The organism is Vibrio sp. OY15, from assembly GCF_000742455.1.
GTDB lineage: Bacteria > Pseudomonadota > Gammaproteobacteria > Enterobacterales > Vibrionaceae > Vibrio > Vibrio alginolyticus.
This window is the reverse complement of record NZ_JPIL01000009.1, coordinates 633,445-691,115: the sequence shown is the minus strand read 5'-3', so window position 1 is coordinate 691,115 and position 57,671 is coordinate 633,445. Positions and strand designations below refer to the sequence as shown.

The following is a 57,671-nucleotide window of genomic DNA, read 5'->3' as shown; positions in this document are numbered from 1 at the left end:
TGAAGCTCTAATGAAAGGACGCACAACGCTGATTATTGCTCATCGTCTTTCGACTATCCAACATGCGGATAAAATTGCGGTGCTCGACAATGGCGAATTAGTCGATGCTGGTAACCACCAATCATTAATGCAAAGCTGTGAGTTGTATCAGCGACTTGTGGCATTGCAATTTAAGCACTTGGAGTAACGCCTAGTTAAGCGCTCAAAAATAAGCAAAGGCGGACCAAATAATTTAATAACAGGAGTTTAACGATGTTTTTGTGTCAGTCCAGCGAGCCCTTGCGAGACTAGGAATCTAATAGCTGCGCTCTGAGTGGTTAATGAGATATTTTAGACCATGAAGAGCTAGGATAGAAGATCCCACATCATGTCCCATCGTCGCTGTACAAGGTGACGAAATACAAAAGATGCCACTCGCAGTTAAACGAGCGGCATTAAACCAAGCAGCTCGCCTTTTAACAAAGGAATTCCAGTAACCAGCGTATTCTCCCTTCAACTAGAAACACTCGTTCACAACCACCATATAAAACCCAATCAACTTCATTTGTAACAATTCAGGTTTCAAAAATAGGAAATCATTACTGAAAAAGTTTACCGCGTTTTGTGTTGCTATCTATGGTTACAATATTCGAGACATCAATGCCTTTAAACCAAGCAACACAAAAGCGGCACCGATATGAACAGCGAAGCGAAACAACTATTTTCTTATCTATGTCAGCGATACGATGCGCTTTCTCAAGAGCTTGAGTCTCGCCCTTTTCCTGAATTTTCTGAGACTATTACTCATCCTCTTGGGCACTGTTTAGTCCGTTGCCCAGCAGGTAGCCAACGCTTTTCTATTGTAGCAGTCAACTTTGCACCCTCCGTTCGCGGGCAAGGCGTGCTTACTGCATTTATCGACTACATCAAAAGCAATCCTTACCACTACCAAGGTGTTGAGGTTGCAATCATTGAAAACAAGAACTTAGCTAAACGGCTTTTGTCTCTTGGCTGGAAGTACAAGTCCCTGTTTGGCAAGATTTTCTTCGCTAGCAAGCCGACCCTAGTAAAGGACTTTCAGTCTGCGTAATAGTTATTACGAAACCGCATCGACATCCAAAGTAAAACCATCACTCAAAATCCGTAAGCATGTTGAAAAAAACTTGGCGATCTTCTGCAGTACTTCCTCGATGAGCAGTGTATTCAACGTGCGCGTCTGCACTGGCTTTTGGGGATAGATTGATGCCCCATAACGCATTAATTTGGTTTGGTACGATGGAATAACGCATATCAACAATTCGCATTTCATTATTCGGATCCGTCGCTACAAAACCGTTTGAAAACCAACGGAAACGTTCGATGTCTTTTGCTTGTTGCGATTGCGGGTTTAGCCACGGAAATTGCTCTTTTATATTTAACTTTGGAGTTGATTCGCCAGGGTAAATTTTTATTGAACGCCCCACCCTTACGGCATCTACATAGTAGCTCTCTTCCGTTTCATAAATTAGTTTCCAAACCAAAAGATTGCTGAAACTTGGTTTGGCTTTTAATTGTATAGCGTTGTGTTGTCGCTCTTTGACGATTTCCCAACCAGCTACTTCTGCTCTATCTCGTTGTATCGTTCCAAGACTTAGGTAAGCCAGGCACCATAAAAATGCAATGCGGGCATAGTTTGGGCTTCGCTTCAGTGCAACAAACAAAAGCAATATTAAAATAGGGAGTGTGAACGCGGGGTCGATTACCGAAATAGTGTTCCAAGCATAACGCGTGTTGCTTATCGGCCATAGAAGCTGTGTTCCATAACTGGTGCATGCGTCTAATAACGCATGGGTACTATAACCAAGCGCGCAGTAAAACCAACTCTGCCGGAAGCATAGTCCTCGCTTCTTTACGAACAACGGATACAACAACAAAGCACAAATGAAACTACCAAACGGGATAAACAAGAGCGAGTGAGTAAATTGGCGATGGTATTCCAAATACAGCAAAGGATCAGTTGAAGAACGGATGAGCACATCTAAATCCGGAGCCATCCCAGAGACCACGCCCAACACGCCAACAACTGCAAGGTTTCGCTTGTTGCTCACGGCCAGTGGCAAAGCTGCACCCAATAAACCTTGCGTTAACGGATCCATCGTTCACTTCCTTTAGATAGATGAAGCTCAGCTGGAAAGCGTACACGCTCAATAGTCGGTTCCAATTTAAAAACCAGAAGGTTCTTCGACATAAATTATCCGCATTTAAGTGGAAAACAATACACGACTTAGTCATGCATTTGCTTGTTTAGCAACAAACACCTTGATTTAGTGTAAGAAGGAATCACGCCGTTCGCTAGTGAACGAACAAATCTGAGTCTAGGCTTGTTTGGTATTTCAAACCCGAAGGTTTATCTGACGCGAAAAAACAAGGCGATCCAAATGGCTCGCCTTGTTTCTAATTTACTGAACGATAAACGACAGGTGTTTAGTCTTGAGGATTCTCTTTCGCGTTGATTTCAGCGTAAGTGTGCAGCAGATCCGTCAATGTTTTTACCCACGCAAAAACATCCGAAGGTGCATTTTCGATTAGTTTTTCCACTAGAGCACAGTGTGTTTCTAGCGTGATGGCCTCTTCCAAACGGAATGAGATCGCGTAGAAATGCCAAAGCACCAATCGCGTCATTCGCTCGCTATTTTGCTTTGCGTTGTCTGAGTCATCAAACGCTTGTTGAATTTCACTCAGTGCGATTGCTGTCATGCGTAGCATTGCATCAAGACGTGCAGACAACATGCGGTCTTCACTATCCACTTCTTCTTGATCAAAGGTGAACAGATCATTCATCACGTCTTCTGGCACCATTTTACTGATCATACGAGCACTAAACTCTTCCAGCTCATGGCGAGGCATAGTTACAAGACAATCGAAGGTGTAATCACGAAGCATAAAATCACTCTAGGTTAGAAATCAATTTCAGCCTCGCATTCTAAATATTGAAATTTCAATTGCCAGTGTTAATTTCTATCCATCTACGAAAAACTACAAAACACCGTTGATTGCAATACCAACACCAATCCGCTGCTGATTATGATCATAGTCGATCAAGCTCTTACCATAACCCGCTGAGTATTGTGCGTACCCCTGAACTTTGCCCCAAATCGGAAATGACACTCCCAGTTCTGCAAAACCCTTATGTGTTTGAAAGTTCTGGCGACCTAAAAAGGTAAACTCGTAACCATTCCACTTGTAAGCACTCGATAGCTCAAAGTGTCCCATATAGTCTTCGATATCCGGGTTATCATCACCTTTGGGATCATTAGGCGATGTCTTTTCATCTTCAGGTATACGCCACCAAGGCTGGATAGAAACCGCAAAATTGTCTTTTGCAAAGGTTACGTTGGCATAGACACGGTTCCAACTGCGCGATAGCTCCTGTCTCTGACCGTTAGACTCATGTTCAATACCAAAACCTAACCAAGTCGAACCATCAAGTGGTTTCCAGTCAGTTGGGGTGTAGTAAAAAAGCTCTGGACGATAATTGGTTTCACGGAATGGACGAGATGCTGCACCCGTATATACCTGCCAAAATGATTTAAGAGTCATTCCAAAAAACAGACCATCGCCATCAAACAACAAGTCATCATAGTTCATTGGTACTTTAAAACTGATTTGGAACTCCGCCTCTTCCTTACGCAGTTCATCGCCGTATTTGGTGTCGGCATACGCGCGTTTATTTACACGATCACTGTATGTAAACGGAAGAATATAGTTAACGCGATGCGCGACCAGACTAAACGGTTCGAACGCGTTTTCTCGTTCTGATTCCAAACGCTTGTCGACCAAACTTTCCTGAAGTTCTTCAGGCTCTTCAATTTCTGGATCAGCGGGCACTGTGCTGGTTACTGTGTCAAGCTCACACTGCGCGCGAATGCTCTTTATGGTTTCTTCACCTTTGCTTTGCTTTATTTTGTCTAGCAAACATAAATCATAAGCACTGGCTGTTTCTCCCATCGCAACTGGCGCTGCCAATAAACTCAGTATTGATATCCCTGCCACTTTTGAAGCCATCTGAAACCCTTAATATTCTTTATGTCAAACCAGATAATTTTAGTTTTTCTTGGTAAACCGCTTGCCATTCTGACGTTAAGGCAATGTTAAATGTCCGCCGACTTTACGTCTTGGATAAATGCAACAGACTTTAGACATATCGGTCAACTATGATCAAAGCGCAAAAAACAACCAAGAGTTGAGCATCATAGATAAAAACCACTCGTTTGCATGATGCTCATGTTCTCTATGCAAAATACTGGCTCGTAACTTTGATTGCAAACCCGGCTATGAATAAACCCAAACCAAAACCCAAATGCGCCAATGTGCTAAGAAAACGGGCTTTCCAAGGTGTTGGGGTTTTACTCGCAGCAAAACCAAATCCTAGACAAGGTTGAATGACCAAAAATGGGAAGATCAACGTTACCACGCCTGTAATTAAGCTGGGCATTAGACTGGGCTCTACCAACCAATGATGACCAAAAACAGTAACGTGAGCCAAAGCGAAAGTAACGCCGATGGCATAATGCAAAAACCAGCCAAGTGACTTTTCTCCCGGCATCGCCTCTGACGCCATAATTGGCGCATGCATAAACTTTCCTTGGGGCATGTACAAAACCCAGCGCGCAACCAACGCATAGTTTAATGAAGGAATACCAAACACTCTCCTTTGTAACCATGCCCATAAATCCATTATCAAAGTGGCACCAATCCCTATTAGCACCGCTTGCAATCCCATTAAAAGCAGCATTTTTCTCTCCTCAAGTTTTTGATTTGTTAAGGTCTTAGTTGCATGCTACAACTTAAAGCCAACTTGAAGTCAATGGGGAATAATATGGATATTGCAGAAGTGGTTAGAAAATCAGGATTGCCGACTTCAACGCTCAGGTATTACGAACAGCTGGGGTTAATTCGCTCGATAGGAAGGAATGGATTGAGACGCCAATATTCACCAGAGGTACTCAATACACTCAATTTAATTAGTTTGGGGCGTATCGCTGGAATATCGCTTAACGAAATGGCAGAAATGTTGAATCAATCAGAAGTTTCAAAGCCATATATCGATCGTGACTTACTAACGAAAAAGGCACTTGAGATTGATGAGCAAATAAAACGTTTGAAAGCGGTGCGAGACAGCCTAAACCATGTTGCCACCTGCCCTCATGAGTCACATATGGACTGTTCTTCATTTCAAAGGCTTATGAAGGTCGTAAAGCGTTATGTCCCCCAAAAACAGAGATAAACCGCTCTCACTACCTTCCTATTCTTGATTTAAAAGGAAGTAACTCGACATGGAGGGTTACTTCCTCTCATATTACTTAGCTTTCGCTTTTACGTACTTCTTCACTTTTTTCATCGCCATTTTTTGCTTCAGCGGTGAAAGGTAATCAATGAACAAGTTACCAGATAGGTGATCAATTTCGTGCTGCATCACAATCGCCAAGAACTCATCGCTCTCGATTGTAATCGGGTTGCCATCACGGTCTAGTGCAGAAACAACAACTGACGTGTAACGCTCTACATCTGCGTAGTACTCAGGAACAGAGAGACATCCCTCTTGACCAAGTGCTTTGTTTTCTCCGCTCACCACTTCTGGGTTAACCAAGATTAAAGGGTCATTGCGTTCGTCAGAGATATCGATGACAACAACCGCCTCTTTTCTGCCTACTTGGGTTGAAGCTAAACCGATACCATTGCCCGTTGCGTAAAGTGTTTCTAGCATATCGTCTATCAGCGTTTGTAGTGTCGATACATCAGTGACTTTTTCTGCTTTTACTTTAAGCCTTGGGTCTGGAATGGAGAGAATTTCGAGGACTGCCATACTTACCTTTCATATCTATAAATCGTAATTCGTGGCGAATTATACACACGTTTCTCGATACATAAACCTGCTAAGCTATCTTGCGCACAAGGCATAAACCATTAACTCAAACTACAACACAATCAATGGGTTTGCCTTTTAGACAAAAAATCCTACAAACAGGAAACTAAAACGCCAGCACATTATGGCTGGCGTCTTGTCATGATCCTAATTGAATCGTTTGTTGTATTTTATCTACTGACTTTCCTTGGCTTTGAGTAATACTCTAATCGCCATTTTCTCACCACTTTTTAAAATTAAGTAGGCGATGCCAATCGTTATTAGCATTATGATAGCAATAAAAATACTTACCCCACCGAGCTCAGATAATAAATAAAACGGAGAAATATCTAACGACATTAAGATAAGAGAGAACACTACCAAACTTGCTAAAGTCCACAGTAAAACAGCATACCATCTTGTTTTTGATGGCATTACATCTCCAGTCTTGTAGCCGAAGTAATAACCAACACTCATGGCTGGGATTAACGTGCTAAGAAAGCCTGTACCACTCATTTCTATCCCAACAATATATTCAATGGCCAACAGCAATGCAGCCCAACAAACGGACGCCAGACACAACAGAGACGTAACAAGAAGTACCGATGGTGGCTGGTTTATTTCTGATTCTGAATAGTTATTTTTTAATTCCACTTTCATTTCTTTCCATTTATTTGAATAAAATAAGCGTTTTAGATCATGCTTCCGCTTGGACAACCTAGAGAAACAACACCACAAGAAATACAACTTGTAGCTTTTTAAATAGTTTTATTTTCATTTAACCTAGATTCCAACTAACTGTTATTTTTAAAATTAAACCCTCTCTCTCAAATGGTATATTCAATGAATTTACTCATAAGGGCCCAGTGCAACCATGTTAATACGTTCTATGTATCAGAAACAATTCATTTATTTCCAATGACACTAGTGAGATCATGCGACGTGATTGGAATCTCACTTAAGTTTTCATGGACCTATCACGCTGAAAATTGAAGTCTCTACCTGTCATAGAATAAAAAGCCGTCAAAACCAGTGGTTCTGACGGCTTTTTATTTTCTATTACACACTCGATTATTGTTGCAGCTTCGCTGTGGCTTCTACTGCTTTGTAGAAGTCCAGCACTCTCTGTTTGAGGTTCGATTAAAACCCTATAAAACATTAAGCCGCAATATTAATTGAGCTGTTCTATATAGCGATTCAGCTCTACCGCATATGTTTTTTGATCAATCGCAGTGTCACCTATTTCTTCATCTAGAAATCCAAGTAGCATTTGTGCACCACCTTCACCATTATTTAACGCTTGCGTCAAGTAATAGGCTGAAAGCACCTTATTTTCAGGTAAACCACAGCCATCATCATACAAACATGATCCTAAATAAAATTGTGCACTCGCCAACCCATCATCAGCAGCCTCTGAGATTAAAGAAAAGCCCCGCTTAACATCCATGACTTTTGGCTCTTTCAGAAGGATTATCCCTAAAAGCTCTTTACTATGAACATCATCCACTTCGATAGCTTTGATCAATAAAGACTTTGCTCCTTGCACATCACCTTGTTCATAAAATTTATTTGCTTCGCTGTACAACTGCTCTGGAGCTTCTCGGTTCTTAGTTAGGAGGCTTTCTGTCGTTTTAGTTGCCTCAAACTTTGACGTAGTATCGTTACATGCCGTAACAAGGAGCACTACTAATAAAACGTTAACAATTCTCATGTTATTCCCATGTGCATTTGATAAACAAGACTGCTGTCGAGTATGAATCGTCATACTGACCGCTTACAATTTGAAACTTTGTATTGATCGGAGCTTTAGCACTAGCTTCACACATATTGGCAATTTGACCACGAACATAAGCACTCGAATCAAAGTTATACTTGTCTTCTTGAGGAATTATACTTGCTAATGAAACTCTAGATAGTTGAGGAGCTTTCCCATATTCCCTTTCGACTTTCAAATACTTCACATTAACAATCAAAATGCAGCCAGATGATTCTAGATTTGCATTGTGTACTCGATTAGCTAGTACTCTAACGTTTTGTCGGATAATATCAAAGAGAAGCATAGCTCTGCCTTTCTGTAATACCATCCCTAAGGCCATGGCCCTTCCACTATTTGCTTTCATTGCAGTAGAAGCTAGAGTTGACGACTGTATTGGAGCTAGAGACGAAAATTTACGTGAAGGAATAACAGCTTTGTTTTTCCAGTGCATTCGATCGGTTAACATACCAGACTTAACCGCCATGTTGCGATCTATCTGTTCCTTAAGCTTTTGTAACCTTTTCTCACCTGTAATATCATTTGGAAGCTTACGTAATGGTCCCGCAAGAGAAGTATCTTTTATGGTATTAACGGGAATTTTCTCATTATCTAATTTGCTTCTTAGTTCGACACAAGAGCTAAATAGTTTGTCAGCTGGATACATGTAATTAATGTAGTTGATTGATAACGGCGTATCTCTCTCGTGCGTTAGTATAGAAATGTACATAATGATTCTCTCAAAACCATTATTATGAACAGGATTGCATAAAGTTCCAAGCTCTAAGTTGTCCTAGTTGTGAGATATACCCTAATCAATGAAAGTTAATTTATAGTTAGATATTTGTTAGAAACACTCAGCGGTCATTACAAATAAACATTCGTTAACTATATGTGTTGTCACCATTACATGTAAGATTATTAAAAATAAAGGCTAACCAGTTGGTTAGCCTTTATTGATATTACTGCTACAATTTTGCTTTGGCTTTTACGCGGACTTTAATTAACACATCACCATCGACCAACCTAAGGTCGAATATTGGTGAATGTCGCGGTGGTGACTCCATCACTTTGTGACGACAACGATTTTACGTCTGCGCTAAAGTAATATGGATTAAGTGGCATTTTATTCTCTGCTGGTCGCGCGTAGTAAAGCTTGGCAGGCTGTTTTGCCATTTGTTGCGCGTACAAATACCCGACCAACGCATGTTCAAACTGGTGGTAACCATTTCCCCAATGGAACGCTTTGGTTGATTTAGGGCTTAGACCGACGCCTCCATATTGATGATCCACCCATGCATCCATAAAAGTGGGTAACGTGTATTGAAGCGTTTCTTTCATCGAACCATCAACAAGGGAAACTGTCATTGCCGCTTGATCGAGCTCTGCCCATTCCCAAGACGAGCTATAGTGCTTGTATGATCTTGATTGCCAAGCAGGAATGCTCTCTTGCGTCCATTTACTCTGCCATTCTGGTGAGAAAAGCGCTTTGACTTGCTCAAAGTTTTGCTGGTATTGCGCTTGTTTAAGCGTGTGTTTCATTCCTTTGAAACCAAACTCTGTCCAATTGGAATTCTCCAACAACTGACCAGTGAGATACGTCATCCAATACGCTTTGATGGTGTGTCCAAAATCATTGTGTTTCGCATCTGGCATCATTACCGCTTTGTGGTGTATCGCGCCATAAAAACGCTGCTCTTTGACGGAATGGTAGTTATCTAGCATCACTTGCATCAGCCATTGCAGATCTTGCTTCCACTTGGCTTGCGCTGGTTCTGGTAAAAGTGGCGCCGTTAACAACAGGTAGCCATTAATTTGGTCAAGTTGAGCGACTAACTCTTGCTGCTTCTCACTTTCCCCATCACCATCTTTCAAAACCCACGCCAGACCGCGATCATCGCTTCGTCGGTATTGTTTAAATATAAACGCTTGCTGGTCGATAAGTGCTTGTTCAACCTTTGGATCTTGCGTTAAGTAGTAGTACATCGCCAAACCCACCAAGGCGTAAGCTTGGTCTTGAGAAGTTCGTTGTTGCCACTCCATCCCCGGTTTTCCACTACGCGTAAAGCTCACGAAGCCGCCGTTTTTCTCATCTTGTAGATGATCAATCAGGTAATAAGCCCCTTTCTTTGCCAGCTCTAATGCTTGCTTGTCACCCGTAAGATGAAAAAGTACGCCATAAGCGTAAGTTTGGCGCGATTTCATGCGGGTGTATTCTCGATCGAAGTGCGGGCTAATCCACCCTTTGTTTAATTCTTCACACGGCTTTTGTGGGTCGAGAATGACACCGTTATCACAACGAAAAGTCGGAAAATTCCCCGCAGGTTGTCCATGCGCGCTTTCCATCATCCAATATGGGGCTAGGCCATTCGTCACATGGTTTAACCAATCATCCCCCGAAGGCAGGCCTACATCAGCAAAGCTGCTCATGCTCGTCGTTGCGAGTAATAAGGTAAGATATTTAAAAGACATAACACTCAATTAAGTTATTGAACTTTATCCAGTATAAATAACTCCCTTTACGCATATTGTCGTCGTGGTCACAATCGCCTTACGCATTTGTTTGCATCAATCATCTTTCAGCCTTATTCGATGATTGAGCCGCGAATAAACGCTACTCTGTCTTCGACTGACATTTTGGGCACTTCGATCAATTGATAACCAAATTTGTGATAAGCGCTAGCCATCTGTTGATACGTAGCCACCGCTTCAGAAAAACCTTGCTTTCGCTCTTCGTCGTTGCTGAATATCGATGCCCAAGGTGGAAAAATGAATACTTGAGAATGATAACGAAGCATCTGGCAATGCGTGATGAGCTCATGCGAGACTGGAAGTTGTTCCAACTTACTGTAGCCATATACGTCCACAATACTGCGATCAAAAAACACGTCCCCTTGGTGGGCATTGAAAGCTCGGTAATTGCTCACTTCTGCCTTCATCATTTCGTCTCGAAAAGCTTGTTTGTCATTCCAAGGTAATGCTGAACCGTGATTGGCAACCTGCGTTTGTATTATTTGACGGCCGGTTTCTGGCGCTCAGATAAAGCCTTGTGTTTTTAGTTGTTCGATAACCGAGGTTTTTCCTGCACCGGGACCACCAGTGAATACGATGAGTTTATTCAAAATTGTTTCCTTATTTTTTTGTTTGAGTGAAGTAATGCGTGTACAGCCAAGAAAATTGGCATCATCTGGCGTTTGAAATTGGCATGGCATTTGGCACACCAGCGTTAAGCGAGATCGGCAATGGAAAGTTTTGGGGTAGAAATGAGCAGTGAAAAATATTGATGAAATGAAAGCTTAAACGGCGTGTTCAGCGGTTATGGAAAACGGAGGAATGCTGAGCGAAGCAAGCTCGCCCAAAATACTGGGTTGGGAAATGGTGCGATTGGTCCTGCTGGTTAACGCGTCAATTGGATATCTATATCAAGAAAATGGCACCTAAGCCTAAGAACGCAAAGAAACCGACGACGTCGGTAACGGTCGTCAATACTACCGAGCCAGCCACGGCGGGGTCAATGTTAAACTTCTTCAACGTGAATGGTATCAACGTACCCGATGCCGCGGCCGCCAAACTATTGAGGAAAATGGCACAGCAAATAATAAGTGCCAATGGCCAAGAGTCAAACACCATGTAAACGACACCCGCGATCACCAATCCCATAATTAAACCATTAATGGTGGCGATTTTTAATTCCTTATTCACCAATAGCTTCAAGTTACTTTGGTGCAAGTGGTTTAGTGCGATACCTCGAATGGCCACCGCTAAGGTTTGGCTACCCGCGATGCCGCCCATGCTCGCCACGACAGGCATTAAGATCGCAAGCGCAACGACTTGCTCGACCACATTATCAAAAAGCCCAATGATGGCGGAGGCTACGAAAGCGGTCAGCAAGTTAATCACTAGCCAAAGTGCTCTTAACCTTGTCGCCACGCTTAATGGTGTGAACAAATCTTCTTCGCTTCGTACGTTTTCTGCCACTACAGCTTGTAGGCTGAGTTCGCGCAACGTAATCGCGATGGTCGCCATCGACAAGACGCCCATAATTTTGCCACCAGCCATGATAGGAAACCAATGTGCTCCACCATCAATCGAGACTTGTTTGCTGACGCTTTGAATCGTTTGAATATCTTCTAGAATTGGCGTAACTACGGTCAAGTCGGTAAGTTTGATATGATTTTCGTGCAGCAACAGGGTTTGCGGCTCTATCGTACCAATCACACCACTTGCATCACGCACAATAATCAACCGCACTGGACTTTGCCCACGTTTTAGCAGCTCGGTTTTGATGCCTCCTACGCTGTTTTTAGGGTTTGCGACCAGAAAGTGAGGCTCGGCATAACGTCCAACTTTGTTGTCTTCATACGACAATGCTTGTTGGATATGCGCGACAGACTCTTCACTTTGATCAATAAGGTATTCATCTACAAATTCGGTCGGTAGAAAGTCCGCAAAGATGATCAGTTCAGAATCCGTTATGTACGCCAAGCGTTCATGTTGTAAGTCTTTATTGAGTGATTGATGAATGTGCTTGGCGGTGTCGTATCGGAGCAAATTTAGTACCGTCCAATACTTCTCAGGCGGCACTGCTTCTATGACACGCTTACGGTAAGCAATGTTGACCGATTCCAAAATGTTCGCAATCTGTGCTTCTTGATAGTCTTTCAAAAAGCTCAAGTCTTCGGTCGATTCTATCGCTTTAATGATCTCAGCAAGCAAATGTGGCACTTTGCGGTTAATTTGCAATTGGTTGGAATCTATCATTACTTTTACCTATAGCTTTCACTACCACATTCGCCGCATTGACGATATGTGCTATCCGAAGGCATGAATTCTTGATGTTAAAATTCTAGGCGATAGTTGACTTAATTGCGGAATTTATATTTCGCTCGCAGAAACAAAACGCCTCTGCATCAGTTCATGGTATAGACTTGAATGTGTGTCAGGCTCATTCGCCTTGTTTGATAATGGAGTAATCAATGGCACCTGTATTTTTTCTGACTCAGCAGGCCGCCTTACCAAGTCGTAAGGTGCTTCGTAAAGTGATTCAATTTTCGACAGCGTTGGCTCAGCCTATTGTGGTTTTAGTGGAAGACCATCGCCGAAGTGAAGATCACGCATTCGCTCATTTTCTCAGTTTCAACTCTGACCATATAGAAAAAAGACAAGCTGAGTTTGAAGCTTGGACCTTAAAGTTCAACGCATTAATTGTCGAACTTTGTGAAGAAGAAGAGCTTGAAACACCAACGCTCTCTTACGAGCATTTCAAAGGGAGCCATTGGGTTGAGCAAGTTGCGAAACGACTTGTTGACCACACTGACTTACTGCTCGTGGGACACTTTAACAAACACGAGATTCAAACGATGCTCACAGAACTAGCACAACAAGATTGCGACTTGTTGCTACTGAGTGAGCGGTCATGGCCTTCTCACGCCAACATGCTTTGTGCAATCGACCCACTTCATCGAGGGGATGAAAAGTCGATAGTAGATAAAGCCATCGTCTCGCGAGGCTCAAAATTAGAACAAACCTTAAGCGGGAAAATGACGCTCGTTTACTGCCGATACGTCGCACCATACCTCTCTCGCTATCGTGCAGAGATATTAAGCAATCAAAAAGCAGGCATTACAGATTTTATTAGTGCGCAAAAGTTAACGCGAGTTCCATTACTATTACCGGAAGGAAACCCTGAAACGGCGTTACCAAAAGCAGTTAAGCAATCACAAGCAGCGATTTTGATTATGGGGGCATGTAAACGAAGCATGTCATCTCAATTTTGGTCTGGCAGCACTGTAGACACGTTACTTGATCAACCACCTTGTGACCTACTGTTGGTCAACAGTTCCAAGGGCTGACTAGGTATTCCCTATTAACCAACCCTTTCAATACCAAGCGCAGTTATTGGCTCTTTACATCTTCTAACTGCGCGGCTTCATGCTCTGCGTTCAAGGCTTGTTTCTGCTGCTGTTTTATCTCATCCCAACTGCGTCCCGACTCAATCGCAGATACACGCTGATCGTATTTGTTGCAGGCTCTTTCGAGTACTTTCTCAGGATCTATGCCCTTTTCTCTTTCCAGCGCTTTTAATACGTTAAGATAGTTCCACAACACATCGCCTAACTCGTCTTCCAAATGACAAAGGCGATCCTCACGAATCTCTTCGCGGACTTCATCAACTTCTTTGCCAATGGCCTCCAGATAAGTCTCTACGCCTTTAAACCAAGTGTTGGTTTGGTCATATTGAGATTTTCTCGTCGCAATTGCATACAGCTCATCAAATTTCTTCATTGCCTCTCCGTAGAACACGTTTTTATTTATGCCTTTTTAGGACGAATAAACTTCCCTTTAGCCGTCACTCTAACTTCGCTTTCGACCCGCAATTGAGCCACCAGTTGATATATACCGCGTCGTTCACCTTCACAGTGTGCAGTAATCGTGACTCGATCATCTAACTGAATAGGTGCATGGTAGCGCACATCCAACTGCGCCGTAAGGGCTTGAATGTCTCTAGATAACAAACAATGCGTCATTGCACCATCGAGAAGCGAACTGGCAATACCACCATGCAACAGGTCTGTGTAACCTTGATGACGCGGTAAAACGTGAAACTCTCCGACAACAGAACCATCGGCTAGGTATTGGTAGTTCACGGCCAAAGAGTTCGGATTCACATTAATTGAAGAACAAACCGCACATTGATGATGAGATTCGTGAGTGTAATGACAATAGCTGTTTGTAGACATGATAGTTACTCGGTTTCTCAAAAGAGAAATTAGCATATGCCAACAATTAAAAAGAAACGGCGAGTAATCTTTGTTTGCATGTTGCAGGGCCAGCAACCTCGCTTTTCATAACACTAAATAATCATTTTAATAATTAACGATAATTTCCAGTTTATTTAGAGTGGCGATATGGTTTGCATAGTGATTACGCAACGTTATGAAAAGGCGACTTATGAAGCTTCTCCACACGATGATCCGTGTAGCTGACCTAGACAAATCTATCGAATTTTATACAAAAGTTCTGGGAATGAGTGTTTTGGATCGTTTTGAAAACCAAGAATACCGTTACTCACTGGTGTTTGTTGGTAACCCTGATCAACCAGATGGCGCGACCATCGAGCTAACTTATAACTGGGATACCGACAGTTACGACTTGGGTAACGCATTCGGACACATGGCACTGGGGTCTGAAGATATTTACGCCGCTTGCGAAAAAATTAAAGCGCTTGGTGGCAACGTTACTCGCGAGCCAGGTCCAATGAAAGGCGGAGAAACTCACATCGCGTTCATTAAAGATCCCGATGGTTACCAAATCGAACTCATCCAAACTCACAAATAACGAGGTTTCCTATGACAGACGCATTATTTCAACCCATTCAACTTGGCTCTCTCTCATTAAAAAACCGTATCGTTATGCCTCCGATGACGCGCTCTCGTGCTTCTCAACCAGGTAATATCGCTAACTACATGATGGCGACATACTATGCTCAACGTGCTGAAGCGGGCCTAATCGTTGCTGAAGGCACACAAATTTCGCCAATGGGTCAAGGCTATGCATGGACACCAGGCATTTACAGCCCAGAGCAAATTGCTGGTTGGAAAAAGGTAACTAATGCGGTGCACGAGAAAGGCGGCGTTATCTTCGCGCAATTGTGGCACGTTGGACGTGTGACTCACCCTGATAACATTGGCGGTGAGCAACCTATTTCTTCTTCTGCGCTAAAAGCAGAAAACGTGAAAGTATTTGTCGATAACGGCACAGACGAACCGGGTTTTGTCGACGTGGTTGAGCCACGTGAAATGACCAAACAAGACATCAAGAACGTTATTGAAGAGTACCGCCAAGCCGCACTAAACGCGATAGAAGCCGGATTCGATGGTATCGAGCTTCATGCAGCGAATGGCTACTTGGTTAACCAGTTTATCGATTCTGAAGCGAATAACCGCACCGATGAGTACGGTGGCTCCATTGAAAACCGTCTGCGTTTTCTTAGTGAAGTGGTAGAGGCGATGACGCAAGCTATTGGCGCAGAGCGTGTTGGTGTTCGTCTTGCACCATTCACTTCGTTAAATGGCACCGTTGATAGTACGCCAGTCGAAACCTACACCGCCGCTGCAGCGCTGCTTGATAAACTCAATGTGGTTTACATTCACATTGCAGAAGTGGATTGGGACGACGCGCCAGACACTCCGCACGACTTTAAAACCGCAGTTCGTGAGGCGTATAAAGGCACACTGATCTATGCCGGTCGTTACAACGCAGAAAAGGCGCAACACGCGATTGAAAGTGGTTTAGCCGACATGATTGGCTTTGGCCGTCCGTTTGTTGCAAACCCAGACTTACCAAGCCGCATCAAGCATGGCTATCCGCTGGCAGAACATGACCCTGCCACATTGTTCGGCGGCGGTGAAAAAGGCTTAGTGGACTACCCTGCGTACCACGCGGGTTAATTCATCTACGTAAAGCTGATTCGCAACTCGCGACAAACCAATAGCGAAACCAAAAGAACCTTGCTCTTCCCCCTGTAACGCCAAGATGCAGGGTTCTTTTTAGGCAAGCCATCAGAATTAACGTCTTTGACAAGATGTACAACCTCGACACGCAGAGCGCGTCTTTTTACTGAGCAAACTGCGTTGTACTTTACAGTAAGCATTCTTTAAAGCACGACGACCTGAAAACCAATCATCCGGTTTAGTGAGGATTAAGTAGCCGTGAAACCTCTTAACCAACTCGGTTCGATTGTTTTCGATAAATCGGCTATCAAACTCGATGTCGAAGTAATTCAAAGCCTCTTCGATACAAGTAAAGCTGGCAATTTTTTCCTGAATCGTATTCTCTGTCATCGTTTCTTTAGCGTAATCATTTTCAATGGAGTCTAAGTGCCTCGCGCTTTACGTTCTTTGATTTAGCGCTTCTTAAGATCATTCTTTATGGGTTTTCCATATTGAAATTCAATTTGGGAATTCGTTAACCCACCTAGCATTTTCATTTTGACAATCACTTTAAGGCACTGATTTAAATAAACATTATTTCTGGTTCATATCTTGCTCTACTTCATTAAACGGAATGTTGGAGCAACACGATATGACTTACAGAGCAGAAGTAGACGGATTAAGGGCGATTGCTGTCACGTTGGTGATTTTGTTTCATGCAGGAGTTGAGCAATTCGCTGGTGGCTTTATTGGCGTCGACGTGTTCTTTGTGATCAGCGGCTATTTGATCACTATCATCGTGATTAACGACTTAGAAAACCAGAAGTTCAGCCTTGGTGATTTTTATGAGCGACGCATTCGTCGCATACTCCCCCTCTTACTAGTGGTGATCGCCGTCAGCTATTTGATGTCTTGGTGGCTATTTTTGCCGCAAGCACACAAAGACGTTGGTCAATTTGCAGTGTCTTCCATTCTTTCCGCATCCAACATTCTTCTGTATTTAAAAGGCCACAATTACTTCGGTTTAGAAGATCAAGCCAACCCGCTGTTCCACACATGGAGCTTGGGCGTTGAAGAACAGTACTACATTGTCACTCCTTTGCTACTCATGCTACTCGCTCGTGGTAAAAACGCGTTTTACCTGACTTTTTTTATCACGGTATTTGTGCTGAGTTTGATGACTATTGTCTACGCGAGCAACGACCCTGATTTCGCCTTCTACATGATCTTCTCTCGCGCTTGGGAACTGGCAAGCGGTTCATTACTCGCATTAGTGATGAGAAAAGTCCAAGTTCAATCTAACGATACTCTAGCAACCATTGGCATCGTTTTGATATTGGCTTCCGCGCTTTTGTTTGAAAAATCGCAAGATGGCGCGGGCATTACGCTGCTGGTGCCGGTCATCGGTAGCGCGTTGGTGATTTTGTTTGCCTCTAAAGACAATGTCTGCGGTAGATTACTGAGCCTAAAGTGGGTCGTGTTCGTCGGCTTAATCAGCTACAGCTTATACTTGTGGCACATTCCATTATTTGTCTTTTACCGCTACGTGTTGGACACAACACAAGACATCAATATCCCACTTTACGTTGTCACTCTTTTTGTACTTTCTTACTTCACTTGGCGCTTTATTGAAAAGCCGTTCCGTAGCCGAAAAGCCATGAGCATGCGCACTGTGTCCGCGGTTATTGTGTTGTTGACGTTGCCCTTGCTAACGCTCGGCGTTATCGGTCATCAAAACGGTGGTTTTCCAGAAAGAAGCGCATTTTTCGAGGCCATGCGCGTTAACAACGGTTATGGTTTAGATTGCAACGGCAACACCAACGTTAACGATGTGTGCTCGTCTGCGCCGCAGCCCGCCATCGCTGTGTTAGGCAATAGTCACAGCATGGTTTACGTGAAGCGTCTATCCGAAGTAACACCAACTGGCGTGGTGCAACTTACTCAAGATTCCTGTGCGGTCGGTTATGTCGACATCCTAGAAGCTGCTGGCTCAATTTCTTGCCGACAGTTCTTCAATGAGGCTGTCGATACAATTCTAAGTACCCCTTCCATTCGTCGCGTTGTTATCTCTTCTAATTTCAATAAAGAGCTTTCACAAGCCGATTATGAAGCATCATTAACCAAATTATTGAATGAACTGAAAGGAAAGGAAGTGGTCGTTTTCGGTCCAACCCCTTCTGCACCGTTTGCGGTAGGAGAATGCCTTTGGAAAGCGCGTTTGTTTGGCGAGACAGAAGAGTCTGCCTGCGACTTTTCTCCCAAACAACATCACCCTCAAAACGTGGCGAAGTTAGTGAACTACTTTGAGCAATTTGAGCACGTTGAGTTTGTCGACTTGACCGATGCCATTTGCAGAAATGGCGTATGTCGAATGAGAGTTGGAGCAAACAATGCGATGTATACGGATGACAGCCATTTATCTTACAAAGGTGCTGAGTTGGTGCTTGGGCATTACCTCAACACTACAAATGAAGCGCAACAGTTCACTTACGATCGACAATAACCAAGGAAATAAACTTTTATGCTTCAGCGCTTATCTCAGGTAAGCGCTGAATGCTTTAAAGCAAGACAAAGCTAGGCGTCTATTTGAAAATGCGCGGATCAAACGCGAAATCGAGCTTTTCGGCTTTCTTGATGATCTCTTTCATTTTGGGATGATTTGGATTCACCACGTAGTTTTTATCACGAGGTGAAATCGTTGAAGGCACTTGCAGCGCGGCAAACTCTGGATGAGGATCATTGAGAAACTGATCACCAATGTACTGCGTAGACTCGCTCGCCGGTATTGCTCGCCACGTCACAGGGAGATCTTCTTCATCTAAGGTGGCGATGAGGTATTCTGGCATTTCAATACGATATAAATCGTAAAGTTTGGTGATAGCAGGATCGTTGTTTACGTGAACAAATACTTCCAACGAGCAAAGGGATTCCGATTCAGAGAAGTAGAGGGCTTCGGTTCCTTTTGAGTTCCATCGCCCTCCAAACAACTTTGCGCCAACGGGGCTGAATGGCGTGTCAGCAAATTTCTTTTGTGTGAGACGATAGAGCTTCATATTACGAGAATACCCCGTGCTCTAAACGGCCGATCAAATCTTTTACGATTTCAAAATCCACCGTGGTCGAGACCATATCAAGTGGACGTTTTCCACCTAAGCCGTACACATTCTCTCTCATCCATTTTAACGCGCGCTCTTCGTCGTCAAACAGTTCTGTCGCGAGTTTCAATAACATCGCTAATCGATAGATTGCATCACTTTCTTGCGTATTGAAGCGCTCATCGTTTTTTAGACGACGCTTGATCGTGCTAACAGGTATCAATGTGACGTTTTGAAACTCACTCTGAGAAAGCTTCACACGCTCAACAATATTGCGATACACCTTTGGCTCAAAGCCTTTGTGAACCGCATCAGTGCGACCTGTTTCAGCGTCTTCAATACCCAACATAAACCAGAAATTGGCTTTATGAGGTTGTTTCGGTTTGAAGCTTTTTAATGCTGCAGTTGCCATATCAAGCTCCTATGGTTCATATGGTCCAGTTATTATGGTTCAAATGAGCTTAACTTTCAATCAAAGTAACAATCAAAGTAAAAAGATAGGTAAAGAAAAAGGCGAGCTTTTCGCCCGCCTCTCTTACTTATTCATCAACCCATTTACCGACGGGCATCGTTTCACTTATTGCAAGTCAAAACGATCCGCGTTCATGACTTTCGTCCATGCGGCGATGAAGTCATGGATGAATTTTTCCTGATTATCATCTTGCGCATACACTTCCGCATACGAACGCAGGATCGAGTTTGAACCAAAGACAAGATCCACTCGAGTAGCCGTCCACTTCACAGCATCGGTTTTACGATCACGGATTTCATATTGATTAGCACTCACTGGTTTCCACGTATATGCCATGTCAGTAAGGTTCACGAAGAAATCATTCGACAAAGTGCCTACTCGGTCAGTAAATACGCCCTCTTTTCCACCGCCGTAGTTACTGCCTAGAACGCGCATACCACCGATAAGTACCGTCATTTCTGGCGCCGTTAGCCCCATAAGCTGAGCACGATCTAATAAAAGCTCTTCTGGCTTAACCGCGTAGTCTTTCTTCAACCAATTTCGGAAACCGTCAGCAACAGGCTCAAGTACTTCGAACGATTCCACATCCGTCATCTCTTGGGTGGCATCACCTCGGCCTGGCGCGAATGGTACGGAAACATCATGACCTGCGGCACGCGCAGCCAGTTCAATACCTACGTTACCAGCAAGCACGATAGCATCTGCAACACTACAGCCCTCTTCTGCTGCTATTTTTTCTAACACCGCAAGAACACGTCTTAGACGTTCAGGTTCGTTCCCTTGCCAATCTTTTTGCGGAGCCAAGCGAATTCTCGCGCCATTTGCACCGCCTCGGCGGTCAGAGCCACGGTAAGTACGCGCACTATCCCACGCCGTACTTACTAACTCACTAATGGATAGGCCACTTGCTTCGATTTTTGTTTTTACTAAATCAACATCGTAGTCTGTCTTACCTGCGGGCGTTGGGTCTTGCCAAATAAGATCTTCGCTTGGCACATCAGGGCCGAAATAACATGATTTTGGTCCTAGATCGCGGTGTGTCAACTTAAACCAGGCACGAGCAAAAACGTCATCAAAGTACGCAGGGTCATTTTGGAACTTTTCTGCAATCTTACGATATTCAGGGTCCATTTTGAGCGCCATATCGGCGTCGGTCATGATTGGATTGTAGCGCTTAGAACCGTCTTCAACATCGACAGGCTTGTCTTGTTCTTCAATGTCGATTGGCTCCCATTGCCATGCGCCGGCTGGGCTCTTTTTCAGTTCCCAGTCATACTTAAATAGTAGGTGGAAGTATCCGTAGTCCCATTGTGTAGGGTGTGTTGTCCAAGCACCTTCAATGCCACTCGTTACCGTGTCACGGCCAATACCACGTGTTTTGTGGTTAATCCAGCCAAGACCTTGCTCATGAACGTCTGCTGCTTCGGGCTCTGGGCCAAGGTTTGCGGCATCACCATTACCATGACACTTACCCACCGTGTGACCACCAGCTGTGAGCGCGACGGTTTCTTCATCGTTCATTGCCATTCGCGCAAAGGTCACTCGCATGTCATGTGCTGTTTTGAGAGGATCTGGGTTACCGTCTACCCCTTCAGGGTTCACATAGATAAGACCCATCATTACCGCAGCAAGCGGGTTTTCTAAATCTCGCTCACCAGAGTAGCGGCTGTTATCAGCGTCACTTGTGGCTAACCATTCTTGCTCAGAGCCCCAGTAAGTGTCTTTTTCTGGGTGCCAGATGTCCTCTCGTCCAAACGCAAAGCCAAAGGTCTTAAAACCCATGGATTCGTACGCCATGTTACCGGCAAGGACAATCAGGTCTGCCCAACTTAGTTTGTTGCCATATTTTTTCTTGATTGGCCATAAAAGGCGTCGAGCCTTATCGAGGTTGGCGTTATCTGGCCAAGAGTTGAGAGGAGCAAAGCGTTGGTTGCCTGTAGCAGCACCGCCACGGCCATCCGCAATACGATAACTGCCCGCTGCATGCCATGCCATTCGGATCATTAAACCACCGTAGTGTCCCCAGTCGGCAGGCCACCAGTCTTGGCTATCAGTCATTAAATCTTTTAAATCTTTTTTAAGTGCTTCGACATCTAGCTTTTTCAGTTCTTCTTTGTAATTAAAGTCCTGACCAAATGGGTTGGTTTTGGAGTCGTGTTGATGCAGGATGTCTAAGTTCAAGGCATTCGGCCACCAATCCATCACCGACTTATCTGTAGATGTTTGCCCACCATGCATAACTGGACATTTACCTACCGAACCGCCGTTTGCTTTGCTCATATAATGCTCCTTCGTGTCGTGGTTGTGGTAACCACTCTTTGTTATTCAATAAATCGAATATCCACCTCAAACAGCGTAGTTCATACACTGTTTTTTTAGTTAACGCCAAGTCAAAATTTCAAACATTTCAGCGAATAAATAATTGTTATCAAACATGTACCTATATGCAGAAAATATGGATAGAGATCAGTTTAAGTCCATACCTGAATACTTAATCCCAGACAGCTTCGCCATGTTGTGATCCCAGGTCGCTAAATCATGATGACTAAATTCATTCAGAGCGTGATGACCACACGCCCTCGCCATGACTTTCATGAGCTCGACCGAGGATTCGAAGAAATTTTTCAGTTGCTGGGATGACTTTTCAACGTCGAGACGCTGCCTCAAATCGGCATTTTGTGTCGCAATGCCTGCCGGGCAATTATTGGTGTTGCAGATGCGAGCCGCGACACAACCGATCGATTGCATCGCACTGTTTGCTATCGCTACTCCGTCTGCTCCAAGTGCCAACGCTTTGACAAAATCCGTAGGAACTCGCAACCCACCGGTGATGATTAATGTGACGCGGTCACTTACGCCTTTTTCATCTAAGTACTTACGTGCACGAGCTAATGCAGGGATGGTGGGCACACTAATATGATCACGGAACATAGTTGGCGCCGCACCCGTGCCACCACCGCGACCATCTAAGATGATATAATCAGCCCCAGCATCAAGCGCAAACTGAATGTCTTGCTCAATATGGTTGGCACTGAGTTTAAATCCAATTGGAATACCGCCTGTGATGCCACGAACTCTGTCAGCAAACTTTCTGAAATCGTGAGTAGTGTGAAGATCTTTGAACGTTGGTGGTGATATCGCTGGTTGTCCTTCGGGGATGCCTCTCACCTGAGAGATCTTACCTACATTTTTATTTGCAGGCAGATGACCACCCGTGCCCGTTTTTGCTCCTTGCCCACCTTTAAAGTGAAACGCCTGAACATTAAGAAGCTTAGATTCGTCGTAGCCAAATTGAGCACTAGCAAGCTCATAGAAATACCGTGAATTAGCGGCTTGTTCTTCCGGTAACATGCCACCCTCACCAGAGCAAATCCCAGTCCCTGCCAACTCTGCACCTTTTGCTAGTGCAATTTTCGCCTCTTCAGAAAGTGCGCCAAAACTCATGTCCGACACCAACAAAGGAATGGCGAGTCTGAGCGGCTTACGCGCGTTTGGTCCCACAATCAACTCGGTAGACACAGGAACGTCTTCCAACAACGGTTGTGTCGCCATTTGCGCCACCATAATTTGTATAGCATCCCAATGTGGTAGCAAATGCCTAGGAACCCCCATTGCAGCCATCGGACCATGATGACCGAGTTTAGAGAGTCCTTCTCTCGCTAATTGGTGGATAAACTCGAGGGTTGGTTCTTCTTGAGTAGCAGACGCCGTTGGTTTGTCTCTTTTCTCTCGCTTTTGTTCCGGTCCCTCTTTACCGACTTGCTCTGCGGTAAATCGCTTGTGTGTACCATCACAAAAAGGAGCATTGGCGGTATGCTTACATTGGCAGAGATAGGCATCTTCGTCTTTTTCCGCACTAAAGCTCATTGGCTTTAAGCCGGTTCCCGAATGAGACCCATCGCAGTAAGGTTGTTTTTTAGAACGCCCACATCGGCAGAAGTAATATTCTTGCCCAGCTTTCAACTCTACTTTGATCGGCTTGTTATCAGCGATGATTGGCTTGCTCATGTTGCCCCCTATTTATTATTGTTAACCATGCTTTCTCGCTGGCTTGCAATAAGCGTAGAACAGGAGCGTAAAGAGCGTCAGTGTCGCCGAGTAAAATGCGCGATTGTCGCCCGACTAACCTATACTTTTTATGGGTCTCATACACGTGGAGGCTATATGACGATTGCAACCCGATTAGATGAATATTTGACTGAGCATAACATTCACTTTCAAACCGTGAATCACAGCCACAGTCATAGCTCGCTACAAAGTGGTGTTGCAGCAGGTGTGCCTTTAATGAATATCGCAAAAGGTGTGATTCTAGAGGATCATGAAGGGCGTCATATGATGGCGGTCTTACCTGCCAACAACAAAATCAGTTTGTCGAGATTAAACGACGAATTTAATGCCACCTTCCACTTGGTGAAAGAGCGTATGGTTTACCGACTCTTCACCGATTGTGAACACGGCGCTATTCCACCGATTGGTAGCCCTTACCACATGTCGACAGTTTGCGATGAAAGACTAGCAAACTTGGAACATGTCTACCTTGAAGCTGGCGATCATGAAACTCTGATTAAGCTGGACCGAAAGGCGTTTAAAGAACTGATGAACGACTGTAGATATCTAAGATTCAGCAGTGAAGTTCTGCATTAAACTTGCCAAGATCTCTCGACACTTCCTGAACAAGGCTCTTTCAACAAGAGCCTTTCTTTGTTTTGTTGGTAGCACGCGATGGAAGTTTCTCGGACTTTGGTGCTCAGCGTTTCAGAGCATATAGAAACAAAAAACCGCCTATTCGGGCGGTTTTTTATCAATCAAATCATAATTATTATCGAACAAAGATCTTTTGGATCGCTTTTATCGCCATAGCCCTACGGCGCATTAATACGCTCGTTCTTGGCAACCATTTCGGTGTGTGAAGAATGGTTTTCGCATGACTAAAAGTTCTGAATCCTTCCTCTCCGTGATAATGCCCAATACCCGATTCACCAACGCCACCAAAAGGCGCATCTTCAGCGCCAACATGTAAAACCGTATCATTAACGCCGACGCCACCACTGTGGGTGTTGCGTACAATATGTTTGATGGTCGATTTGTCGTCCGACATAACATACAGCGCAAGTGGTCTTTGGCGCTGATTAATGTAGTCAATCGCTTCATCAACGGCATTGTAGGGCTTAACAGGTAGAAATGGCCCGAAGATCTCCTCTTGCATGATTCGCATATTCGGCGACACATCCGTGACCAAATGAGGATACAGAAGTCGTTCCTCTTGGGGCGACGCTTCAACAGTGTGAAGGTTAGCACCTTGCGCTTTTGCATCCTCAAGTAGCGCAGTCAAACGATCATATTGTCGTTGGTTGACAATATGGGTCAGCTTTTGATTCTTGTTGGATTTTAAATAGAGCTTTTCAAAACGTTTTAAGAATAACGAAATGAACTCTTCGACACGTTCTTGCGGTACAAACGCGTAGTCAGGCGCGACACAAATCTGGCCTGCATTAATGCATTTACCAAACAAGATAGCATCAACGGCTTTCTTCATGTCTGCATCTTTTGCAATGATCACCGGGGACTTTCCACCCAACTCTAACGTCACCGGGGTAAGGTTTTCCGCTGCCGCTTTTGCCACTGCGCGACCAACACTCGTAGAACCCGTGAACAAAAGGTGATCGAATGGCAGTTGGCTGAATGCTTGTGCGACGTCTGCTTCACCCTCAAAAACTTCGACATACTCAGACAACCCACGGCAAATATCGACGATGACTTTATTGGTTTTTGGCGTAAATTCGCTGAGCTTCATCATCACGCGGTTGCCAGCAGCCAATGCTGTCACTAAAGGCGCAAGGCTCAAAATCACAGGAAAGTTCCACGGTGAAATGATCCCGACGACACCTAACGGTTGATACTGAACGGTGACTTTAGAAGGTGCGAGCAATAAGCCGGATTCGCGCTTGCTGGGTTTGCACCATTTTTTTAGTCGTTTGAGGGTATAATTAATATGCGAGACCGTTGGCAAAACGTCGGTCATGGCGGTATCAAATTCTGAACGATAGCCAAAATCGTCACTTAACGCTTCAACCAAAGCTTGTTTGTTCTCAAGCAGCGATTTTTTTAACAAAACGAGGCGCTGTTTACGTTCATCCAAACTAGGATAAGGCTCGGCTGCATATGCCGCTTTTAAGCGTTCGAGGCTTTGCTGTAACAAGTTATCTACTTCAACCTCTGTGATTGCGTTCATGATGCTTCTCCTAGCCTAGTTTCTACCAATGACGCTCCAAGTTAACACGAGCGCAACAATGTTACTATTGTAGCGCTCGTGAAGTTAGAGTTCGAACTCTGATTAAAATATCTCTGGGGTGGATACTACATCAAACGTAGTTCATAAATGCCTAGTCGTTGAGAGCGGTCAAGCATATCAAACTCATGATCAACGTATTCTTTTAATGTGGCGCCTGCACGCTCAGCAATATTGATGCTAGCGATGTTATCTTCCATACAATGGAACTGAATGAATTGTGCGTGCCCTTTCTGCTTCAAAAAAGGGATCAATACTGCGAGTACTTGATCAATCACACGATGGCCTCGCCCATTATTGGCAAGCCAGTAGCCAATTTCAGTAACACGTGTATGTAAATCCACACCTTTAATGCCAATAACACCCGTAAGCTGCTCATCAAAATAAATTGCACACCAGTGGGAATCCAGCGCGTTACTGTTCACTCGCAGGGAAATGTAGTTCACGGCCTCTCTATGATTCGTGACAGAATCCGTCCAAGGTAGATAGCCCTCAAGGCTCTCTCGGTGAGTGTTCACAACCTCTAGTAAAGCGGACGCGTGTTTCGTGTTGAGGGGCTCAATTGAGACCCTTTGCGAGACGGAAAAACGCTTCTGTAAGTGATTTCCTTGATACGTCTCTTGGCATGTAACTTCATCCATAGATGTTATTCCTTTTTATTGTGAACGCTCAGCGCAAATCCTAACGCTTCATTTTATGAGAACAAACCTCTCTATAAAAACTAATCAAAGCCGTTGCCGTTCATTTAGCCCTTTTGATCGATCAGCGTAAATGGCGTTAGTGATGCCACATCTACATAATGCTTCCATACATGTTCATAGAGGTGATGCTGATTGGCAAACGGAGCCAGCTGCTTAGCTTCTTCAAGCGTACACCAGCGATACTCTGTATGCTCATCGTTAAGAACAACTGATTGGTTAGGCGGACAAAATAGCACAAAACATGGGATAACCATGATACGGTTATTTTTTGCTTCGTAGAACTGCTCTAGAAAGTCTGCTGTATGTAACTCAACTTGGTCAATTAGTGTCTCTTCTTTTAACTCTCTTAAAATGGTTTGCCACCCGGCTTCACCCGCTTCGATACCACCTGCAACATGGCACCAATAGCCACCTTTTACGCGTTTGAGTAACAGCATTTTTTCTATGCCATCAATTTTTGAAATGACAACGCCTGAAACATGCGTTGCTTTTATCGGGATCATGTAAGCTCCTTAAATATCGAGTTTTTATTGTTACGCTGAAGAGAGGCAGATTAATTGCTACGTATTCTACTGTTTATTCATCTTGTCGACAGAAGTGTTTGAGTTGAGAGGATTTAATCGCTAACTAAGTATGCTAAAGTGAGATCTGTCGCAACAAATGAGCAGTAAAATGTCCAATTCATTCAACACTATGATTCCCATCGGTGTGCGCTTTATGGTGCTTTCCGCGTTCGGCTTTGCTCTGATGTCGGCTACAGTAAAGCACGTCGGCAACTACGGTATCCCCGTTTTTGAAATCGTTGCAGCAAGAGCGCTCGTTTCACTTATCATTAGTTATTTCGATGTAAAGCGAAAACGAATTTCTGTATGGGGCAATAATAAGCCATTACTATTTGCACGCGGTGCTGTGGGCACGATGGCTCTGATGTGTGTATATTATTCAGTGACCACCTTACCTTTGGCAGAAGCGACGATATTCCAATATATTCATCCGGTATTTACTGCACTACTCGCCGTATTTTTCTTGAAAGAGCGCATCCAGCCGTCAACTTTCCTTTGTATTGCGTTGTGCTTACTCGGCATCTATATCATGGTAAGCCCAGAAACTGGGCAAGGCTCAGATAGCGCTTTACCAATGTTTAGCGTCATGATTGCGATCTTAGGCGCATTTGGTAGCTCAATTGCCTACGTCATTGTCAGAAAACTGAGTCAGACAGAAGACAGCTCAGTGATCATTTTCTATTTCCCGTTGGTTGCTCTCCCCGCTTCACTCTTACTGATTGGCGACGATTTTGTAATGCCCGATCTATATCTGACTTTCATGTTGGTTCTAGTTGGTGTCTTTACCCAAATTGGGCAATTGGGGTTAACCAAAGCGATGCAAACTCAACAAGCGGGTAAAGCCTCCGCTTATTCGTATATCCAGATCGTATTTTCTGTGTTGTTAGGCATCATTTTTTTTGGCGAGGTTCCGATCATTTGGACGTACGTCGGTGGCGGTCTGATTGTTACAGGCGCATTAATTAATGCGTTTGGTCATCACTTACGGTTACCTTTTGTTAAGCGCAACGCTTGATATACCTACCTAGAACCGTAAACACGACATTTAGAAAAACAGCCAGAGTGACTCTGGCTGTTTTGTGTTTAGCCTAACGTTAAGCTGATATTTTTAACCCTGCGATACCAGCGACAATCATTAGCAAGCTTAAGGCTTTGATAAGTGTTGCTGGCTCATTGAACAGATAAATACTCACGACTGCCGTGCCTATTGCGCCAATCCCTACCCATACGCCATAAGCAATGCCTAAAGGCAAGGTTCTTAACGCAATGCCAAGCAACCAAAAGCTCAATAACATAAAGACAATAGTGAATGCCGAAGCACCGAATTTGGTAAACCCTTGTGAATATTTAAGACCGACAGCCCATGCGATTTCACACAAGCCCGCAATGAAGAGAATTCCCCAAGCCATGTCACATTTCCCAACGAGATGGGGTCGTCCCCGAGAAAAGATAGAGCGGTGAGGTCGTCCTCACTTCTGATTGACTGCTTATTATATACAGAAATTTGAACATAAAAAATAAAACACGGCGATAAACATACAACTCAAACATCTCATGCACGCTTAAATTCTACGCTTTTCTTTTTAACGGTGGCGGGCTCTCTATTTCGCATCAATAACGACACCGTTTTTTAACAATTTACATATAACCTTCTGGTGTTGAAAGTGTTGCATTTATTGCACAAATCACACAAAAACTAATTGAACATGTAAATATGAAAACGTTTGTGTGACTAATATCGCTTAAAACAATGACTGATGACTTTAATATTCAGCCGAATTAATTATAAGGTATGACGTACCCATGAAAGCAATCAAAACCTCTATCGCTGTCCTTGTTGGCGCCGCTCTACTATCTGGATGTAATGACGATACTGAATACGTCAATGTTCAGCCTAAAGAAGTAAAAATAGCGACTTACAACCTCTCTTTTGACCGCGCTACCTTCGAAACTTTGGTAGATGAAATGCAAATTGAACCAACGCAGCAAGCTGCTTTGGTCACCTCTTATTTAGACGGTTCAATCGCAGCCGAAGACAAAACCACTGCGGAAAAAGTCATTCAAATTCGTAACGTTGCAGCAATCATTCAAAAGAATCGTCCTGATGTTCTCATGATGGCGGAATACAACAACGATGGAACAGGTGAAAACAAAGCAGCCATTGAAGGATTCCAGAAGAACTACTTGTCTGTCGCGCAAAGTATCGATGGCGCGGGCGGTGAAGCAAACCTTGAGCCTATTGAATACCCTTATGCTGAATCTTATTCAACCAATACAGGGTTGTTGAGTGAGTTTGATCTTGACAACAACGGAACCGCAGGTCAAATGCCAGGTGATGCATGGGGCTTTGGCATGTACCATGGTCAATATGCATTTGCCCTTATGTCTAAGTATAAAATTGACACGGCAAACACACGTACATTCCAAGCATTTAAATGGAAAGATATGGAAGGTGCGAAAATTCCAACCATTACTATCTGTGACGGTTCGCAAAAGATTCCAGACGGCATGAAGTGTGGTGATGAATGGTACTCAGCGGAAGAATGGGATCAAGTGCGTCTATCTTCGAAAAATCACGTCGACGCGCCAATCATCATTCCAACTCGCAATGGCGAGGAAGTTGTACACTTGTTGATGTCTCATCCTACTCCACCAGTATTCGACACCGGTAAAAACAAAGCGCAAAACGCAGCAGAAGTGGAGTTTTGGCATCATTACATTCAAGGCAAAGACTATTTTTACGACGATGCGGGTAAAACAGGTGGCTTAACGAACGGCACTAAATTCGTAATGATGGGTGATCAAAACCTTGATCCAGTGGCTGGTGACGGTATTAGCTCTGTAATGCAAGAGCTGCACAACGATCCATTGGTTAATCAAACCGTGATGAATGGTGAGCTTTACCCAACAAGCTTTGGTGCAGCTGAACACGCTGTTGACCGCAGTTCAACTCACCCATATCCGAATCGCGTCACTTCAACGTTTGGCTTAGGGGTAGACTATGCCTTGCCTTCAGCAAATTTGAATGTAATAGACTCTGGTGTGTACTGGTCAGCGTCTTATGAAGAAGGCCGTAAACTATTTAACGATGCACGTATCGGTAAGTATGGTGATGGTAAGGATGTATCTTCCGACCATCGCATGATCTGGATTAAAGCACAGTTCTAGACTGCATAAAAAAAAGCCAACCACAAGGAGTCGTGATTGGCTGTATATATTTGTGAACAAGATGGTTCACTAACAACGTCAGTTGGCTAGGTGACCCTCGGCTTAGAAAGGGTCACTCATACTAAAGCATGAGGCGTGCCAACTTTTCAGCGCACAAAAACAGGTTGTTATTTAATCACTTTCATTAAAACTTAACCAATAGCTACTGTTTGCTCACCGAATAAATTGCAATTTGCAAACTACCATTGGCATTTCGCAATAAATCTGATCTTTAGCTATTGCTTTTATTGCTTCCTAGCTAAGTCGCGTGCAAGGATTAACGCAAGTCCGAATACTTGCAAGAAGAGTCCGATATTCTTGTACCAAGCGATCTTTTCATCCTGCTTTGCCATTACCTCATTGAGCTCTACATTCTCAATGTAGTAATTATCGATGCGGTCTCTATACGAAGCTTGTGCCTGATTTATCTTTGACATTAGTTGAGGAAGTTGATCAATTTTTATTTCATCCGACTCGTTGAGAACCCAAGAAGATAAATGCCCTGCTAATACCTCTTCTAGCTCTAAAGGTATCGCTACGCTCTGACTTATGTGCACATGCAGCAGTAAAGCTTCTCTTTTCCTTTCTAGGGTTTCCACACTGTTCCATGCGAGTTGGATGGAATACAAGTTTTCTGCTGTTTGCTCTGCGAGCTGCGAGTGCTGTTTACCCAACTTATCAAGGACTAAGCTAGTAACGATGATCGCGCCAATATTCAGTACTAATCCAATCAGAACGAGTACCCAAGGTGGTGGAATGTAACGTCGCAGACTTACCATAACTTATCGTATGGCAGGTAAATCATATTTAACACAACCAATGAAAGTATCACCAGAAATGTCACCTGCATCCCTCTAATGCGCTTTTTCAAGTCTTTTTTCAATATGCCTTTAGCATGAATAACTCGACCAATTACAAAAATAATACCGGTGAGATGTATCCATGTTGGGTAAGCACTATTGAATTCTAAAAGTGCCATTAAAATTAGGGTGATGGGGATATATTCTGTCGCATTGCTCTGGGCACTACGAGTAATTTGTAGAGCCTCTACCCCACCATCGGCATAAGCAATTTGATTTAAGCGACGTTGCTTAATTACTTGAACAGCCAACCAAATAATGAGTATTGCGAGAATGTTGGCATACAGAGCTGTGATCATATGTCGTCCTTCTTGATCTGGTTTTCACTTATATAAGCGTGTCACTTGGCTATAACTATAGCGGTATCACTATGATAATGCGTCAAATAATCTCAAGTTATGATTTCTACTCGGAAAAAAACGAAAGCCAATGCTTCATGACATTAAAAATGCCCTCGAATGGAGGGCATAAGAATAAAGAAGCTAATATGTGAGAATATTGAAACCACTATAAGGGGTGTTTGACCAGCTTTTTGCGCCGATGCCCTTTGATAATACTTTCAAAAATTGTGAACAACAGCCCTACCCAAATAAATGCAAAGGTCACCGCTTTCACTTCGTCAAACAACTCGCCAAAAAACATAACTGCCAACACAAACTGCAAGCTTGGCTCGATGTATTGCATTAGACCGACGGTTGATAAATTAGTTATACGTATTGCGATAGAATAAAATACGAGTGGTAAAAGTGTGATAGGTGCACTGCCAAAATACAAAAGCAATGTTGTGGTATCTGTGCCCGAAGCCAGTTCACCAGTTGCCCATTGTTTATAGAGCAAATATGCGAGTGCAACTGGAGTCAGTAACAACGCCTCAACAAACAAGGTTGTACTCCAGTCATAATTTATCTTCTTCTTGTACAACCCATACAAAGCAAAGAACAACCCCATCGTTAGTGCGATAACGGGTAGCTGACCATAGTGAATCACTTGATACATAACACCAATTGTTGCCAACACGATTGCAATAAGTTTGCCTTTTGATAGCCTATCCCCAAGAATAAATACGCCCAGCGCAACAGATACTAATGGTCCAATAAAGAAGCCTAAGCTGGCATCGATGACCCGATGATGGGTCAAAGCCCAAGTGAACGCACTCCAAGAAATACACATCAAACTGCTCGCCACAAACGTGTACCACAAGGATTTTTTATCAAGCCAGATTTCTTTCCAATTCAGCCCTCGACGGGTTATCCCAAGTACAATTAGAAACCCGACAGGTACAGACCCAATGATTCGCCATGCTAGCAACTCATCCATAGAAGCATTTGGTAAATAACGATAATAAATTGGTAGCAATCCCCAGATCACAAAGGAGAATGCTGCCATAAAAGTGCCATAACGAGTGTTATTCATAAAACTATCGCCCATCTAAACGACCAATTTGGCGTAAGTAAACAAGTCCGCCATACATAAAAAGGAATGCAATCCCGCAGTGACTTTATGATGCAGATGGCATTATTGGCTCAACGCTTGTACGACGGCGGTAAAGCCACTTACAAAACACAACATAAGTGCCCCAAACCGAATCTTTTCTTTTGGTAACGACTGGGTAGTTTTCATTGCTAGCCAGTAACCAAGCGCCGCAGCAGGTAATAGAGGAATAGTAATGACCAAATGATGCAATGTGAAGAGGCCCACTGGGATTTGTACTATTAGTGAAATAATCGAACTGAAAACAAAAAAAGCCGATAAATTACCGCGTAACTGATTCGCTTCTTGATGCTGCAACAATAACGCCATCGGAGGGCCTCCAATCGCAGAACTGGTACCAAACAACCCAGAAAAGAAACCAGCACATGTCATACGCGAAGGCGTAGGCTCAACCCGAAACGGTAAAACACTCACCACGACTGCAAACAGCACCAACAAACCAATCCAAAGCGTGAGAGTTTGTGTAGATACAAAAAAGAGTAGCAAGCCACCAGCAATTGATCCCGGCACTCGCCCAATCAACGCCATCTTTAAACCGCCGATTTCAACACTACTGCGGTGCTTCATCGCATTCATCAACGAAATAAATAACGCGACTAAACAGATTGGCGCAGGAACATATTCTGGTGCCCAAAGAATCAGTAAAGGTGCGGCAACAATAGCCAAGCCAAAACCGATTGCGGTCTGGACATAAGAGCCAAGAAATATCAAACCTATTGCAAGGAAGTTTATCGAATCGAATTCCATTTAGATTATTCTTATATTTGAAAAATAAACACAAAACCAAAGCACATTCGCATGATGAATACCTCAGGCATACTGCGATATGAATTCCGCGTAGCATTCATCAAAGTGAATAAAAAGACAATCCATTTGTGCGGTTCGCCCTCATTTGCATTTTGTATTTCATTCCGCTTATGTACATGTTTGCTTACATCGAAGAGGATTCATGCTCGCCTGTTCACGCAGCATTTCTTCAGCGGAATTAATGACCTCTTAAAATCTAGCCGAATTAGACCCGTGAATTCTCCGTTGAATTTAATGGATTCAGTCAATTAGTGCGGCGTCGGTATAGCACTTTACAACTCACCTCTTTATACTACTGATCGATTTATCATTACCGTACTTATTTACACAATAAACAAGTGTACGGTCAGTATTTTTCTACCTTTAACTTGCTGTGAAAATAATATGAAAAAACAAACGGGATTTACTCTAATAGAGTTAGTCGTAGTTATTGTCGTGCTCGGTATTCTTGCTGTCACTGCCGCGCCACGCTTTTTAAACCTTCAAAGTGATGCACGTGAAGCTCGTTTGGAAGGAATGAAAGGCGCTATTGCGTCAGCATTAGGCGTCGGTTATGGGAAAATGGCGATTGCGGGATTGGAAAGCAAGCCTTACGTTTCAAACTTCGTAGACAGTGCTTTAATGGCAGATTTACCATTTGACGGCTGTAATATTGGTGGTTCAAAGCGCTGTGTTTTTTTATATGGATATCCTGATTCTGATAGCGAATCGATGAAGTTACTCGTGCAAGGACTGAACGAAGAAGACTCGGATTGGAAAACATTTCATCACCCGGCTGGTTCAACAACTCGCGAAATGGTCATTGCTGCAGCCGACGAAAAAAGAGCTAGCCTTACACAATGTGGAATTTTATATGGGCCACCGCAGACTCCAAACGAGAGTTACACCTTAGATATTCTTCCCTGCCCTCAATAAAAATAAGGCTGCCAATCGGCAGCCTTATTTGTTTCATCTGATCGGTTTTTTACGCAAAGTTAAACACGTATTTATCCATCATATTCACCATGCGGCCAATCTCTGGCTTGGTAATCGTATCATTTGCGCCAAGAGATAGTGCTTTCGCTCGGTTATCCTCACTCATCAATGACGAGAACATAATGATCGGCATTTCATGAAACGCTTCGGTATCGCGTAGTCTCTTCACTAAGTGCATACCATCCATTCGAGGCATTTCTACGTCCGTAACCACCGCATCTAATAGCTCTTTAACTGGCAAGTTTTCTTCTTTCGCAACCTCGATCAAGCTCATCAACTTCTCATGCGCCTCACCACCGTCTTTACATGTGATCACATTGTAGCCTGAAGAAGCTAATGTATCTTGGATCAAAGAGCGAATAAATGCTGAGTCATCCACCACCATGATCGTTTTAGCATTACGCTTACCGACCATTCTCTGGTTGAGATCCACCGACTTGTCCCCTTTCACATCGTATTTTTCCATACTCAGTTCTGGGTTGATGTCTGCGATGATTTTTTCAAAGTCGAGAATCATGATCAGGTTGCCTTCTTTACGGACAACGGCTACTACACAATCTTGTTCGCCCGCTTCCAAAAACTGACTTGGTGATTCCACATCATTCCAAGAGATACGATGAATACGCGAAATGCTGTCAATTAAGAAGCCATTGGTCATTTTGTTGAAATCCGTAACGATTACAAACTTGCGCTCCAGATCTTGTCGTGTTGGCACACCTAACCAACCAGCTAAATCCACTAAAGGCGTCAGTACATCTCTGGATGAGAACACACCAATCATATGAGGTTGTGCGTTTGGATAATCGGTTGTTTCTGGCACGCGAATCACTTCTCGTACTTTCGCAACGTTAATGCCGTAATAACAAGTTTTTGTGCTGCCATCTGGCAATGTTTTTTCTAAATGAAACTCGATGATTTCAAGCTCATTGGTACCACTTTCTGTCAAAATGGTGCTGGTTACGTTACTCATAAAGCCAATTATCCAACCAAAAATACGCATCAGAAAAAGTTTGATGCAAACGCCATGAGAAGCCGTTCTCTGGCTAAAAATCCAAAAGTCCTTTTTAGTCGTTACAACAAAATTTGTAAACCATCAAAAGGACGGCTAACGCACATTTCCATACCAAACCATGTAAAATTGTCTCATTTTTGAACACGACATTATGAGTGGCCAAAGTGCGAATTAACACCTCCACTTTTAGCGGCCGAGTCAATGAAAAGTTTAGAAATAATTTGAAGTGATGTTCAGCGTCAATAGCCAAACCTATCTAACAGATATCAGTACAAAGTTGGCTACCGTGCTCATGCCTGGTGTAGAACAAGCTCTCTTCAAGTGACTTGGTATAAAACTGCGCTTGCTAACACACGGGTTTAAATCGAAGCGCTAGAAACATCACAAGAAAATCTGAAGGCATAGAACACTGAAAAAACACTTTCAGTTTGTTAGTTTTCTGTCAGCGTAAGTTTTAAGCAATCATCCTATCACTAGGTATTTCAATACCTGAAATCGCTATTCCCATAATCAAGACACTGATTTTCACTTTTGGAAAGAGTCATTTTCCTTCCTCTTAGCAAGGTTTTTCCTACAATCCTATTCATCCAATTGCGCTGTCGCCTGACAGCACACTAGTTGATGTATTAGGTGAGGTTCACTTTGAATAATGTTCTTATTATCGACGCTCAACCATTGTATAGCGAAGCACTTGCTTCTCTAGTTGAATCTGTAATCAACGCAGCTGAAGTGATTCAAACCACTGACAGTGCGGAAGTGATGGATCTTGTCCGAGGCCAAAAGATTGATTTGATTATTCTAGACGTAGTGCTTGGCGATCGCGATGGTATGCGTTTAGCCAAAAACATTTTAGCGACGGGATATCGTGGCCGACTGTTATTTGTTTCTTCACGCGACTACTCGAGTCTTTCTAAAGCAGCGTACGAAATGGGTGCAAACGGCTTCTTAAGCAAACATGAAACAAGAGAGACCATTATCGACGCAATTGTGAGTGTTTCACGCGGTTACTCAATGTTTAAGTCGACTCACACACCATCGTCGGGTAACGTAACACTCTCAAATCGCGAAGCCATGGTGTTCCATTATCTTGTACAAGGCTACTCAAATAAGAAGATTTCTGAACAACTTTCACTCAGCGCTAAAACAATCAGCACCTACAAAACGCGTATTCTGAAAAAGTACCATGCGGACACGTTGATTGAACTTCTGCATACTATTCCTCAGTCAGAAAACATTGAGTTTTGCCGCTAAGCGCTCATGTATTTTGCAATAGCACCGATTAACAACTGGTGCATTGCATCATGTCTTAAGCTTTGCTTCACCTGTACAACCACTTTTGGCCAGCCATCTGGGTAAAAATGCTCTGGCACTCTTATAAATTTATATCCATCAATTGGCGCCTGATATTCAAGTAACACGGTTGCGGCGCTTTTTTGCTTAATTAGCTTCAATACGCTGCTTACGTTGTCTAGAGCCGCAATACGGTTGATGACCATACCGTGGCTTTCCATTGCACGCTTAACGAGCTGCTCTTTCTCTTTCCAACCGATAATCTCTAACATGATAAAGGGAAGTTTGGCTGCTTCTTCTAGGGTGGTAATTCCCAGCTCTTCAGGGACAACTACCACAGCAGGCGCATAGCCGATGAACTTCTGATAAACAGATTTCGGAACATCCTCGTTGAAGTAATGTAACTGCGCATCCACTTTGCCTAGGATTATCTCTTCTATCGTATACTCTGTAATCGTTGCTATCGAAATGTGCGCCTTGGGAAACAGCACCATTAAATCCATTGCAAGTAAATGCCCAAATGAGTATTGAGCGGTTTGCGGTAAACAAATGGTGATGTCTTTTTCGTAATTTTCCGGTTCAAACTCATCTCTAATTAGACAAGTTTCAAGCTTCTCGAGTGCATCGGAAATTTTAGGTAATTGACGTTTTAAATAGTCCGTCGGTTCCATGTGGTGAGGATGCCGAATAAACAATTCATCGTTTAGCTGGAGTCGCAATCGGGCAAGGTATTTGCTAATTGACGCTTCGCTCTTCCCCATCGCTTTCGCAACGGGCTTGAGCTGACGGTGCTTATCCAGTAAGACAAGTATTTTAAGTAAGTTTAAGTCGAGATCTTTGTTCACGTGCTACACCAAATGTAAGGTCGAGAATAAATAGAGCAATCACTATTTGTTGACTGCTCTAATATAAAAGACCACTCATTCTGTTTGGTCAAATTAATCAAACAGTTATGTCATGGTTATGTTCCGTAACTTAACATTGAGTCAATACTAGCGCTGCTTAATGGGACTTTTGTCTGTGTTTTTTCATCTCATAGAGATCTTCATCTGCACGTACAATAACGTCCTGAAGCGTTTCGTGTAATTCATTCGCCGCGATACCAGTACTCACACTAACTTCGATATCCAAGGTCTTTAGTCGGTTATCTTTAACGACACTACGAAGCTTCTTCGCCAATATTGAAGATTGACTGATACTGCAACCCGGCAGAATCGCAACAAACTCATCACCACCAGTTCGAACTAGATAATCACTATTTCGAAACACTTTAGACATAGCATCAGCAATAGTCCCAATAACTTCGTCCCCTACATGGTGACCGTAATGGTCATTGATTCGCTTGATCCTATCGCCATCTATTACAATGACAGAATATGGCGCGGTTTCCAAACGACGTTTGAATTCGCTATCTTGAAAGACTCTGCGGTTAAACAATCCCGTTAAATCATCTTTCGTCACGTTCGTCAGTGCTTTCGCAAGGCGAAGTTTGCTCTCTTTAGATTCATAAGCTTTGTTGTAATACGCTAAGGTTACGAAAAAGAAGATGATAAACAAGAACACGTAATCCAATACAATTTTACTAAATGGGTACATGTAAACGATAAGATTGTTGTTGTCTGCGACATATGATTGGGTGTACGCGAATGATGGAAAGGGGTAGCCAGCGAAATAAATCACCATTTGCTTGTTCCCATTCGCTATTTGAACATCTACCGCTTTCCCATCATTATAAAGCGGCGAGAGGTATAATTGTTCCGAGAACTCTCCCACTAACTCACCTTGAAAGTAAACCGGACTCATGATGCTTATCGCCATGTCATCGGAGTATGTCGTTTTAAATGGTAGGGAAAACAATACCCGGTCCGTTAGTTGCTCTTTCCACGCGGCTAACACACAAGAATAATTACTTTTACACCAATCAACATCAAATGTGGCTTTCACTCCCTCTAACGCTTCAATCGGTCTCTCTAAGATGAGTTTGTTTCCAGTATAAGAACGAAAATACATAACGGCATTTTGTCGATTGAACGCATTTGATAAATACGCTTCAGCCTGATGAAGCGATTTCCGTGCAACAACTTCAACGTAATTGAGTTTTTCATAAGGTGACAGGGAGTAAATCGCATCTTGAAAGCTTAGCTCTGTTTGCGCTTCTACTTCACTCACGCTCATGTCTTTGTATTGCTCGAGCTGCGCTTCCGTCAATAGCCCCATGAGAATCACTTTTTGTTTTATTTTGGCTAAATTATTCGCGTAAGTGTTGAACTGCTTTACTTCATAAGAAATTAACACCGCACCAATCATTGTGACAGAAGTGACGAATAGTAATGTTGCGATGAAAAGAGACAACGCGATACTTTTAAGTGTCATGATGCGGTCTTACGCCCCCGCCACTCTTGTTAGCTCAACAATGTTCTTTACGTTAAATTTATCCAATAGACGACGTTTGTATGTGCTGACTGTTTTGTCACTTATTGATAGCACTGAAGCGATTTCTCGATTGGACTTTCCTTGTAATAAATACTTCATTACTGCGCTTTCTCTGCTTGAAAGTTGTGGCATTTCTCGAACGCTATTAACAACTTGCTTAAATTTGAAGAAGGTATACCCCTTCTCTACCGCTTCTATCGCGTCTTTAAGAATGTCGTGATTTTCCGATTTACACACATAGCCATCAGCGCCAGAACGAAAAGCCATTTGGCTGTACATTTGGCTAGTTTCAGCGGAGAAGAAAATGACTTTGCCTTCATAACCATGGGATTTGATACGTTTGTAGAAATCAAACCCATCGCAATCTGCCAAGTTCACATCTAAGATCAACAGTTGAATTTCTTCCTTTTTCAATATTTGTAATGCCATCTTCGCTGATGTTGCAGTAAACACCCCATTTGTTTTACCTAACTCTTGCAGCAACGACTTGATTGCAACACAAACGAGAGGATGATCGTCAAAGATCAAGTAATTCAATTTATTCATATCTTTCATTTAGTATGGTTATGGCTTCTAGTGGCATGGGTTTATCAATGTAGAAGCCTTGGCAAAGATCAATGCCATACTCACGTATCGCTTGCAGTGTGACTTCGTCTTCAATACCTTCCGCGACCAATCGTATATTCAAACTTTTCGCTAACGCGCAAATAGCAACAACGATGTTGCGTTTTTTGATGTCGCATTCGACACCTTGTACAAACGAACGATCGATTTTTAACTCGTTGAATGGCAGTTGAGCCAGTTTTTCAAACGTTGATGAACCCGTGCCAAAATCATCTATTGAGACAGTGACACCGTTCATCCTCAACTTGAGTAAATTCTTGTACAGGGACGCGCTAGTCTGAAATGTATCTCGCTCTGTAATTTCAATGGTGATTTGTGATGGGTCAATCTCGCTCTCTAAACATTGCTGTAAAAAGTAATGAGAGAACGCCGTATCTTCTAAATTTTCATGGTCTACATTGATGGATACGTTTTGCGTCAATCCGCGGTGTTTCATGTCATAGATAACATTACTCAATACAGCTTGAAACAACTCTCCTGAAAGGCGGCAACGCTCTACAATTGGCAAAAAATAATGAGGGGGTAACACACCATAAATAGGATGATTCCAACGCGCGAGCGCTTCATACCCAAGCACTTCCCCACTTTGCACATCGACTAAAGGCTGGTAATAATTTTTCACTCGCCCTTCAGCCAGAGCAAACAGGAATTCTTGATCTTCTACTTCAATAGGTTGAGCAAAGCTGACTTGTTTCGCTTTTTCATCTTTTATTTTACCCAACAAATCAACGACTTCATTTTCATCGTATGGCTTAGGCAGCTTCCCCAATACTTCAAAACTAAATCCCTCGCACATGGCTCTTACCGCAGAAATAATGGTCAATTCCATTGCACTGACCAGTACAACTTGCCCCTGGTACTGGACTTCATCGAGCATTTCCATCATATCGATACCGTCTTTTCCGGGCATTTGGATATCACAAAAAATTACGTCAAAATGTTGTTCCTGCACACTCTGAATAGCAGCATCCACACAGTTAAAAGGGATGACTTGCGCGCAATAGCGATCCAATATTTGCGAAAGTATTGTGGTTTGTAGCGGATGGTCATCAATCACCATCACATTAAGTTGTGTATTCATTTGTCTCTACCCAATAGTTTATGTTTTCGATCTCCTGCTCGATTCGTAAAATTAGCTCCGCTGTTCGCCTGTCAAACTCCGCAGCAGTAACTCGTTCTGCCTCAATACAAAGCTCAGCCAGCATGCTTACCCCTATCGCCCCAACCGCTCCTTTGATGCCATGAATGACCCGTTTTTTGTCTCGCTCAGTCGATGCGGCGTTTAAGTTTTTTATATCTGTAGACATTGATTGACTAAACACGCGCGCAATCTCTTTTGCGTCCTGTGCTTTGAACCGTTTAATCCAGCCGGGCAGCCTACCCCTCTCTTTTTCGCCAATAAATGGAATCAAAACGGTTTTTAATTGATTAAGGTCATAGGGCTTGTAGAGCACATCATCAATCCCGATATCCTGTGTGCGCTCAATGGCAAGACGAGCATCTTCTGCTGTCACACCGATGATTGGAATTGCTTTAAATTCGGAGTTTTTCACGTGCCTAACAAGCTCATAGCCATCCATTTCTGGCATATGAAAATCGGTCAGCAGCAACACAACGTTTTCATCTTGGTTGATGTATTCCCATGCTTCGCGGCCGTTATTCACAATGACAGGTTCGATTCCAAGTTCATGAAGCTGCATTGCTATCACACTTTGGTTAATGGGATTATCTTCTGCGACCAGTACCGTGCCGAGAACCCAAGAAACCACTTCTTGATTTACGTCACTAAGCTTGGTTTCTTGCTGCGTTTGGCTGAGCAAATTGAACAATGTATCTGGATATTGAATCTCTCTTAGCGTAAGACTGCCAAGTACCCTTTGTTCGTCACGCAGCATTAGGCCATTAAAACTGGCATCGCTGTCGTGTATAGGGTGAAGGTTCGCCACCATTGTTTTTAACGTCGCTGGACGCATTTTCCACGCGTTACACCACTGGCGAATATTAAGTGGTAAGCTCTCGCTATACGTCCAGTTCAAACAAACGTCTGGCTCAGAGTCGCAATGCTCAATTGGCAGTCTGACAGTAATCGTCGTGCCCAAGCCAAATTGTGAATCGAAGCAGAGCACGCCGCCCATGCAGTCGATCAATCGGTCAACAATGCTTAGCCCCAATCCAGTACCGCCATATTTAAGCGTAATAGTGTCATCCGCTTGAACAAAAGGATTGAGGATGCCTTCGAGTTGGTCATCCGTCATGCCGATACCTGAATCCGCCACTTTCAAAATAAGCTGCTTTTCATGAAGAATGACACTGATTCCAACTTCTCCTTCGGCAGTGAATTTCACCGCATTGGAGAGTAGATTGGTGGTAATTTGCACCAATCGCAGCGCGTCGATTTCAATGAAAGCATTCGAAAATGGTTTGATTGTCACTTTGTAATCCAAACCTTTCGCAAGCGCTCGTGGTTCAAAGCTTCGAAACACATCGCACAAGGTTTTAAGCAAGTCGGTCTTAACTGGGGCGACGGTTAAGTGCCCTGCCTCTAACTTTGAATAATCCAGTACTTCGTCTACTAGCGTATTCAAATGATTGAGCGAGCGTATGGCTTGGGCAATTAACTCGCGATTTGAATCTGCCGTCACTTGGCGATTTAGCAAATCGAGGATGCCGTGTGCTGCCGACAATGGCGTTCTTAATTCGTGACTCATGGTTGCCAAAAAGTTTTCGCGCGCACGTACCGCGGTTTGCGCTTCTTTTTGCGCATCGATTAACGCCTGCTCACGTTCTTTTTGCTGGGTAATATCTTGAATAACAGTCAGTACAAACTTGTTCTTACCGCTAGGAGAAGCGATGACTTTGCGTTCTCGATATACATGTTTAATATCAAGTTCACAGCCCGACGAGGCAACCTCTTCTGAAATACGCTTTCCAGCGATAACAGTGGTTAGTTCATCAAAATTATTCACCAGAGGAGCGTGCGCAGAATCACTTTTCAACTTACATTGTTGGCACTGTTTACTGTTGTAGTTGGCACAATTGCTCATCTCCATATGGTTATTTTCACTATGGATAAAAACCAAGCTATTGATCTCTTTGATGATGTCCATCAGCCATTGCTTTTCCGCTTCCTCATTGTCAGCATTAAATTCGGCTAACCTCACTTTAAGTCGCATGTGAGATAAGATGAAATACGCCGCAATTAACATGAGACAGAATATGAATGAACCAGCAACAACAAATGTAGCGATCTGCTCCGCGTCATAGCCATAAGTCAGTTTGAAGCTTCGGTGAGAACGCAGCAGTTTTTCGATCTCGTTAGAATCAATGGTTTCGATGATGCTGTTCAACATGTGTTGAAGTTGTGTATTGTGGTTTGCAACCGCAAATGCATTAGAGAACGTCAAAACGTCCTCCGCATTGATCACCAAGCCATCGACTTGATCTTGTGCAATCATGTTGTGAACGATGTCGTCAGGAATGTAAGCCACATCCAAAACGCCCGATTTCAAATCGGTAAGCAGCTTTTTCAAATCATCATAATGATCAACTTGGCCTTGCTGCCAAGTGCCCAAATGAACTAACCCTTGCTTTTTCAAAGTGAGCAGAATACCCGCTTCTTTCAGTGCAGATTTATCGCGCTTGCTCTGCTCCGCTTGGATAGCCACGTAATTACTGTGCATGAATGGTTTAGTGAACAACCAATCTGACTTAGGTAGCTCACCCACATAAGAGATGGGGACTATATCGGCATCAAATGCCGTTAATCCATTTGAAAGGCTCGACGTCGGCTTCACATACTTAAAGCTCAAGCCAGTACGAGACTGCAATAAGTCGACAAAATCTGGAAAGAAGCCATCTAACTCGCCCGTTTGCGAATCTCGGTAGAGAAACGGATAAGCTTCGTCACTGCTGCTGTAAGTTATCACTAGTTTGTTTTGATGATTACGTCGGTAATCTACCAATAACTTATCACTGATATGGTAAGGATTTTTCGAGGCGACGGAGCGAATGTTTTTTCCATTTTGCTCCCACTGAAGGATTTTGTTGATGTCATCGATCAGACTCTGTTTGTCCAACGAAGCGATAAAACTCACCTCTTCGTTTTTCAACCAACTGGGAATATCGACAACCCCTTTTACAATGTCATTCAAATCCAAATATTGGGTAATACCAACATAAGTGTAAATCAGCGCGTTCGCTTTACCTCGCTTAACTTCATTAAACGCCTCTAAACGTGTTTTAACATAATGTATCTTATCGATACCACGTTCAGTGAGGTTGTCACAATACACACTGCCCTCAACACACACCCATTTAAGATCACGCGCATCACTATCTCGGTAAGTGGCATTCCGATACCAAACAGCGATAGTGCTCGAAAAGAAAGGCATCGAAAACAAGAAACGCTTTTCTCTTGCTGCTGTTTTACTAAATCCAACCGCACCATCAATCTTCTTGCTTTCGACATCCGCAAGTAAAGACGGAATATGCTTGTAAGTCCGAAGTTCTAACTCATAATCCAAAGCTTTAGTAATGTTAGACAAATACTCAAGACTAATTCCGTACGAAGGACCAACGCTACCGTCAAACGAGTCTTTAGCTTCGTCTTGCGCAATAACACCAACGATGACCTTCGGTTTAGGACTCTGTTTGGCCGTTGAGCAAAAAGAACTCGCTAAAAAAATTAAGGCGACGGACGATACCGTAATACTTCTAAGAATACTGAGCATGACTGCTTCCTCTGAATGGAAGCTCAGACTAGTTTTTGTCAGATAAAAGTCAAACTTAGCTCAATAGTGAAATAAAAATAACACTCTGATATAAAAGCAAAAAACCAAGATTCGTCAGAACAATCTGACAACACAATCCACCTTTGACTACACAGCGTTTGCGTTCGGTCTCTCACCCAGACGGATATTCACTGCGAGTCGGTATACATAAGGGATGTGTGCTTTTAGGTTTGCACGCCATAGCTTTTTACTTTCATCTTGAATGATTCATCATCATTCCATGATAAACTGGCGTATTAACATGAAAGAAAGCTCAACTCCGCGGTTTCGAGCAGCTTGAAGTAAACACTGTTTTAGAAAATGCGTTCTAGTATTGTATTACTCAAGACTCACATTGCTACTTTTACAACCGCTGGAGCATTAGAAAAATTAAGGTATTAAATTCAAATGGTTAATAACTCAATCCAGTGGTTTCCTGGCCACATGCACAAAGCACGTAAAGAGATCGAAGAAGCAATCCCTCAAGTGGATGTGATCATCGAAGTACTGGATGCTCGTATTCCTTTCAGTAGTGAAAACCCTTTGATTTCTCAAATCCGTGGTGACAAACCTGTCGTTAAAGTTTTGAACAAACGTGATTTGGCCGATCCAGAATTAACTCAACTGTGGATTGAGCACTTGGAGCAAGAGCAACATGTAAAAGCAATGGCGATCACGACTTCTGAACCACAAGAAGTGCATCGAATCATGGAGCTTTGCCGCAAACTTGCCCCACACCGAGAAGAAATTGGTAAAAACATTCGCACCATGATCATGGGCATCCCAAACGTTGGAAAGTCGACGATCATTAACACCCTCGCAGGTCGAACAATCGCTGTAACAGGTAACCAACCCGCGGTTACACGTCGTCAACAACGTATCAACCTGCAAAATGGCATCGTATTATCTGATACTCCAGGGATTTTATGGCCAAAAGTGGAAAATCCACACAGTGGCTTCCGCCTTGCGGCTACTGGCGCGGTAAAAGATACAGCGATGGAATATGACGAAGTCGCATTCTATACCATTGAATACCTAGCAGCTCATTATGCAGACAAACTTAAAGAGCGTTATCAAATTGAAGAGCTTCCAGAATCAGATATCGAGATCATGGAAGAAATTGGTCGTCGCCGCGGTGCACTACGTGCAGGTGGACGTGTTGACTTGCACAAAGTATCAGAGATCTTATTGCACGAACTTCGTCAAGGCACTTTGGGCCAAATTACATTAGAACGCCCAGAAATGATCACTCAAGAGCTGATTGAAGTCGAGATTGAAACCGCCCGTAAAGAAGAAGAGAAAGCGAAGCGTAAAGAAGAGCGTCGTAAGCGCTATTTACGTAATAAGCGATAAGCTTGTCTCTTATCTACTCATGTTTCAAGGCGCGATTTTCGCGCCTTTTTTGTTATCTAATGCGCCCATTTTTTTCACTTTTCAAACTTTATATTCCTCATCCAAAATCCCAGATATGAAGCACGAAAAAACACCGCAAAATCGCCGTATAAACTTTAAGCACAAACTAGTTTAGACCCCGGGCCCCTATAGAGTTACAGCCACCATCCAACCCTCAAATGTCGAGTTTGCAAGGGTCTGCAAACTTATGCAACCTGGTTAGTGACACTCTCCCCAAAATCCGCAATATGAATAAGTGTCAGCGCTGGCGTTTTTCCATATGAAGAAGAGATTTATTATGAGTGAAACTATACAAAGCAAACCACTTCCCTCCTTTATCGAGGAACGCCTAGATTTTTATATTCAAGATCTAATCGAACCGAATGAGAACAAAAAACACCTTGTTCTTGGTAAACGCCCACCGTGTAATGCCGTTGTCCTGCAAAGCAATGATTACCTTGCACTGTCTCATAATAAGGAGATTCAAAACGCGCATCGTGATGCGATTTCCCAGCACGATGACAACGTCGTGATGTCCGCAATTTTCTTACAAGACGATGAATCGAAACCTGTATTTGAAACGCAACTAGCCAGTTTCGTTGGTATGCCTAGTTGTCTACTTTCTCAATCTGGTTGGGCTGCGAATGTCGGTTTATTGCAGACTATTTGTGCACCGAACATACCTGTGTACATTGATTTCTTTGCACATATGTCTTTGTGGGAAGGCGCACGTATTGCCGGAGCACAAATTCATCCGTTCATGCATAACAACACCAGTCACCTAAGAAAGCAGATTTCACGTCACGGTTCAGGGATCATTGTTGTGGATTCGGTTTACAGCACTATCGGGACCATCGCTCCTCTACGTGATATCTACGAAATAGCACAGGAGTTTGACTGCGGCCTGGTTGTAGATGAATCACACTCTTTAGGTACACACGGTCCACAAGGTGCGGGGATACTGCAGGGTCTTGGCTTAACTCATAAGGTAGATTTTATTACCGTTAGTCTTGCCAAGACATTTGCTTATCGTGCTGGCGCGATTTTAGGCCCAGAAAAACTGGCGAAGACGCTTCCGTTTGTGGCGTACCCTGCAATATTTAGTTCTACCGTATTACCGCAAGAGATCATTCGGCTAGAGAAAACACTGGACGTCATAAGAAAATCAGATGATAAGCGAGATATTCTGTTTGAAAGAGCCAAGTCTTTAGCCGTTGGTTTAAAACGCATTGGATTTACTATTCGCAGTGAATCACAAATTATCGCATTAGAATGTGGTAACGAGAGAAACACTGAGCGAGTCCGCGACTTTCTCGAAGAGCGAAATGTTTACGGCGCAGTGTTTTGCCGCCCTGCAACTGGAAGGAACAAAAACATCATCCGTTTTTCAGTCAATGCAGACATGACAGCTGCTGAAGTTGATCATGTACTCACTGTCTGCCAACAAGCATTTGCACACCCTGACTTAGAGTTTGTGTAAGTTAGTGTGTAGATAAAACTAAAGAGCTCAACAGTTTTGCTGAGCTCTTTATTCGTATTATTCGTTGTGAGCAACTCGCCTCAAGAAAACAAGTCGCGAATGATTAGATCCAGTTTGCGATTTTATCGAACAAACGATTTTTATCCGCCGGTTTTACGATGAAGTCAGACATACCCGAAGACCCAATTTTGTCCAACGTGACAGGTGAACTATCCCCTGTATGTGCAATAATAGGTACCGACGCATAGTTTTTATCCGAGCTTCGAATTCGCCTAGACGCTTCTACACCATCCATAATTGGCATTTCGATATCCATCAGAATGAGATCAACATCTTCTTGCTCTAGTGTATCCAGAGCCTGCTGCCCGTCTTCTTTCTGAATCACTTCAAAGCCTTGCTTTTCAAGTAACATTGCCGTGAATTTACGCAAAGATTCATTATCATCCACGACCATAATTGTGCGCTTATTTGAATTATCTAACGTCACCGAGGCCGTTGGTGTCGATACATAGCTTGAATCATATAAGAGACGCTCAATAGTTGGTTTAGTATTCAATAACCAGGCTTGCGTTTCGATCCAAATAGGTTCATATGCAGCCTTACGTGCTCTCTGAGTCGGATGATGCTCAAAAAGATAAACTATGCGTGCTTCAGTGAAAGACAAGAGAGATTCTAATCTATCCAATTGGTTTGCTCTTGGATCTAAGCTCTCAAGATCGATAAAAATCAGATCGAATTCGAACTCGTACTCTTTCTTTTTGAGTACTTGGTTGGCATCTAAAATCGTCGAGTCAAAGCCCATAAAACGGCTAATATCTGTTACTTTAGACACCAAGATATCTTGGCTAGTCACCGTTAGAATGGTTTTGAGTTTAGTCAGATCGTTTTTGATTTCAGTAACGGTATCAGATGTCGTTAGTGGGAAAGTTAACGTAAATTGAGACCACTCCCCTAACTGAGATTGACACTCAATGTTCCCCCCAAATGAACGCATGACTTTTTTACAAAACGGTAGACCCAAACCATAACTTCCTGATTTGCCAGTGGTGTAAAAGTCTTGAAAGATATTGCGTAGAACATCAGGAGCAATGCCAGCACCATTATCGGTTACAACAATTTGATTAAAGCGTTCTGAACTTATCATGGATACATGTATGTGAAAATCTTCAGATTTACGGTGATGGAAGGCATTCTTGAAGAGGTTATACATAACGTATTTAAGTAATGTATCACTACCTAGAAACTCAAACTCACTTCTCGCATCCAGCGATATGGCAAATCGATCAGTGGCACGTTTATAACTGAAGCTTTCAATTGCCTGTTCAACGACCGAGTGAACTGAATATTTTTTGAAGCTAGAACGAGAAACTCGATTTTCATCAATAGAAGTCAGCAATAAATCGATGGTTTCATTACCCGATTGGATAATGTTCATTGCATCCTGACTCACTTCACGTAATAAGGTGACATCCTCTACACTCATGACGTACTGCTCTTTTCCTGCCTCTTTCATGTTGGGCAAGATCGACTGGATAACATCTATTGAAGTGCAAAGCCCACTCAACGGGTTACGCATTTCATGTGCGATCCCTGCCCCGAATGATTTTGCCAGCGAGACTTTCGCTTCATGTTCAACTTGGTTACGAAAATAGAACAAATTACCGAAGACATAAATAAACAGAAAGATTGGCACATGAGTCCAATCCATGGTCAAGTCAAGATGGAACCCTTTTGCAACCCAAGCGAAGAATGTTGCTAAACCTATCCCAGCAAAGGTTTGAGCAAACATGACCCTAGTAACATGAACCAGTAAAATGTGTAAGAAAATTGCAGACATAAACGACATAACCCATACATTGGACCAGTCATTCATCAGTAACATATAAAAAAAGAAAAACGGTAAGCACAGCGTTATCGTCACTTGGTAGTAAATAGGAACATAATCTCTCCAAGTCGATGATAAGCGGTTTCTAAAAATGATGCCGAAAAACAATAACGAGCAAAACAATCTAAGAGGTAAATTTTCATAAGCCTGTGGAAAGGCAAACTCCCAGACAAAGTAGTACAGCGGAAAGCCAAGAAACCCCATCCAGCCAACGAGAGTTAGGTTTGGTTCTGCATATTGATAAACCTTACGTATCGAGTCCATATAATCTGTTTTGCTTACTCCGCCTGACGCACAATAGTGTGATTTTGATTCACTTTTATCGTTTTATTATTAACTAATTATATATTAATCATCATTTATAAGCAGCGCGAAATGACGTAAACAGCTCGCAATACTTATCTTTAGTTTCAATCTTTTAAGACAGCTACACTTGATTTACAACCAAATAAACAAAGTTGCATATAGTTTAGTGCAATTTTGCGATAATCGCTCTGTATCCAATTGGATGTTAATCTCATTTTGTGTAAGAAACTTAAGTCGCGCCTTTGGCACGACTTTCCAACGATTCAAAAACAGCACTCACCGCATATAGCGTGGTGAAGAACAATTGGCTTGGGGTGTGTTATGAATTCTGTCCAGATAAAAAATGTCATTTTTGATGTAGGTAATGTGTTGGTACGCTGGTCTCCAGTAGAAATCGTTCGCTTAACATTTGGTGGTTCCGTAGAATCAGAGAAAATGGCTCAGATGCTATTTTCATCACAAATCTGGAAAGATTTAAATAAAGGGACGATCTCCGAAAGGGAAGCAAAACAGCGTTATCAACGTGAACACCAAGTAACGACGGAAGAAATGGACCGCTTCTTTTATTATGTAAAACACACTCAAATATTACTTTACGGCAGTATAGAGCTGTTAAAACGAGTAAAAAGAGCCGGATATGGCGTATATGCGCTCACAGACAACATCAACGAAATTGTGGAACATCTTCGTACTACCTATGAGTTTTGGCCACTGTTTGATGGAGCAATCATCTCTTCTGAAGTTCAATTACTAAAACCACAAGCGGAGATCTACCAAACTCTACTTTCAAAGTATCAGCTTAACCCCGAAGAGACAGTATTTCTTGATGACATGCCTTACAATGTTGAAGGTGCCCGAGCAGTTGGCATGGCTGCTATTCAGTTTGAAAATGCTCAGCAATGTGAGCTCGAACTAAAAGCCATGGGGGTTAACTTCTAGAAAGCTTTCAATAAAACATAACGTTAGGGTGCATAAACAAAAAAGAGCAGTGTTGAGACTGCTCTTATCTAATGTTTTAGAACGCTAGGTTAGGAGTAAATCACGTTTTCCTCAATCCCACTAACTAATGACTGGGCGTTCTTCCAACGGAATACTTTTTCTAACACCTCTTTGCCATCAGGTGCGCGCCAAGTTCGCTCTTGATCCTCTTGACCACCAATGTGGCGATAGAATTCAATCGCAGAAATGTTTTGCGACACAACTTCTAAATAAAGACCTGTGTCTTTAAAGTACTGCTGTTGCCATTCTGCGACAGCAAGTAATAGCTGCTTACCAATCCCACGACCACGGTAACTGTCATCAACATGCAATGCGTCAATAAAGGTTCCACGCTCGAAATCATGGTTGCCGAACACACAAACAAAGCCAAGTAGCAAACCTCCCTCCTCCGCCAAGACAATGTGCTGATTGAATGGTGGGTTGGTCAAACGGGTTTGCCAAATCAGTAGTTTGTCGTCAATCGCTTCTTTCTCAAGATAGTTATCACTAAGAATGCCACGGTAATGACGCTTCCAGCTATCCGCATGAAGATGCGCAATGCGCTCGTAGTCCTTATATTCCGCTAATCGTAAATCCATTACGTATTCCTATTTTCTTACATTTTTGCTTCTTTATAGAGTCTCGGTATATTCCACCTTTATAACACTTGTTTCTTGGCAGATTTTATACACCTTAAGCCAGAGCTCATTTTTTAATACTACTCATTATTCAATTAAAAGCAAAATATCCCATCAAGTTCCTTAATCTACACCCAAAGGAATAGTCACATTTGTCTAACTTTAATTTGACTTACATGTGTACGCTGATATTCTGGCGAACAGTTGTTAGCTCAAAGTTAGGGATACACCTGTGACTCAAAACAAACCACCTGTTATCTGGTTGAATACATTAATATTTTCTGCCAGTTTTGTTCTAACTTTTATTGTAATGCCTTGGTATGCATATCATTTTGGACTGGGTTGGGAACATCTAATTTGGGGAGTGATTGCATTTAGTTTTACTAACCTTTCTATTACAGCAGGCTATCATCGTCTCTGGAGCCACAAAACATACGAAGCTCATCCTATTTTGCGCGCCATTTTTGCGATTGGAGGAGCATTTTCTTTGCAAAATAGTGCATTACATTGGTCTTCTGATCATCGTGTGCATCACAAACATGTCGACAATAACGATAAAGATCCGTACTCAGCCAAGCGGGGTTTTTGGTATTCTCACATTGGGTGGATGTTACGTGATTACAATAAATCAAAGGAAAACGAATATACAAACTGCCGTGACCTAAAGCGCGATAAAATCGTCATGTGGCAGCATAAGTATTATGTTCCACTTGCCCTACTGACTAATATTGGTTTCCCAGTAATACTAGGACTGATATACGGTGATATCTGGGGGATGTTATTGGTCGTTGGTGCAGCTCGACTCTTTATGAGTCACCATACAACTTTTTTCATTAACTCCCTCGCACATATTTGGGGTAAGCAAACTTTCACAGACAAAAACACTGCTCGCGATAATGGTGTACTCGCCTTTTTCACATTTGGAGAGGGTTACCATAATTTCCATCATATTTTCGAGAATGACTATCGCAATGGCGTGTATTGGTGGCATTACGACCCAACGAAGTGGTTGATAAAGTCATGTTCTTGGCTAGGACTCACATCTAAGTTGCGCACAACGCCTACATTTAGAATTGAAAAAGCCCGTGCGAGTCAACTTTTGAAGAAAGCAAGAGAAAAGCTAGAATCGAAACCGAACACGCAAACGATCCTCGATCAGCTACAGCACGAGTTTGATACTCTAGTTCATCACATGCAGGAATACTACGAGATGCGCAAAGAAGTACTCGGTGCCAAAACTGCCAGTGTGGTAAAAAAATACGAATGTTCTGTAACAAAAATGAAGTATCAGCAAATTAAAGCAGAGTTCGAACGGCAGCAGCGTAGTTGGAACCTTATGGTTCGTCGATACGCATAGTTTATCCTCATTCTTACGATTACTTAGCTTCGCTTCGGCGAAGCTTTTTTGTTGTGAAGAGTGTTTTCCAATAATTGCTTATTGAGTAAAGTCTTTTTCCTATTGTGAATCAATTCACTCATTATTCATTCACTTTCCTAGTCATATTTTCCTTCCTATAAATAGCTTCAAACCAGCACATAACACTTAGAAAACCAAATTCCAACAATACAATCTAACGAAATTATTTATTAAATTATTATTTGTCTCAGATCATGCAAGCCCCATATTTGTCTCGTGCCACAGCTAAGAATTCTGTAAATTCCTTGTCATAAACTGAAACAGTTTCTTTCTTTTTTACATAACATTCGGAGATCCCTATGTTAGAGCTCTTAATTGGCTTAGTGGTTACCATTGCGGTGGGTTACTTTATTGTCAAAGGCTATAAAGCTGCAGGCGTGTTACTGACAGCTGGTATTGCTTTACTTCTTATGACTGGCGTTTTGGGGCACGACGTGCTGCCGTCAAAAATCACCTCAACTGGTAACATGGTGACAGATGCGCTTGAATACGTGAAATACATGCTTCAATACCGCGGTGGCGGTCTTGGTATGCAAATCATGCTGCTTTGTGGTTTTGCGTCATACATGACTCATATCGGCGCGAACAACGTGGTAGTGAAACAGTTCTCTAAACCGCTTTCTGTCATCAAGTCTCCTTACGTCCTTTTGGTAGCGGCTTACATTGTGGCGTGTTTAATGTCTCTTGCGGTAAGTTCTGCAACAGGCCTTGGCGTACTATTAATGGCGACATTATTCCCAATGATGGTCGCGATGGGCATTTCTCGTCCAGCAGCCGTTGCAGTGTGTGCCTCTCCAGCGGCAATCATCCTTTCTCCTACTTCTGGTGATGTTGTTATCGCAGCAGAAAAGTCTGGTTTAGAGCTTGATGTGTTTGCGGTACAAACTGTGTTGCCTGTTTCTATTTGCGCAATCATTGTCATGGCAGCGGCAGCGTTCTTCTGGAACAAATACTTAGATAAGAAAGAAAATACACCAATGGAAAAAATTGATGTATCAGAGATCAAAGCTGACGCACCAGCGTTTTATGCAGCTCTTCCTTTTCTACCTATCATCGGCGTTTTCCTATTCAACGGTCGTACCATTCCAGGACTTAGTCTAGACATCTACACTATTGTGGTTGGTTCGATTTTCCTTGGAGCTCTGATCCATTATGTTGTAAATAAGTTCGATGGTAAGAAATCACTAGAAGATTTAGATTCTTGTTACGCAGGCATGGCTGACGCGTTCAAAGGCGTTGTGATGCTTTTGGTTGCCGCAGGGGTTTTTGCACAAGGTCTGATGTCTATCGGAGCTATCGATAACCTACTTCATCTAGCAGATAATGCTGGTGCAGGCGGCGTTGCTTTAATGCTTATTCTAACTGCATTGACAGTTGCAGCAGCAATTGCAACGGGTTCGGGTAACGCGCCTTTTTATGCGTTCGTGGAGTTAGCACCATCTTTGGCTGCGAAAATGGGATTAAACCCTGCTTTCCTAATTATCCCGATGCTTCAAGCATCAAACCTAGGCCGTACTATCTCACCAGTATCTGGCGTAATCGTTGCGACATCAGGTATGGCAAACATCAGCCCGTTTGAGGTTGTAAAACGCACATCCGTTCCAGTTCTAGCAGGCCTTATCACGGTGATTATTGGTACTATGGTGCTTGTTCCAATGAGTGCCTAACGGTATTGCCACGATCAAACTAAAAGCAATATCCGAACAAAATTACGTTTAATTAAAAACGCCAGCAAATGTGCTGGCGTTTTTTTTATTCTAATGTGTTGATTTACGCTGACTTAAATCGGTCAGGAATCTTAGTGATGCTCTCTCTGTAGCTAAACCATAAGTAGGTAACGGCAAGCGAAAAGAATAAATATGAAAGTGCGAATACGATTGGAGACGTGATTAATTCCGCGGACATTCCCCACATCACACCGACTACGGTTATCGTCAACTTAGAAAGCATACCGCAAATGAGTAGGAATAAAGCAAGCTGTGGAAAGCGCGAGCTGCGAAATGCGAAGAAATAACAGCTACCTACCGCTAAAGAAGCAATAGATAAGCCCAACATAAATGAATGGATGTGGTCTGCTGATGCGATACCAGCGGATACCGAAGCCATGAGTAATAGGAACAGTTTCATAAGTCACCTCACAACAAATCTAAAAAGCATCCCTTCATAAATGAAAACTCATTTTTCACTATATTCTGCGCCTAAAATCAGCAATTACAAGTTACTTTTTTGCTCACTTAATGTACATAAAAGCTAATCAGCTTCAATTATTACAAAAGGTTAACAATTAAGAATTAAGAAACCCTTTGCATCTGATACTTACGACAGTCAGATGATAAATTCGCCATTTTTGTTACAGATGGTTAACATGGAAACATTTAGAAATTTTTTATTTGAAATGTGAACTGTGCACTCAACAGCGTAAAACCTCTCTCTCTTGACTCATCATTCGTTATTAGTGAACAAAAAAATGTCACTTTTTTACAACGTTCTTACCACATACAAAACCATGAATTCACATCCACTTTTAATGTTGCAAATTATTTTATCAGTAACCGTAAAAAGAGATTCCAATCACATATTTATTGGTTATAATCCGCGCTCATTGCGTTAAACGTTGAAAAACGCAAACTAATTTTGAGAAAAAACATCTTTAAACCAACCTTCTTTGCGGCATTGCCAATAAGAGGAAAAACTGAGAATAAAAATGAGCAAGATTGATAAAGCTATGCGCATCCTGTTAGCAGGGTTCTGTATCAACCTTTGTCTTGGCATCCTGTATGCTTGGAGTGTATTCAACAAGGCACTGGTAACTGAATCAGGCTGGAGTGCTGCAGAAGCTTCTGCACCTTACGCAACTGCAACCATCACTTTCTCTATCTGTCTTCTTATTGCAGGTATTCTCCAAGACCGCATGGGCCCTCGAATGATCCTTATCCTAGGTACTGTTCTTACAGGTCTGGGCATGATCGCGTCTGGCTTTGTTGACACTCCACTCATGCTGAACATTACCTTCGGTGTGATCACAGGTGCAGGTATCGGTTTTGGTTACGCATGCCTATCACCTTCTGCGATGAAGTGGTTCCACGCTTCGAAGAAAGGTATGGTTAACGGCATTATTGCGGCAGGTTTTGGTCTAGCGGCTATTTACCTTGCGCCAGTAACTTCTGCGCTAATAGACAGCATGGGCATTCAAACTAGCTTTATGGTTCTTGGTGTTGGTATCCTAGCGATTGCGGTTCCTCTTGCAGCAACCATCAACAACCCACCAGCAGACTACACACCTGCGGAGCCTAAAGTAAAAGAAGGCCAAGCACCTAAAGCGGTGAAAAAGTCAGATGACTTAACTTGGAAAGCAATGTTGAAAACGCCACAGTTCTACTCTCTATGGATCATGTACGCGTTTGCAGCTTCTGTTGGTCTAATGATCATCGGTAACATCACGACAATCGCAAGCGTTCAAGCAAACTTGCCAAACGCGGTTTACCTAGCGTCTATTCTTGCTGTATTTAACTCTGGCGGTCGTGTTGCCGCGGGTATGCTTGCAGATAAAATCGGCGGTGTTCGTACGCTTCTACTTGCGTTCGTTCTACAAGGCGTAAACATGGTGCTGTTCGCGACGTTCGACTCTGAGTTTACACTGATCATCGGTACAGCAATCGCAGCGGTAGGTTACGGTACACTTCTAGCGGTATTCCCTACTCTAACGGCTGAGTTCTACGGTCTGAAAAACTACGGCACTAACTACGGCGTACTTTACACAGCATGGGGTATCGGTGGTGCAATCGGCGCAGCGGTTGTTGGTTTCTCGATGACAAATGGCGACGGCTACACCTTGGCTTACACAATTTCTTCGGCAATGATGGCAGTATGTATCGTACTTGCGTTCATCACTAAGCCATTGTCTGAAGCGAAAGTAGCACAGCTAAAAAACGCATAATTGCGAATTGATTTGATAGCAAAAAGGCTTAACCTATGGGTTAAGCCTTTTTTTGTTATCGGTCGTTTATGGAAAGCCCTATCGAACTTGCACCAGACTACTATCTAGAGAACTTCTTTAAGCTGACTCATCACGCAGTAACTTGGTACAGCGATTTACTGACCAAGGAAGAACACGCATGGCTTTGCTCGTTTGATTCTTTGAGCAAACACGCCCAGTGCCTTTTGGTGCGTTTATACAGCCGAAAGGGATGTTGGTTTCGAAGTGATAAGCTGAGTTATCAAGAAATACCTTCTATCAATGAAGCACTGGCAGAATTGAGTCAGCATGAGTTTGTAGCCCTTTCCCCCCCCCTTTCTCATCAAGAGTTAGCGGCTAATTTACTGACCAAACCAGAAATCTCCGCGCTTTATCCCGAACTGCCGAAATCACTCAAGAAAGACGCCCTTGTCGAACATTTGAGTAATACGGAATTTGATCGTATAGAGCGGCTTGAGTTTACGATCGTCAAACTCAATTCTGCTCATATGATCGACGTGTTACTCACTCTGTTTTTTGCCAACACCCATCAAGACTTAAGTCAGTTTGTGCTTGATGACTTAGGTTTGCATCAGTTCGAGCAATATCAATTGAGTAAAGTGCGCCGTTTCTTTGATTCACGTGAGCAAATAGACCGTTTAATTGAACTGAGCCAGTTGGCCAACCTGTACTGGCAATTTGACCGAAAAGACAAAGCCAATCTCGACTTATTAATTGAGGCAATGCCTCAGCCCGTTAAACACCGTTACGTAGATCGTAAACGCGAGCACATGTTGAATGACATAGCACGTGATTACGAACGGCTTAATGATCTAGAGACCGCCCTATCTCTATTTGGGCAAACTCAACTCACACCGAGCCGAGAACGACGCGCACGTATCTATGACAAATTAAACCATGATGATTTATTTGGTGACATTGTCACAGATATGCTTAACTCACCGATCGATGTGTCTGAGCTCG

The 57,671-nt window shown here is 43.0% G+C and carries 53 protein-coding genes and 1 pseudogene (2 of these 54 only partly in view); 19 read left to right on the top strand and 35 right to left on the bottom strand.

Annotated elements, in window-relative coordinates; genetic code table 11:
• Both IJ23_RS13435 and IJ23_RS13430 read left to right on the top strand, forming a co-directional pair.
• A protein-coding gene (locus tag IJ23_RS13435) for an ABC transporter ATP-binding protein/permease (protein ID WP_033906517.1) crosses the window boundary here: on the top strand, positions 1–187 show its final stretch. 1,574 nt of this gene lie to the left of the window's left edge; the window shows 187 of its 1,761 coding nt (coding positions 1,575–1,761); the start codon falls outside the window, past its left edge; its stop codon occupies positions 185–187.
• Between the two features lie 489 nt (positions 188–676).
• On the top strand, positions 677–1,069 hold the full coding sequence (locus IJ23_RS13430; RefSeq protein WP_005376463.1) for a hypothetical protein: 393 nt from the start codon (positions 677–679) through the stop codon (positions 1,067–1,069).
• A 40-nt stretch (positions 1,070–1,109) separates the two neighbouring features.
• On the opposite strand, the gene IJ23_RS13425 is transcribed toward IJ23_RS13430, so the two are convergent.
• The 4 genes from IJ23_RS13425 to IJ23_RS13410 all read right to left on the bottom strand — a co-directional run bounded on the left by IJ23_RS13425 (position 1,110) and on the right by IJ23_RS13410 (position 4,753).
• The gene (locus tag IJ23_RS13425; protein WP_033906516.1) at positions 1,110–2,114 is read right to left on the bottom strand and encodes a metal-dependent hydrolase; all 1,005 of its coding nucleotides are present in this window, start codon (positions 2,112–2,114) and stop codon (positions 1,110–1,112) included.
• A gap of 328 nt (positions 2,115–2,442) precedes the next feature.
• On the bottom strand, positions 2,443–2,901 hold the full coding sequence (locus IJ23_RS13420; protein ID WP_033906515.1) for a hypothetical protein: 459 nt from the start codon (positions 2,899–2,901) through the stop codon (positions 2,443–2,445).
• Positions 2,902–2,994: 93 nt separating this feature from the next.
• Positions 2,995–4,023 (bottom strand): phospholipase A, encoded by a 1,029-nt coding sequence (locus tag IJ23_RS13415; protein WP_005376466.1) that lies wholly within the window; start codon positions 4,021–4,023, stop codon positions 2,995–2,997.
• Positions 4,024–4,249: 226 nt separating this feature from the next.
• Entirely contained in the window at positions 4,250–4,753 is a 504-nt protein-coding gene (locus IJ23_RS13410) for a DUF2938 domain-containing protein (protein ID WP_033906514.1), read from the bottom strand.
• 84 nt (positions 4,754–4,837) lie between these two features.
• Here IJ23_RS13410 and IJ23_RS13405 point away from each other — a divergent pair, with 84 nt between their 5' ends.
• Positions 4,838–5,245: a helix-turn-helix domain-containing protein gene (locus tag IJ23_RS13405; protein WP_021707542.1), complete on the top strand. Its 408-nt coding sequence runs from the start codon at positions 4,838–4,840 to the stop codon at positions 5,243–5,245.
• Between the two features lie 72 nt (positions 5,246–5,317).
• On the opposite strand, the gene def is transcribed toward IJ23_RS13405, so the two are convergent.
• The 7 genes and pseudogenes from def to IJ23_RS13370 form a co-directional block, all read right to left on the bottom strand.
• The gene (def, locus tag IJ23_RS13400; protein ID WP_033906512.1) at positions 5,318–5,824 is read right to left on the bottom strand and encodes a peptide deformylase; all 507 of its coding nucleotides are present in this window, start codon (positions 5,822–5,824) and stop codon (positions 5,318–5,320) included.
• A 234-nt stretch (positions 5,825–6,058) separates the two neighbouring features.
• Positions 6,059–6,523, bottom strand: coding sequence for an ABZJ_00895 family protein (locus IJ23_RS13395; protein WP_017635325.1), 465 nt, complete (start codon positions 6,521–6,523; stop codon positions 6,059–6,061).
• Between the two features lie 511 nt (positions 6,524–7,034).
• Positions 7,035–7,574 carry a tetratricopeptide repeat protein gene (locus IJ23_RS13390; RefSeq protein WP_033906511.1) on the bottom strand — a complete coding sequence of 180 codons (540 nt, stop codon included), beginning with the start codon at positions 7,572–7,574 and terminating at the stop codon, positions 7,035–7,037.
• 1 nt (position 7,575) lies between these two features.
• Positions 7,576–8,346, bottom strand: coding sequence for a hypothetical protein (locus IJ23_RS13385; protein WP_033906510.1), 771 nt, complete (start codon positions 8,344–8,346; stop codon positions 7,576–7,578).
• A gap of 296 nt (positions 8,347–8,642) precedes the next feature.
• On the bottom strand, positions 8,643–10,088 hold the full coding sequence (locus IJ23_RS13380) for an N-acylglucosamine 2-epimerase (protein ID WP_033906509.1): 1,446 nt from the start codon (positions 10,086–10,088) through the stop codon (positions 8,643–8,645).
• A 113-nt stretch (positions 10,089–10,201) separates the two neighbouring features.
• Positions 10,202–10,738: pseudogene (locus IJ23_RS13375) on the bottom strand (AAA family ATPase).
• A gap of 295 nt (positions 10,739–11,033) precedes the next feature.
• Positions 11,034–12,377, bottom strand: coding sequence for a magnesium transporter (locus IJ23_RS13370; protein ID WP_033906508.1), 1,344 nt, complete (start codon positions 12,375–12,377; stop codon positions 11,034–11,036).
• Between the two features lie 215 nt (positions 12,378–12,592).
• Here IJ23_RS13370 and IJ23_RS13365 point away from each other — a divergent pair, with 215 nt between their 5' ends.
• Positions 12,593–13,468 (top strand): universal stress protein, encoded by an 876-nt coding sequence (locus tag IJ23_RS13365; RefSeq protein ID WP_025767825.1) that lies wholly within the window; start codon positions 12,593–12,595, stop codon positions 13,466–13,468.
• Positions 13,469–13,511: 43 nt separating this feature from the next.
• Here IJ23_RS13365 and IJ23_RS13360 read toward each other — a convergent pair whose 3' ends face one another.
• Both IJ23_RS13360 and IJ23_RS13355 read right to left on the bottom strand, forming a co-directional pair.
• Positions 13,512–13,901: a MazG nucleotide pyrophosphohydrolase domain-containing protein gene (locus IJ23_RS13360; protein ID WP_005376487.1), complete on the bottom strand. Its 390-nt coding sequence runs from the start codon at positions 13,899–13,901 to the stop codon at positions 13,512–13,514.
• A gap of 26 nt (positions 13,902–13,927) precedes the next feature.
• Complete coding sequence (locus tag IJ23_RS13355; RefSeq protein ID WP_031781242.1) at positions 13,928–14,356, bottom strand: PaaI family thioesterase; 429 nt, start codon at positions 14,354–14,356, stop codon at positions 13,928–13,930.
• A 211-nt stretch (positions 14,357–14,567) separates the two neighbouring features.
• Between IJ23_RS13355 and gloA the strand changes: the two genes are divergently transcribed.
• Both gloA and IJ23_RS13345 read left to right on the top strand, forming a co-directional pair.
• On the top strand, positions 14,568–14,954 hold the full coding sequence (gloA, locus tag IJ23_RS13350; protein ID WP_033906507.1) for a lactoylglutathione lyase: 387 nt from the start codon (positions 14,568–14,570) through the stop codon (positions 14,952–14,954).
• A gap of 11 nt (positions 14,955–14,965) precedes the next feature.
• Positions 14,966–16,066 (top strand): alkene reductase, encoded by a 1,101-nt coding sequence (locus tag IJ23_RS13345; RefSeq protein ID WP_033906506.1) that lies wholly within the window; start codon positions 14,966–14,968, stop codon positions 16,064–16,066.
• 117 nt (positions 16,067–16,183) lie between these two features.
• On the opposite strand, the gene IJ23_RS13340 is transcribed toward IJ23_RS13345, so the two are convergent.
• Entirely contained in the window at positions 16,184–16,459 is a 276-nt protein-coding gene (locus IJ23_RS13340; protein WP_033906505.1) for a nitrogenase-stabilizing/protective protein NifW, read from the bottom strand.
• A gap of 241 nt (positions 16,460–16,700) precedes the next feature.
• On the opposite strand from IJ23_RS13340, the gene IJ23_RS13335 reads away from it, so the two are divergent.
• On the top strand, positions 16,701–18,551 hold the full coding sequence (locus IJ23_RS13335; protein ID WP_033906504.1) for an acyltransferase family protein: 1,851 nt from the start codon (positions 16,701–16,703) through the stop codon (positions 18,549–18,551).
• Positions 18,552–18,630: 79 nt separating this feature from the next.
• Here the strand turns inward: IJ23_RS13335 and IJ23_RS13330 are convergent, their stop codons facing one another.
• From IJ23_RS13330 to IJ23_RS13315, 4 genes are all read right to left on the bottom strand, one after another.
• Positions 18,631–19,101, bottom strand: coding sequence for an RES family NAD+ phosphorylase (locus IJ23_RS13330; RefSeq protein ID WP_005376497.1), 471 nt, complete (start codon positions 19,099–19,101; stop codon positions 18,631–18,633).
• A 1-nt stretch (position 19,102) separates the two neighbouring features.
• Entirely contained in the window at positions 19,103–19,555 is a 453-nt protein-coding gene (gene parS / locus IJ23_RS13325) for a type II RES/Xre toxin-antitoxin system antitoxin (RefSeq protein ID WP_017820987.1), read from the bottom strand.
• 165 nt (positions 19,556–19,720) lie between these two features.
• Positions 19,721–21,895, bottom strand: coding sequence for a catalase/peroxidase HPI (gene katG, locus IJ23_RS13320; RefSeq protein ID WP_017820988.1), 2,175 nt, complete (start codon positions 21,893–21,895; stop codon positions 19,721–19,723).
• Between the two features lie 186 nt (positions 21,896–22,081).
• Positions 22,082–23,623 (bottom strand): glutamate synthase-related protein, encoded by a 1,542-nt coding sequence (locus IJ23_RS13315; protein WP_033906503.1) that lies wholly within the window; start codon positions 23,621–23,623, stop codon positions 22,082–22,084.
• Positions 23,624–23,779: 156 nt separating this feature from the next.
• Between IJ23_RS13315 and IJ23_RS13310 the strand changes: the two genes are divergently transcribed.
• Entirely contained in the window at positions 23,780–24,259 is a 480-nt protein-coding gene (locus IJ23_RS13310; RefSeq protein ID WP_005376501.1) for an aminoacyl-tRNA deacylase, read from the top strand.
• Positions 24,260–24,434: 175 nt separating this feature from the next.
• Here the strand turns inward: IJ23_RS13310 and IJ23_RS13305 are convergent, their stop codons facing one another.
• The 3 genes from IJ23_RS13305 to IJ23_RS13295 form a co-directional block, all read right to left on the bottom strand.
• Positions 24,435–25,847 (bottom strand): coniferyl aldehyde dehydrogenase, encoded by a 1,413-nt coding sequence (locus IJ23_RS13305; protein WP_033906502.1) that lies wholly within the window; start codon positions 25,845–25,847, stop codon positions 24,435–24,437.
• 125 nt (positions 25,848–25,972) lie between these two features.
• A complete protein-coding gene (locus IJ23_RS13300) occupies positions 25,973–26,545 on the bottom strand; it encodes a GNAT family N-acetyltransferase (protein WP_033906501.1) in 573 nt (190 codons plus the stop codon).
• Positions 26,546–26,649: 104 nt separating this feature from the next.
• A complete protein-coding gene (locus IJ23_RS13295; RefSeq protein ID WP_033906500.1) occupies positions 26,650–27,108 on the bottom strand; it encodes an NUDIX hydrolase in 459 nt (152 codons plus the stop codon).
• 169 nt (positions 27,109–27,277) lie between these two features.
• Here IJ23_RS13295 and IJ23_RS13290 point away from each other — a divergent pair, with 169 nt between their 5' ends.
• Positions 27,278–28,183 carry a DMT family transporter gene (locus tag IJ23_RS13290; protein ID WP_033906499.1) on the top strand — a complete coding sequence of 302 codons (906 nt, stop codon included), beginning with the start codon at positions 27,278–27,280 and terminating at the stop codon, positions 28,181–28,183.
• 79 nt (positions 28,184–28,262) lie between these two features.
• Here the strand turns inward: IJ23_RS13290 and IJ23_RS13285 are convergent, their stop codons facing one another.
• Positions 28,263–28,577, bottom strand: a complete 315-nt coding sequence (locus IJ23_RS13285; protein WP_005376506.1) for a DMT family transporter — start codon at positions 28,575–28,577, stop codon at positions 28,263–28,265.
• A 394-nt stretch (positions 28,578–28,971) separates the two neighbouring features.
• Between IJ23_RS13285 and IJ23_RS13280 the strand changes: the two genes are divergently transcribed.
• On the top strand, positions 28,972–30,336 hold the full coding sequence (locus IJ23_RS13280) for an endonuclease/exonuclease/phosphatase family protein (RefSeq protein ID WP_033906498.1): 1,365 nt from the start codon (positions 28,972–28,974) through the stop codon (positions 30,334–30,336).
• Positions 30,337–30,620: 284 nt separating this feature from the next.
• Here IJ23_RS13280 and IJ23_RS13275 read toward each other — a convergent pair whose 3' ends face one another.
• The 4 genes from IJ23_RS13275 to IJ23_RS13260 form a co-directional block, all read right to left on the bottom strand.
• On the bottom strand, positions 30,621–31,154 hold the full coding sequence (locus IJ23_RS13275) for a hypothetical protein (protein WP_033906497.1): 534 nt from the start codon (positions 31,152–31,154) through the stop codon (positions 30,621–30,623).
• Positions 31,148–31,534 carry an MAPEG family protein gene (locus IJ23_RS13270; protein ID WP_033906496.1) on the bottom strand — a complete coding sequence of 129 codons (387 nt, stop codon included), beginning with the start codon at positions 31,532–31,534 and terminating at the stop codon, positions 31,148–31,150. Before IJ23_RS13270 ends, IJ23_RS13275 begins: the two co-directional genes overlap by 7 nt.
• A gap of 208 nt (positions 31,535–31,742) precedes the next feature.
• Complete coding sequence (rarD, locus tag IJ23_RS13265; protein WP_031778926.1) at positions 31,743–32,648, bottom strand: EamA family transporter RarD; 906 nt, start codon at positions 32,646–32,648, stop codon at positions 31,743–31,745.
• Between the two features lie 102 nt (positions 32,649–32,750).
• Complete coding sequence (locus IJ23_RS13260) at positions 32,751–33,473, bottom strand: sulfite exporter TauE/SafE family protein (RefSeq protein ID WP_033906495.1); 723 nt, start codon at positions 33,471–33,473, stop codon at positions 32,751–32,753.
• Positions 33,474–33,917: 444 nt separating this feature from the next.
• Between IJ23_RS13260 and IJ23_RS13255 the strand changes: the two genes are divergently transcribed.
• Positions 33,918–34,448, top strand: a complete 531-nt coding sequence (locus IJ23_RS13255) for a prepilin-type N-terminal cleavage/methylation domain-containing protein (protein WP_005376513.1) — start codon at positions 33,918–33,920, stop codon at positions 34,446–34,448.
• A 49-nt stretch (positions 34,449–34,497) separates the two neighbouring features.
• Here IJ23_RS13255 and IJ23_RS13250 read toward each other — a convergent pair whose 3' ends face one another.
• Positions 34,498–35,478, bottom strand: coding sequence for a chemotaxis protein (locus tag IJ23_RS13250; RefSeq protein WP_025998672.1), 981 nt, complete (start codon positions 35,476–35,478; stop codon positions 34,498–34,500).
• A 684-nt stretch (positions 35,479–36,162) separates the two neighbouring features.
• On the opposite strand from IJ23_RS13250, the gene IJ23_RS13245 reads away from it, so the two are divergent.
• Positions 36,163–36,771: a response regulator transcription factor gene (locus tag IJ23_RS13245; RefSeq protein WP_017821556.1), complete on the top strand. Its 609-nt coding sequence runs from the start codon at positions 36,163–36,165 to the stop codon at positions 36,769–36,771.
• On the opposite strand, the gene IJ23_RS13240 is transcribed toward IJ23_RS13245, so the two are convergent.
• From IJ23_RS13240 to IJ23_RS13220, 5 genes are all read right to left on the bottom strand, one after another.
• Positions 36,768–37,655: a LysR family transcriptional regulator gene (locus tag IJ23_RS13240; RefSeq protein ID WP_033906494.1), complete on the bottom strand. Its 888-nt coding sequence runs from the start codon at positions 37,653–37,655 to the stop codon at positions 36,768–36,770. The genes IJ23_RS13245 and IJ23_RS13240 overlap by 4 nt on opposite strands.
• A 157-nt stretch (positions 37,656–37,812) precedes the next feature.
• A complete protein-coding gene (locus IJ23_RS13235) occupies positions 37,813–39,183 on the bottom strand; it encodes a GGDEF domain-containing protein (RefSeq protein WP_033906493.1) in 1,371 nt (456 codons plus the stop codon).
• Between the two features lie 9 nt (positions 39,184–39,192).
• Positions 39,193–39,789 (bottom strand): response regulator transcription factor, encoded by a 597-nt coding sequence (locus IJ23_RS13230; protein ID WP_033906492.1) that lies wholly within the window; start codon positions 39,787–39,789, stop codon positions 39,193–39,195.
• Complete coding sequence (locus IJ23_RS13225) at positions 39,782–40,948, bottom strand: EAL domain-containing response regulator (protein WP_033906491.1); 1,167 nt, start codon at positions 40,946–40,948, stop codon at positions 39,782–39,784. Before IJ23_RS13225 ends, IJ23_RS13230 begins: the two co-directional genes overlap by 8 nt.
• Positions 40,932–44,597, bottom strand: a complete 3,666-nt coding sequence (locus tag IJ23_RS13220; RefSeq protein WP_033906490.1) for an ATP-binding protein — start codon at positions 44,595–44,597, stop codon at positions 40,932–40,934. The genes IJ23_RS13225 and IJ23_RS13220 overlap by 17 nt, the downstream gene beginning before the upstream one ends.
• 447 nt (positions 44,598–45,044) lie before the next feature.
• On the opposite strand from IJ23_RS13220, the gene ylqF reads away from it, so the two are divergent.
• Together ylqF and cqsA are read left to right on the top strand one after the other, a co-directional pair.
• Positions 45,045–45,989, top strand: a complete 945-nt coding sequence (gene ylqF, locus IJ23_RS13215; protein WP_005376521.1) for a ribosome biogenesis GTPase YlqF — start codon at positions 45,045–45,047, stop codon at positions 45,987–45,989.
• Positions 45,990–46,326: 337 nt separating this feature from the next.
• Complete coding sequence (gene cqsA / locus IJ23_RS13210; protein ID WP_017635350.1) at positions 46,327–47,508, top strand: alpha-hydroxyketone-type quorum-sensing autoinducer synthase; 1,182 nt, start codon at positions 46,327–46,329, stop codon at positions 47,506–47,508.
• A gap of 103 nt (positions 47,509–47,611) precedes the next feature.
• Here cqsA and IJ23_RS13205 read toward each other — a convergent pair whose 3' ends face one another.
• Complete coding sequence (locus IJ23_RS13205) at positions 47,612–49,657, bottom strand: hybrid sensor histidine kinase/response regulator (protein WP_033906489.1); 2,046 nt, start codon at positions 49,655–49,657, stop codon at positions 47,612–47,614.
• 363 nt (positions 49,658–50,020) lie between these two features.
• On the opposite strand from IJ23_RS13205, the gene IJ23_RS13200 reads away from it, so the two are divergent.
• Positions 50,021–50,638 carry an HAD family hydrolase gene (locus IJ23_RS13200; protein ID WP_017635351.1) on the top strand — a complete coding sequence of 206 codons (618 nt, stop codon included), beginning with the start codon at positions 50,021–50,023 and terminating at the stop codon, positions 50,636–50,638.
• Between the two features lie 89 nt (positions 50,639–50,727).
• Here IJ23_RS13200 and IJ23_RS13195 read toward each other — a convergent pair whose 3' ends face one another.
• On the bottom strand, positions 50,728–51,276 hold the full coding sequence (locus IJ23_RS13195; RefSeq protein ID WP_005376525.1) for a GNAT family N-acetyltransferase: 549 nt from the start codon (positions 51,274–51,276) through the stop codon (positions 50,728–50,730).
• Between the two features lie 271 nt (positions 51,277–51,547).
• On the opposite strand from IJ23_RS13195, the gene IJ23_RS13190 reads away from it, so the two are divergent.
• Positions 51,548–52,672: an acyl-CoA desaturase gene (locus IJ23_RS13190; RefSeq protein WP_005376527.1), complete on the top strand. Its 1,125-nt coding sequence runs from the start codon at positions 51,548–51,550 to the stop codon at positions 52,670–52,672.
• Between the two features lie 359 nt (positions 52,673–53,031).
• Positions 53,032–54,399 carry an anaerobic C4-dicarboxylate transporter DcuC gene (dcuC, locus tag IJ23_RS13185; protein ID WP_005376528.1) on the top strand — a complete coding sequence of 456 codons (1,368 nt, stop codon included), beginning with the start codon at positions 53,032–53,034 and terminating at the stop codon, positions 54,397–54,399.
• A 103-nt stretch (positions 54,400–54,502) separates the two neighbouring features.
• Here dcuC and IJ23_RS13180 read toward each other — a convergent pair whose 3' ends face one another.
• Positions 54,503–54,859 carry a hypothetical protein gene (locus IJ23_RS13180; protein ID WP_005376535.1) on the bottom strand — a complete coding sequence of 119 codons (357 nt, stop codon included), beginning with the start codon at positions 54,857–54,859 and terminating at the stop codon, positions 54,503–54,505.
• A gap of 577 nt (positions 54,860–55,436) precedes the next feature.
• On the opposite strand from IJ23_RS13180, the gene IJ23_RS13175 reads away from it, so the two are divergent.
• Complete coding sequence (locus tag IJ23_RS13175) at positions 55,437–56,669, top strand: L-lactate MFS transporter (RefSeq protein WP_017635352.1); 1,233 nt, start codon at positions 55,437–55,439, stop codon at positions 56,667–56,669.
• A gap of 68 nt (positions 56,670–56,737) precedes the next feature.
• A protein-coding gene (locus IJ23_RS13170) for a VRR-NUC domain-containing protein (protein WP_033906488.1) crosses the window boundary here: on the top strand, positions 56,738–57,671 show its 5' portion. The gene runs 680 nt beyond the window's last position; the window shows 934 of its 1,614 coding nt (coding positions 1–934); it begins with the start codon at positions 56,738–56,740; its stop codon lies off the right edge, out of view.

Bases quoted from the DNA above. Each gene is read 5' to 3' on its own strand.
- dcuC (WP_005376528.1), top strand. From the start codon at position 53,032: ATGTTAGAGCTCTTAATTGGCTTAGTGGTTACCATTGCGGTGGGTTAC.
- IJ23_RS13425 (WP_033906516.1), bottom strand. From the start codon at position 2,114: ATGGATCCGTTAACGCAAGGTTTATTGGGTGCAGCTTTGCCACTGGCC.
- IJ23_RS13410 (WP_033906514.1), bottom strand. From the start codon at position 4,753: ATGCTGCTTTTAATGGGATTGCAAGCGGTGCTAATAGGGATTGGTGCC.
- IJ23_RS13330 (WP_005376497.1), bottom strand. From the start codon at position 19,101: ATGAAGCTCTATCGTCTCACACAAAAGAAATTTGCTGACACGCCATTC.
- IJ23_RS13300 (WP_033906501.1), bottom strand. From the start codon at position 26,545: ATGGATGAAGTTACATGCCAAGAGACGTATCAAGGAAATCACTTACAG.
- IJ23_RS13270 (WP_033906496.1), bottom strand. From the start codon at position 31,534: ATGATCACAGCTCTGTATGCCAACATTCTCGCAATACTCATTATTTGG.
- IJ23_RS13335 (WP_033906504.1), top strand. From the start codon at position 16,701: ATGACTTACAGAGCAGAAGTAGACGGATTAAGGGCGATTGCTGTCACG.
- cqsA (WP_017635350.1), top strand. From the start codon at position 46,327: ATGAGTGAAACTATACAAAGCAAACCACTTCCCTCCTTTATCGAGGAA.
- IJ23_RS13370 (WP_033906508.1), bottom strand. From the start codon at position 12,377: ATGATAGATTCCAACCAATTGCAAATTAACCGCAAAGTGCCACATTTG.
- IJ23_RS13360 (WP_005376487.1), bottom strand. From the start codon at position 13,901: ATGAAGAAATTTGATGAGCTGTATGCAATTGCGACGAGAAAATCTCAA.
- IJ23_RS13380 (WP_033906509.1), bottom strand. From the start codon at position 10,088: ATGTCTTTTAAATATCTTACCTTATTACTCGCAACGACGAGCATGAGC.
- IJ23_RS13175 (WP_017635352.1), top strand. From the start codon at position 55,437: ATGAGCAAGATTGATAAAGCTATGCGCATCCTGTTAGCAGGGTTCTGT.
- IJ23_RS13305 (WP_033906502.1), bottom strand. From the start codon at position 25,847: ATGAACGCAATCACAGAGGTTGAAGTAGATAACTTGTTACAGCAAAGC.
- IJ23_RS13310 (WP_005376501.1), top strand. From the start codon at position 23,780: ATGACGATTGCAACCCGATTAGATGAATATTTGACTGAGCATAACATT.
- IJ23_RS13285 (WP_005376506.1), bottom strand. From the start codon at position 28,577: ATGGCTTGGGGAATTCTCTTCATTGCGGGCTTGTGTGAAATCGCATGG.
- gloA (WP_033906507.1), top strand. From the start codon at position 14,568: ATGAAGCTTCTCCACACGATGATCCGTGTAGCTGACCTAGACAAATCT.
- IJ23_RS13405 (WP_021707542.1), top strand. From the start codon at position 4,838: ATGGATATTGCAGAAGTGGTTAGAAAATCAGGATTGCCGACTTCAACG.
- IJ23_RS13275 (WP_033906497.1), bottom strand. From the start codon at position 31,154: ATGGTAAGTCTGCGACGTTACATTCCACCACCTTGGGTACTCGTTCTG.
- IJ23_RS13225 (WP_033906491.1), bottom strand. From the start codon at position 40,948: ATGAATACACAACTTAATGTGATGGTGATTGATGACCATCCGCTACAA.
- IJ23_RS13195 (WP_005376525.1), bottom strand. From the start codon at position 51,276: ATGGATTTACGATTAGCGGAATATAAGGACTACGAGCGCATTGCGCAT.
- IJ23_RS13385 (WP_033906510.1), bottom strand. From the start codon at position 8,346: ATGTACATTTCTATACTAACGCACGAGAGAGATACGCCGTTATCAATC.
- IJ23_RS13280 (WP_033906498.1), top strand. From the start codon at position 28,972: ATGAAAGCAATCAAAACCTCTATCGCTGTCCTTGTTGGCGCCGCTCTA.
- katG (WP_017820988.1), bottom strand. From the start codon at position 21,895: ATGAGCAAAGCAAACGGCGGTTCGGTAGGTAAATGTCCAGTTATGCAT.
- parS (WP_017820987.1), bottom strand. From the start codon at position 19,555: ATGGCAACTGCAGCATTAAAAAGCTTCAAACCGAAACAACCTCATAAA.
- IJ23_RS13365 (WP_025767825.1), top strand. From the start codon at position 12,593: ATGGCACCTGTATTTTTTCTGACTCAGCAGGCCGCCTTACCAAGTCGT.
- IJ23_RS13295 (WP_033906500.1), bottom strand. From the start codon at position 27,108: ATGATCCCGATAAAAGCAACGCATGTTTCAGGCGTTGTCATTTCAAAA.
- IJ23_RS13260 (WP_033906495.1), bottom strand. From the start codon at position 33,473: ATGGAATTCGATTCGATAAACTTCCTTGCAATAGGTTTGATATTTCTT.
- IJ23_RS13355 (WP_031781242.1), bottom strand. From the start codon at position 14,356: ATGTCTACAAACAGCTATTGTCATTACACTCACGAATCTCATCATCAA.
- IJ23_RS13315 (WP_033906503.1), bottom strand. From the start codon at position 23,623: ATGAGCAAGCCAATCATCGCTGATAACAAGCCGATCAAAGTAGAGTTG.
- ylqF (WP_005376521.1), top strand. From the start codon at position 45,045: ATGGTTAATAACTCAATCCAGTGGTTTCCTGGCCACATGCACAAAGCA.
- IJ23_RS13420 (WP_033906515.1), bottom strand. From the start codon at position 2,901: ATGCTTCGTGATTACACCTTCGATTGTCTTGTAACTATGCCTCGCCAT.
- IJ23_RS13180 (WP_005376535.1), bottom strand. From the start codon at position 54,859: ATGAAACTGTTCCTATTACTCATGGCTTCGGTATCCGCTGGTATCGCA.
- IJ23_RS13250 (WP_025998672.1), bottom strand. From the start codon at position 35,478: ATGAGTAACGTAACCAGCACCATTTTGACAGAAAGTGGTACCAATGAG.
- IJ23_RS13395 (WP_017635325.1), bottom strand. From the start codon at position 6,523: ATGAAAGTGGAATTAAAAAATAACTATTCAGAATCAGAAATAAACCAG.
- rarD (WP_031778926.1), bottom strand. From the start codon at position 32,648: ATGAATAACACTCGTTATGGCACTTTTATGGCAGCATTCTCCTTTGTG.
- IJ23_RS13255 (WP_005376513.1), top strand. From the start codon at position 33,918: ATGAAAAAACAAACGGGATTTACTCTAATAGAGTTAGTCGTAGTTATT.
- IJ23_RS13205 (WP_033906489.1), bottom strand. From the start codon at position 49,657: ATGGACTCGATACGTAAGGTTTATCAATATGCAGAACCAAACCTAACT.
- def (WP_033906512.1), bottom strand. From the start codon at position 5,824: ATGGCAGTCCTCGAAATTCTCTCCATTCCAGACCCAAGGCTTAAAGTA.
- IJ23_RS13390 (WP_033906511.1), bottom strand. From the start codon at position 7,574: ATGAGAATTGTTAACGTTTTATTAGTAGTGCTCCTTGTTACGGCATGT.
- IJ23_RS13230 (WP_033906492.1), bottom strand. From the start codon at position 39,789: ATGAATAAATTGAATTACTTGATCTTTGACGATCATCCTCTCGTTTGT.
- IJ23_RS13340 (WP_033906505.1), bottom strand. From the start codon at position 16,459: ATGACAGAGAATACGATTCAGGAAAAAATTGCCAGCTTTACTTGTATC.
- IJ23_RS13290 (WP_033906499.1), top strand. From the start codon at position 27,278: ATGTCCAATTCATTCAACACTATGATTCCCATCGGTGTGCGCTTTATG.
- IJ23_RS13220 (WP_033906490.1), bottom strand. From the start codon at position 44,597: ATGCTCAGTATTCTTAGAAGTATTACGGTATCGTCCGTCGCCTTAATT.
- IJ23_RS13430 (WP_005376463.1), top strand. From the start codon at position 677: ATGAACAGCGAAGCGAAACAACTATTTTCTTATCTATGTCAGCGATAC.
- IJ23_RS13200 (WP_017635351.1), top strand. From the start codon at position 50,021: ATGAATTCTGTCCAGATAAAAAATGTCATTTTTGATGTAGGTAATGTG.
- IJ23_RS13415 (WP_005376466.1), bottom strand. From the start codon at position 4,023: ATGGCTTCAAAAGTGGCAGGGATATCAATACTGAGTTTATTGGCAGCG.
- IJ23_RS13345 (WP_033906506.1), top strand. From the start codon at position 14,966: ATGACAGACGCATTATTTCAACCCATTCAACTTGGCTCTCTCTCATTA.
- IJ23_RS13235 (WP_033906493.1), bottom strand. From the start codon at position 39,183: ATGACACTTAAAAGTATCGCGTTGTCTCTTTTCATCGCAACATTACTA.